The organism is Bordetella sp. MIP270_01_BMS (assembly GCF_054958705.1).
Genome location: NZ_CM143297.1, coordinates 58,286 through 115,319, shown reverse-complemented (window position 1 = coordinate 115,319; position 57,034 = coordinate 58,286). Strand labels below are relative to the sequence as shown.

Below are 57,034 nucleotides of genomic sequence, written 5' to 3'. Positions count from 1 at the left end.
GAGAAGTTCGTGTTCCTGAACACGGCCTTCGACAGACGGCACTCGTGGAACACGCCATGATCATTCCTGATATTCGCAAAGCAGGCCTGGTCGAGCACCGAGTCCTTGATGGCTGCGTGCGTCAGGTCGCAGCCTTCGATTCGGCTGGCGGAAAGATCGCTGGCCTGCCATATCGAGAGGCTCAGGTCGGCATTGCCGAACTCACAGCGGGTCGCATCGCACTCGTTGAAAATGGCGCTCTTGAGTGTCGTGGCCTCAAATGACGCCCCCTCGAAGCGGCAATGGATGAAGCTGGCCTCGGCAAGGTCGGCATGGCCGAAGTCGCACCCCGAAAAATCGACATTATCGAAAGTCGTCGCAGAAAGATCGGCGTCGCGCAGGTTCAGGCCCGCGAAAGACTCGTCCGAAACCGCCATCGCGTAGCGGGCGTTCTCCAGCAGTTCATCGCGCTTCATCGTCATCATGCACTCTTGCGCTTGGGATAAGTGTTGGCCTCTCTGGTGTATGCACCATCCATCAGCGTCGTGTGATCCAGACGGGTCAGCGAAAAATTGGCCCGAAAGACATTCGCGTGCGCCAGGTTTGCATGCCTGAGATCGGCCGCCTTGAAGTCGCTGCCGATGCAGTTCGCATTCCGGAGGTCGGCGAAGTTCAGCCTGGCGCGGATATACATAGACCCATTCGTGCAGCAATTGCGCAGATTGGCGTACCGCATGTCGGCCAGGGAAAAGTCGCAGACTTCCATGCGGGCGTTCTCGAAACCGACGGACGTCATGGGTGTCTCCCGGAAATTGCATTGCTTGAGCCGCGAAGCTTCAAACGAGCATTCCCGCAATTGCGTCTGGTGCATGAATGCGCTGTTGCTGATGTGGCTCTCATGAAAAAACACGTACGCCAGCTGCGAAATAAAGAAGGAACAGCCATCCAGCCGGCACTGGTCGAACACGGTCCTTTCAATATCCGCTTTCTGAAACGACACCTTGGTCAGTGTCACATCGTCCAGCCGGCAGGCAGTCATGCCCATCTGGTCCAGGATACTCATGCTGAACTCGGACCCCGCAAACTGGCATTGTTCGAATCGGATCTTGCTGGGCATCCATGAGTCGATCGTCACATGCTCGAACTTGCACATGACGAACACCGCGTCTTCCACGATGTTGTGCTTGAAACGGCAGCTCTCGAACGAGACACCTTGCGCCGTCAGGGCCGATAGGCTGGCGCCCTCCAGATTGCAGCCCGAAAACACGGCGCCGGCGAGATCGGCCCGAGCCATCACGGCATCCGTCAGGTCGCAGTCGATGAAGCGGCAGCCAGCCAGGTTGCTGTGCTCCAGCAAGGCGCGCCGGCAATCGATGCCATGGAAGATCATGCCCGATAAATCGGCGCCGGTCAGATCCAGCCCGTCCAGCGTCGCCCGCGTGCGGCACAACTCGTCCACATTGGCCCTCACCGGCCGGTTCTGCTCGGGGCTCAGCCGGTCCGGCGTGTCCTGATCGTGGGCCGACAACAAGTATCCCTGGTGCACCAAGGGCCGCAAGGACAGCAGCTTGCGGCGGAACGCTGCATCGTCCATCCAGTCCATGGTCTTTTTCATCTCCGGATGCCGGGCGCGGAATGCTGCGTAGTTCGGCAGGGCATGGGTTTTCCCCGCCGCCCCAGAGAGCTCCGGGTCGTCCGCCACACCGGGAATACGGCCGAAGTCAACCTCACCGGTCTTCAGGTCCACCACATCGCGCATCCGCCCCGGGTCGTCAAGCAGCGCGTACAACGCCTTCGGCGGTCCCGCCACCGATACGAGGCCATCGTGGGACACGGGTATCCCCCGCGCTTCATAGTCGGCTTTCAGGCGAGACTGATCCTCCTCCATGCGCTGTTTGACTTCCCGAGCCTCCTCTTCCAGGCGCGCCGTCTCTTCGGCCAGCACGGTAAGATCCCGGGCGCCGTACTTGCGATGAGGTCCGTACTCTTCAGGCAGATAGTCGTCTGGATTCTGCCCCGCATCGGCAATGACCTGGCGCTGTTCGGCGATCAGCTTGTTCTTGTAGTTCTGCGATTTGATCCATGTGGGCGTCTGGTAGACCGCTTCCAGGTCCAGGTTGATAGGTCCCAGAATGCCGGCGGTGATCAGCGTATCGTCGCACAGCACGTGTGACGCCCCTTTCTCGGGGTCTTCGCGCACCTGCATCGTCTGCCGATAATGTGCAATGTCGCGCACCTGATCGTTCGCTTCCAGCGCCGACATCAGACTGGCCACGTCGCTCGCGTCGTCTTCCCGTACTTCGATATTGCCGTGAAAGATCAGCACCAGGCGCTCCAGATGAGGCACGAACCACGCCGTCGTCGCGCGCATCTCCACCTCTTGCAGATCGTCACCCGGCGCTGCGGGCCGGATGAATGCCCTGGCCTGCCAACGAGGCAGCGTGCCCTGCCAGCAGGGGTGGGCCGGATGCATGTTCCAGAATGAGAACGCCGCGCCCAAAGGCAGTTCCGTGCGGGCATCCCACCTCTGGTCGGGCTCGGCCGCGTTGAACATCAGCGGGTTCATGTCCGGGAAAAACCCGGGGTACTCCTCTCGCTGCCATTGATCGGAATAGGTGCCCAGGTGGCGGAATCGGCGGGGAAACAGCATGTTCACCGGTCCGAACCCATAGGGCTGATTCCCGCGACGTCCATACTGATATCGATCCACCGGGCTCTCGACATTGGGCAGCGGCAATCTCCCTGGCGTTTCCGGCGACGTCTCGATTCCCTGTCCGCCAGGGTTGTCGGGATAGTCTTTTCCGCCATAGGATCTGGCCCAGGTAAGCGGCATGCTGTCGAATGGCTCGGGCTCGGTCGGCCTGTTGCCGATCCAGTAGCGGTCTCCAAATACCAGCAGCTCTTTGCGCAGGCCGGCGACGTCAGCCCGCACCATGACCTGGCGCTTGTCTTCCTGGTGTGCGGTATACGCATAGCCTCCGACCAGATACTCGGGCACCGCCTTGGGAAGCACGTGGTCCAAGACACCGTCGCAATCCAGCTCTGGCAATACCTCGCGCCACAGCTCGATGTCGGAGAGCAGCTTCGGATCCGCAGGGTCCTTCATGTCGGCCAGTGCGATGACGCAGACCGACAGGAAGTTCTTGCCGCGCCAGGAATAAGGCCGGTGCAATGTCGTCAGCCGAAAGGGCTTGATGGTTTTCATGGCGGCCTCGCCTACCAGTCCAGCACCAGCTTCTGGTCATTATCGGGATCCGCCAGGACCCCGATGTGTGCAGCCGGGCGAATGAAGGACAGGCGTTCGAACGGAATAGGCTGCTCGATTTCTCGGATCACCTCTTTCTGTCCATGCGTGTACTTGAGCTTGACTCTCAGGATAGGCAGCTCATTGAGGTACTTCGACGTTCCGTTGACCTCCAGGATGGTGGCTTGCAGCGCGACACCAGTCTTGCGCAACTCGCGAAGCAGCGCGTCGGCGCGCAGCACCGGCAAAACGGCAAAGAGGAATATCCCGGCGAACAACAGCAGCATGCCGGCGGCGACGGCGAAATGGCCGAACTCGCGCATATGAAGCAGCCAGCCACACCCTGCCGTTCCCAGAATGAAAATCAGCGCAAACAGGTATTTAACCCATCGCATGTGCCGCCTCGTCAGGCATGACTCTCGAGTGTCGAAACACGGTTATCCAGGCCGCTGACCTGGTTCTTCATCCCCGACATCTGCTGCTTGAGGCCAGTCTGGCTGGATTTCACCGTTTTCACGCTGCGAGCCAGAATGGTCACGCCGCTTTTCGTCCCCGCGATTTCCCGCTGCATGCCCTTGAGCAGGGTTTCTGTCGCAGCAGCTTCTACTTTCGACGCCTTCGCCTTGACGTCGTTGGCGATGAATGAATTCTGATAGCCTTTAAAATCTACCGTAACCCCGGCGATTGTCGTTCCTGCGCCTATGACAAAAGCGTTCAACGGATAAACCCCCAGGTTGCCGCCCGCCACGACGGTGCCCTTCACACCGTACACAGTCTCGAACGCCGCGGATTTGAACGTCTTGAAATAGGCGTTCGCTTCTTCGGTGATATCGCCCAGCACTGTCTTGTTCTCGTTGGCGGTGATGGTCACGTTGCGGTTCGCCTCGATCACCTCTTCTAGGTCGGATTTGTATTCGTGCAGCGCAGTGCTGTTGACGGTGACCTTCTGTTCGGCTTGCGTCACCCGGGTTTCTATACCGGTAATCGTCTGATTGAAATCGCTCTGGTACTTGTGGATGGCGTTACTGTTGACGGTGATTTTCTGCTCGGCTTTCACCAGCCGTTCTTCCATCGCCTCGATAATGGTCTGCAGGTTGTTGCCAACCTCCAGGCAATGGTTGTTGCCTACTGTCTGGCAATGGTCGTTGCCCACCCGCACTTCCTGGTTCTGGCCTACGTCCTGGCAATGGTTATTGCCCACATGATGCCTGTGATCATTGATGATGTCCGCGCACATATCCCGCTGGGCCCGCATTTCGAACAACTCGCAACCCAGCGTGTCATCGAACAGCATCAGGTTGCACATTGACGGGTCGCCACGCACCGACTGGCTGCGAAACCCGCTGCGCGTGGCGCCGCCCGGCAGGTCCACGGGGGGCATGTTGTTCGCGTTATAGACACGTCCCAGCACAATGGGGCGATCCGGCCAGCCTCCAACGAAGTCGATCACCACTTCATCGTTGATTCGTGGCAGTTGCAGTCCGCCAAAACCGCCCCCCGCCCACGGGCTCGACACGCGTACCCAGCACGAACTGTTCTCGCTGTTGTGCCCATAGCGGTCCCAGTGAAACTGCACCTTGATGCGCCCGTATCTGTCCGTCCAGATTTCTTCGCCCGCAGGCCCCACCACTCGCGCCGTCTGCGGCCCGTGCGTGCGGGGGATGGGCGTGACGCGAGGCGCGCGAAACTGCTGGGACGACGGGATTGAAACGAAAGAAGCCTCGTACTGGTAGCCGCCGTCGGTATCGGTCGCATATCCGCCTACGCCGATGCGATAGCTGGCGGCCACCACCAGGTACTCGTTATTCTCGGCAGCGCGGGGGTGATTCTTCAGATTGAACGTATATCCGGGCGCCAACGCCCGGGCATTGCTCATTCCACGGTTCTGCTTGCGCTTGCTTTGCAATTCCTGCAGGCGGATTCGGGAATACTGCTCGCCATGGTCAGGCTCTTGATAGCCGCCTTGCCATTCAAAAATTTCCAGATTGCCTGTTTGCGACCCGCCCGGCGCGCGCGAAATCGCTTCCAGGCTGGCCGCCGGCTTGGTGAAATCGTAGTCGGTGGTGGCGTACCCATCGGGCGCAATTTCCGATGACACCTCCCACACCGACACGTACTCTTGGTTGGGTCGGGTCAGCCGGTCGGGGCCATAGTACGGAATGTCGCCATAGCCCGGCATGGGCTGGTGCATGGAAGCATCGTCCGTCATCACCAGGGTGTGTTGCCCGTTGCCGTGCCTGAAGTAATAGTAGATGCCCTCATGCTCCATCAACCGGCTGATGAAGGCGAAGTCGGTCTCCTGGTACTGCACGCAGTATTCCCAGTTCCGATAGGTGCCATTCAACGCGGTTTCAAACGGAAAGCCGTATTCGCCCAGCACCTCCTGGATCACATCGGGCACGCTCTTGTTCTGGAAAATCTTGCTGTCCGAGGTTTGCGTCAGGTACCACAACCACGGACGCACCGTTGCCTTGTAGATGTAATAGCGCGACGTGGCATTTTCCCTGCCTATCAACTCGCAGCGTGTGATCTGCCCGTTCAGGTAGCGCGGCCCGGCCTGGGTCTCTATTTCCAGTGTCAGGGGCTTGCCCAGCAGGGCGTCCAGGTCGACGTTGTAGTTGTCGGCCACCAATTCGACGCCGAACTCGAAAAGCTGCGACACACCCTCGTGGCCGGTCATATGCCGGAAGCCCAGCTGGCCTTCCAGGGGTGTATGCGCCACAACAGGACGAGCGGTAAGCGAGGTGGGAATATCCATGATCAGCGTCTCCCTGGAACGGGCCGACGCCGAAGCGCCGCCGACGGGCTGAGCCGATGATCGGTGCCTCAGAGAACAAGGCAAGCGTCGAAAAGATGACGGCCCAGCAGAGGTCATTATTGAAAAGCGCGGTGCTGAAAAGAGAAAACGACCGCCCTGGCGATTGCCGATTGATCCTACCGTGATTTCAGACGGCGCCACAACGCGGATTCGCCGCATACTGTGCAACAGTATGCAACCCCCTTACCGCGGCATCGGCATGTCGTTCCAAAGGATGGGTTGCTTCCCATCACGCAACATTGTTGCCCTGTTTTGCGGCACCCGGCCCGACCGGCCTCGCTGACCCTTTGCGCCGCCGCCATCGGCTTCATGCATTACCGCGCGGCGATCATGAGCATCTGACTTCCTCAGGCGCACGAGTCACAATAGCGGATCCCCAGCTGCTGAATGGAAATGCTCGTGAAAAAATTTGCCCTTACTGCCGTGGCTGCTCTGGCCGCCGCGGCGTCGCCTGCCGTCGCTCAACATCATGGCCATGGAAGCAGCCATCAGGGCGGCGCGTCGCAACATGGCCCGTATGCGGGGCTGCAGGAACGCGCCATCAAAGCGCTCTCGGAACAGCAGATCGCGGGTTTGAAAAGCGGCCGTGGCATGGGCATGGCAATGCCCGCCGAACTGAACGGCTACCCCGGACCCATGCACGTGCTGGAACTGGCCTCCCAACTGAACCTGAGCGACGAACAGGCCGCGCGCACCAAGGCGCTGTTCGCGGAAATGCGGGCCGAGGCCATCGCGGCAGGCGAAGAAGTGATTGCAGCGGAAGCCGCCCTGGACGCCCTCTTTCGCAATAAACAAGCCGGCAGCGAAAACGTGTCCGCCGCCGTTGCTCGAGCCGCACGTGCGCAGGGCGAGCTCCGGGAAACGCACCTGCGTTATCACCTTGCCATGATGGACGTTCTGTCGCCCGAACAGGTCGCGCTGTACAACAAGGCTCGAGGCTACTAGCGCCGCTCGGCGCAGCCGGCGCAGCCGGCGCAGCCACGGGTAGTCGCACGCTCCGGCGCCGGCGCTTCGCCGCATCCGCCCCCGCCCGCCTGGCGCGCCGGTCGACACGTCGCCGCCGCGCGCCGCTGCGTCCCCCCTTTACTCCGCCTGCCTTGCACGCCGCGCGGCGCCGCTGGGCCGCCGATCGTTCACGCCGGAAATTTTGGTGTACGATTGGGATCCCAGAAGGATACAAACTATGGAAGTCCAGGAAGATACCGTCGAGAGCGCGCATGAGCGCAGTTACCGGCATCTGCTTGCAAAAATCATCTGCCGCGAAATCGGCCCCGGCATGGTGCTCGAAGAGCGCCGGCTGGCCGGCGAACTCGGCGTGTCGCGCACGCCGCTGCGCGCGGCTTTCAACCGGCTGCTCGGCGAAGGCATCGTGGCCAGGCTGTCAAACGGGTCGATCATCGTGAAGGCGTTCGGCCCCACCGAACTGCTGGAATTGCTGCATGTGCGCATCGTGCTCGAGCCCGAAGCCGCCGCGCTGGCGGCGGGTCGAATCCCGTCCGCGAAACTGGCGGCCTTGCGTCATGAGCTGGAAGCCATCCTGCAGAGCGCCGAAGTGACGCGCCAGCAAGACTGGTCGGCCGACAACATGCTGCATGAGCTGGTCGCCGAGCACTGCGGCAATCGAACCATGGCCGGGCTCATCTCGGATGCCCGCCTGCGCGTGCGCCTGTGCAACGTCGAACGCCTGGAAGAACGCCAGGTGAAGGCGCGCCACGAGCACATGGCGATTCTCGACGCGCTGGAATCTGGCGACGCCGATGCCGCACGGTCGGCCATGCAGGTTCACCTTACCAACGTACGTAAAGCCTACCTGGGTTCGCTAGGCTATCTGCATCAATGACTCACACGCCTTCCCAGCCTTTGCGTGCCATCCAGGCACGCCCCCTGGCCCCCGAAACCTTCGCGCCCTATGGCGAAGTCATCCAGCATTCCGGGGCCGAACGTCGCCATTTCATACGCTCGGCCTACGAGCGCTCTGACCAGGCCCTTGAGCCCCGGCTCTGGGTGTCCCGGGTCGAGGGGCAGGCGCAGTGGCCGCTGAAGGTCTGCGCCCTGGAACGGCATCCACACGCCGCCCAGACCTTTATCCCCCTGACCCGTAGCGCTTACCTGGTGATTGTTGCGCCCGCTCTGGCCGACGGCCAGCCGGACACCGACCACCTGGAGGCCTTCATTGCCTCGCCGGATCAGGGCGTGTGCTATGGGCGCGGCGTCTGGCACCACGGCCTGAGCGTACTGCAGTCGCCCGCTGAATTTGTCGTAGTGATGAGCATGGCTGAACAGGGCAACGACGAGTTCCTCGCGCTGCCCGAATCCCACCAGGTACTCGTGCACTATGCCGCTATGGAAGGCAATCCATGACTGATCACCATCCCCGCGACTTCGTCGGCTACGGCCCGACGCCGCCCGATCCACGCTGGCCGGGTGGAGCGCGCCTGGCGCTGAACTTCTGCATCAACTATGAAGAAGGCTCCGAACCTTCGATTCCCGACGGCGACGAGGCTTCCGAAACCGGCCTGACCGAGGGCGGAGCCGGCGGATTCTCGGGGCGTGACCTCGCCGCCGAATCGATGTTCGAGTTCGGCAGCCGGGTGGGCTTCTGGCGCGTCGCACGCCTGTTGCAAGCGCATGGTTTTCCCGCCACCCTGTTCGCCTGCGCCCTGGCACTGGAGCGCAACCCCGCCGTGTGCGACGCCGTACGCAACTACGACTGGGATGTCTGCGCGCATGGCTGGCGTTGGGAACGTCACCAGAACCTCGCGCTCGACGAAGAACGGCAGCGTATTGCGCGCGCCTTCGAATCCATTGAGCGCACGATAGGGAAACGTCCGGGCGGCTGGTACTGCCGCTACGGCCCCAGCCTGAATACGCGCCGGCTGGTCGTCGAGCACGGCGGGTTCCTGTATGACTCGGACGCCTACAACGACGAACTCCCCTACTACGTGCGGGTCCACGGGGCTGCCCATCTGGTCGTTCCCTACGGGCTCGTGAACAACGACGCCAAGTTCATCCGTGGCGGCATGGCCACCGGTGACGACTTCTTCAATTATCTGCGCGACTCGTTCGACGTGCTGTACGCAGAGGGCGAAACCCAGCCACGCATGATGTCCGTAGGTCTGCACCTGCGCCTGGCCGGCCACCCGGGTCGCGCTGCGGGGCTCAAGCGTTTTCTGGCTCATGTGGCCAGCCATCCGCACGTATGGGTATGTAAACGCGAAGACATCGCGCGCCACTGGCTCGCCACCCATCCACCCAGTCACGGCATGCCTGCCGAATAACCCTCATCCAAGCAGCGAGGTGAAAATCATGATCCATGACTTGAAGCGCGCCGGCATATTCTGCGCGTCTGCCCTGATCGCGTCGAGCGCGGCTTTCGCCGCGCCTGCCGTGGCCGACACCAACTTTCCGTCGCAGCCCATCCGCCTGGTGGTGCCGTTTGCGCCTGGCGGGGCGGCGGACACGCTGGCGCGGGCCTTGGCCAACACACTGGGCCAACAAACCTCGCAGACGGTCGTCGTCGAGAACCGCGCGGGCGCGGGAGGCACCATCGGCACCGCCAGTGTGGCGCGCTCGGCGCCCGATGGCTACACGCTGCTGCTCGGCAACGTTTCGACGCTGGCTACCGCGCCCAGCCTTTACACGAAACTGGCGTACGATCCGCTGAAAGACTTTACGCCGCTGACCCTCGTGGGCCACAGCCCTCTGGTATTCGCCGCCTCGCCGAAATTGCAAGCCAACACCTTGCACGAGCTGGTCAACGACACCAAGAACCTCAAGGACCTGAACTACGGTTCATCGGGCGCCGGCAGCATCACGCACCTGACCGGGGAATTGCTGAACAAGCAAGTCGATAACGCCATTGTGCATGTGCCGTACAAGGGCAGCGCGCCAGTACTGGTCGCCGTCATGTCGGGCGAACTCCAGCTGGGCGTGACGCAGGTATCCGAAATGCTGCAGCAGTTCCGTGCCGGCCAGCTGAAAGCGCTGGGCATTACAGGTAATCAACGCCTCCAGGTCATCCCGGACGTTTCGACCGCGGCGGAACAGGGCATCCCGGGCCTGGAAGCCACGACCTGGTATGCGGTCGTGGGGCCCAAAGGCATCCCCGATGACGTCGCCAGCAAACTCAACGCCATGCTGGTCAAGGCGCTTGACGATCCGGACTTCAAGAAGCGCTACGCCGAGGAGGGTCTGCTGATCCAGTCATCGACCCCGCAAGAACTCAGCGAGCTCATCGCCAAGGAAATTCCTGCCTGGGGCGAAGTCGTGCAGCGTGCGAACGTCAAGCTCGACTGATCCCCGACGTTGACCGCCCGGCAGGCATGCCGCCGTGCATGCCCGGGCTGCCGCAGCCGCGCGATTCGCCAGCAGCAATCCAGTGGCGCCGCGCGGCGCACCGGCCTTCCTCACCGCCCTTCCACCCGGGGCATCCGGGGCGCTGAACGTGTATCCTGGCGCATTTCGCCGCCTATGCGGCGCGGCCCGGAGCGGATTGATGACCCTGACCCTGAAGAAATTCGGCGACGACGACTTCGACGACTATTTCCGCCTCGTGGGCGACCCGCAAGTGATGGCGATGATCACCGAGCGCGCGCTCGCGCACGACGAAGCGCGCCAGGATTACCAGGCTCTGCTGGCAGCCAACGCCCTGCATCCGGACTTCGGCCAATACATGATCGTTGACGCCGACCAGGGGCACTTCATCGGCTTGGCCAAGCTGGCGCTCGATCCGGAAGAGGCTTCGAGCGCCGAACTCGGCTACATGATCCTGCCCGAACACTGGGGCCGGGGCATAGGCAGCCACATTGCGGATCAGTTGATCCGCAAAGCCGAGCAGCATCCCGCCTTGCAGAGGCTGTACGCCATCATCGATCCCGCCAACCTGCCATCCAGGAAGATCCTGCTGAACAACGGCTTCGCGACGCGCGAATTCAGAGACTTCGACGGCTTGCCCGGGGAAATCCTGGAACGAGCCTGCTAGAGCGCGGGCAGTCGCGGCGGCCCCGCCCCGGGGCGCCGTGCCGGACCAAGCCCGCCCGTACGCTACTGCTGCACGCCGGCGGTCCGCAACGAACGCACATGGTCCACCAATGCCCGCAGTTTGGGCGGCTGGTTGCGGCGGTTGGGGAAATACAGATAAAAGCCGGGAAACCATGGCAAGAACTCGCGCAGTAACGGCACGAGTTCACCGCTTTCCAGCCAGGGACGAAACGTTTCCTCCATCCCTATGGTGATGCCGCCCCCGGCCAACGCGGCCTTGACCATCAGCAGCATGTCGTTGGTCGTCACTTGCGGATCGACCTGCACGTCGAATTCTCGGCCGTCCTCGGCAAATTCCCATCGATAGGGCGTCACGTCGGGCGCGGGCCGCCAGCCTATGCATCGGTGATCGACCAGATCGGATGGCCGCAGCGGCCTGCCGTACCGCTGCAGATAGGCTGGTGCGGCTACGACCGCTTGCCGCTGCAGCCCGGACACTGGCACGGCCACCATGTCCTTTTCAATGACCTCGCCCAGGCGCACCCCGGCATCGAACCCTGCGGCCACGATATCGAACTCTTCATCGGTGACGGTGATGTCTAGCGTGATGCCCGGATAAGCATCGGCAAATCCGGCAATAAAGCCGCCCGACAAAAACTGCTCGGCGATTGAGGTAACCGCCACTCGCAGAAGCCCGCGCGGGGGCCCTGCATCCACGACGCTTTCCCAGGCGGTGGCCACGGTGGACAGCGGCTCCACCACCTGTGCGCGCAACCGCTCGCCCGCTTCAGTCAGGCTCACGCTGCGGGTGGTGCGGTGCACCAGGGCGATGCCCAGTTCGTCTTCCAGGCGCCGCATGCTTTGGCTGACGGCGGAACGCGTCACTCCCAGGCGGTCGGCGGCAGCGCGGAAATTCCCGGCCTGAGCCACGGCCAGGAAGACCTTGAGCAAATTGAGATCAGGATCCATTGGTTAGCAATACTAACCGATGCAGTAAGCGGCAGACCACTTATCTTATCTTCCGACCCTGCTTAGACTCTTTTGCATGACACCCTCCGTTGCCGGGCAGCCCGGCAATGCCGACAAGACCGCGCGCCTAAAGGAGTGCGACACCATGCAATTGATCCTTCAATCCCTCCCGAATTCCGCCGTGTCCGGTACGCGGGCCCGGGCAAGACCCCGCGCCGCCGCGCTGCTTACGCTCATGCTGGGCTCGGCGATGGCGGCACAGGCGCACACAGACGGCGCATCGTCCGGTCATCCCGCCTCCGCCCCGCATCCCTATGTAGGAATGTGGGTCACCGAAGACGGCTACATCCGCCACGAACTGCTGCCCAACGGACGTTATGACGAAGCGCGCGGCAATCGGCGCAGCGCATACCAGGGCCGCTACACGATCCAGGGTAATCACATCGACTACGTGGACGATACCGGTTTCACGGCAGATGGCGAATTCGTGGACGACGTGCTCTATCACGCAGGCATGGTCCTCAGGCGCGAATAGGCCTCTGTGCAATCCCCCTTCTGCCCGCCGCATGGCGGGCCCCTCACCAGGAGAAACGCATGAAAAACCCGCTGAAGTGCTCGAACTGGGCCGCCGTCTCGGCACTGTGCGCGGCATTCGCCGCGCCGGCCGGCGCATCGCCCTCTTCACCCGCCCCCGCGACCGCCAATGCTGCATTGGTGGCGCAAGCCTTCGACAACTGGAAACAGGGTACCGGCAGTGTTTTCGATCTGCTGTCCGACGATCTGGAGTGGACCGTGGCCGGCGTGAGCCCCGTATCGGCGACGTATCGCACTCGAGAGGTGTTCATGAAGCAAGCCGTGGCGCCCATCACCGACAGGCTCGCCACGCCGATCACTCCGGAGGTCAGACACATCGTTGCGCAGGGCGACCAGGTGGTTGTGCTGTGGGACGGCAAAGCCACCAGCAAGGACGGCGAAACCTATGAAAACAGCTACGCCTGGCATATGCAGGTGCACCAGGGGCAGATCACGCAGGTGCAAGCCTTTCTGGACACCTGGCGGTTGGCAAAGCTGATGGAGTGATCGGCGCGGCCGGCCCTCATCGTGCCGGGCAAGGGCTGCCTGGCTCGCTGCTGGATGCGAAGCGCAGGCTGTGCCGCCGGATACGCGTGGCGCGAGCGCTAGCCGGTGGTGGCAATGGGCCCCTTGAACAAGGGCGCTATCGTTCGTTCTTTCAACAGCCAGCGGCCCGACGAGTCCCTCACGAAATCGTCCGTCACATCCGCGATGAGATTCGGCACCGACGCGGGCAGGACAGGCACACCGTCATTGGCATGAATCAGCAGCACCCACACCATCTGCGCTTCTGTGTCGGTGTGGGAAGCCAGGTGCAGATTGTGCACAAGATGTCGTACGACGCGTTCTCCGCGTCGCTCGCGCTCCAGATAGAACTGTTGAATTTCGGCCCGGCCCGTCCGGCTTTTTTGACTGGTCGTGTAACGCCCATCCGGAATGAAGAACAGGTGGGCATTGCGCCCCCAATTCCGATCGACGTCGTGCCAGTACGCCATGATTTGCGCCTGGATCTCTAAAAAAATGGTGTTCATGGATATCAGCTCGCGTTGAGGCCGGTCACCGGATAGTCGGCCGCGTTCACGACCAGACCTTCCATGGCCAGAAAATCTGGTCGTGGCGGATGGAAAATATCGATCAGCCAGCCGGGACCTTCAATATTCTGGCTCGTATGCGTCACCGTTGGCGGTATCTCGAGCACCGAAGGGCTGTCCGCCACGACATGCTGGTCCTCGCGCCACTGGGCGAGATCCTTCGTCCAAGGCCAGCGCAGGTGATGCACGTAGCGCCCTTCCAGAACGAACGATATCTGAGCGAAATCGGCGTGGACATGCGGGCTCATCTGGGCCGTGTCCCGGGGCACGGGCCGCGATTTCAGCACATTCAGCATCAGCCTGTCGGACCGGAACACGCGAAAATTCGAATCGGCTCGAGTCGCCTCACGCAAGGTGAACCGCTTTATGCCGCGTGGCATGGCGGGCTTGCTTTCGCTTCCCTCGGGTGGGTTCCTCGGCGCCACCACCAGGACTCGCCCTGAACCCGAGAAGTTGGCGGCGCGTACGTCAGCGCCCATGACCAAGACCATGGGTTCGGCGATGCAGACCTGCTCATCAGCCACCTGCACGACCAGCCCCGCATCTGGAAAGAACATAATGCGCTCGCCATTGCCCTCGTCCAGATCGGCGCGTTCGCAATCGTCCAGCGACGCGTAGCATGTCACCACCTCTGTCAACGCGGACTTCCAGCATTGCAAGCCGGGCGCACATATGTCCGGCACGCGCTTCGCATAGTCATCGAGTACCACTGGCTCGTTCCTCACGGATTTCCCCTTGCTCCAAAAGCTTCGCGGGCTGCATGGATCAGCAAGGCCTGATCGGACCCTTGGATCAGCAGCGACGCACCCATACTGCGAAAATTCTCGGCCTCGGCGATAGCGCCGACCATTGCACCCAATGGTTTGCCTGCGGCTTTGACCGCCTCGAACACCTGCGCCACCGTCTCTACCACGATCGCACTCTTGGTCGACGTCTCGCCCAGCGCCACCGCCAGGTCCGCACGCCCGATGAACACGACGTCCACGCCCTCTACTCGAGCGATGTCCGCCGCATTGTGCGCGCCGGCGCGGTTTTCGATCTGGCAGATGATGAGCGGACGGCGATACCCCCGCAGAATCCGGTCCATGGGCTCTACGCCGAACCCGGCGCTGCGAGTCGATGAGGAAAACCCGCGGCAGCCTCCGATGAACCGAGTCGCCCTCACGATGGCCTCGGCTTGTTCCGCGCTCTCGACCTGTGGAACAACCAGCCCGGCTGCACCCATATCCAGCACCTGCTGAATGAACTTCGGCGAATGGTCCAGCACCCTGATGAACATAGGCAGGCCGCAGGCCCTGCCGGCCAGGAGCAGCGCATCGATATCGTTCAACGACAACGGGGCGTGTTCGGCATCGATAACCAGAAAGTCCAGTGCGGACAAGGCCAGCAGCTCTACCACCGCAGGTGCGGGCAACTTGAGGAAGGTGCCGCGCACCTGCGCACCTTCTCTGATTCTGTCGACGATGTCGTTCATGAATGCTCCTATGATTGCGTGCCGCGACTGCCGCCTCGGCATCCCGGCTCAGACGGGCAGAAATCCGCTCCAGAAGAGCGTGGTTCTCGACGTGGCGACTGGCTCCCAATGCCTATGGTGGGGCTTGCCCGCGCCGTCCAGTTCGTACACGTCGAATCCGGCTTCGACGCGTGTGGTGGTCCCATCGGGCGCCTTGATCAAGTGCGCCATCCAGCTTGAGGCCACCAGCCAACGGTCATCCGCACTGATCGATAAGTTGCGCGGGCCGATCCCGCTGACGGCCACGCGCTCTCCTGCCCGAAGCAGTCCCGTTCCGTGATCGACGCTGAAATGTGCGATGCTGTTCTCGCCGCCAACGAAAACACGCATGCCCGCTTCGACCGTATGCCCGTGCGCGCGGTTGGCCACGTACAGGCGCGTCTTTGCATGGTTCAGCTTCACGGCCCCGGCAATCTGGCCGGGCCGTGCGTCCTGGGGATCGGCAAGCAGCTCGACAGTCTGCAGCGGCTGAGGCAGCAGCGCCGAGCCGTTCCGCTGGTAAACCAGCAATGAATTCTGGCTCTCCAGGACCAGATAGATCAGCGGTTCATCCGGGTGGAAAAGCACATTGCGCGGCTCGAAGCCTCCCTCCCAGGGCGCCGTAACGGTCTGGCGGTGACGGGCATGCCCCTGCAGGTAGTCAAAAATTCGCATGGCCCCCGAAATCGGCGCACGCGTTCCAATCGCGTCATTGCCGCGTTCGCTGACAATCAGCATGCTGTTGTCGGGGGATATCAGACCCTGGTGAGGAGCGATTCCCAGGTTCGATTCGGCCTGGCTCTCCGTGGTGATCCGGCCGTCGGCGTCGATGGCGTATAGCCGGAACTCAGGCGGGCGGTTGAAGGTGACCAGCACATGATCACCCGTCGCATCGAGCCCCACATGGATGGGCCGCGATGGCAGGGCGACCGGGCCGCAAATCGGCACCAGCGGCTGCCCCTGACCGGTCGGCGCCAACGCGTGCAGATGGTGCCGCGACCCGGCTACAAAGGGCCCGCCATCGCTGGTGACGAAGTAAGAAACACCCGTACGTTCGTTCGCGCAGGCATACTGAACCGGCGCATCCAGGGTCAGCGACAATGTCGGCCGGATCTGTCCGCCTTCAAGGCTGTACAGCCGCACTTCAGATCCAACACAAGCACAGAATAGTTCTTTCATGGCATTTCGCTAGCGAGTTCCTGCATTCCTGCGGCCGGGCACGATGGCGGACGACCACGCCGCCCCCGTTCAGATCGCGTTCAGCCGCGCCGAGATTTCCGAGGAAGCCTGTAACAGAGGGGGAAGTAATTGCTTGACGGCTTCACGGGTCCCCATGGCCGACGTGATCCATGTAATGCCGATCGAAGCCAGAACGCGGTCGCCTTCGTATACAGGCACCGCGATCGTGGACGACACCGGACGAATGTCTGGATCCCGCAGCGCATATCCGCGTTCGACGACGCGCTCCAGCTCGCGCAACACCCGCTCGACCCGCCAGGCCGGCAGATTGCTGGCCACGCGTTGCCGGTTGACCAGGTTGACGATTTCGCGCTGTGATGCCGTATCGCAAAATGCCAGGTAAGCCTTGCCCAGCGCCCGTGAGATCGGGCAAAGCCGCATATTGATCGAAGACTGCAGCAGCGCGAGCGGTGAGCGAGGTATGGTGCTGTAGCGCACGACCATTGCGTCCACCTGTGGCATTGCAGCAGCCGCCGGCCACTTCAGCTGGGCCGTGAGCCGATCCAGCACGGGCGCCCCGCACGACAACAGCTTCGGCTCGCCATGAAAGCCCGCCGACAAGGTGCACACGTTCTCGGTCAGCGAATAGCATCCCAGCCCCGGACCGCGCCGCACCATGCCTTTCAATTCCAGGGTGCGCAGAATCCGCGACAAGGATGACTTGGGTATGCCCAGCTCTGCATTCAGCAAATGCAGGGTGGAGTGCGAATGCCGGTTCATGGCGGCCAGTACATCGAGGCCCTTCGCCAGGCCGGCCATCACTTCTTTGTCGGAGATCTCTGCGTTGTCGCTTTGCACACTCATGGCTATCCGGTTCAGCCCAGCAGGTAAGGCGCCCCGGATTCATCGGCGATTTCTCTGATGCGATTACGCAGATTCCTGTGCATGGGGATGCCATGCTGCAATCGTTCTGCGCGCGATGCGCGTTCCGGATCGCCGGGAATCAGCACGGGCCGTTCCGGATCGGCCGGCTTATTGGCCCGCAGCGTGGCTATCATATCGTCGAGATCCGAACCGAAATCGGCGGTGGGGCGTACGCGGCTGATGTCGATCGCCATGAAGAAGTGCCCGATGTTGTCGGGTTCGTCCGCCCGCTGGGTGCGATTGCGCACAGGCGAAAACGACCCACCGGACAAGGTACTGGCCAGGATGTGCGCGAACATCGACAGCCCGTATCCCTTGTGGCCGCCCAGCACTTCGTCTGCCCCGCCCAGCGTACACAGCCCGCCCGCGTCGTCCTCGGTGATGATGCGATAACCTTCGGCCGCGTCATGAACCGTCTCGCCATGCTGGTCAACGACCCAGCCCGCCGGAAGCGGCTTTTCACGCAGCGCGTGCACGCGCACTTTGCCGATGGCGGTCACCGAGGTGGCGATGTCCAGCGTCACGTCCGGATTTTCCCTGGCGGGCGCCGACAGCGCAATGGGATTGGTGCCCAGCACGGGCTCGGTCCCGCGCGGGGGCACCACCGCGACATATCGCGTCGACGACGTCACCATCGCCAGCATGCCGGCTTCGGCCGCCATCCGGGAGTAATAGCCCGCCGCCCCGAAGTGATGCGAGTTGAAGGCGCTTACCAGGCCCACGCCGAACTGACGGGCCCGCTCAATGGCCAGCTTCATGCAGTACACGCCGCAGGGATGCCCCAGGCCGGCGTCGCCGTCGACACGGGCCACCGCGCCAAAATCACTCACGATGCGCGGCCGCGCAGCCGTATTCAACTTGTTGGCCTTTCTCAGCAAGGAATACATGTGCAGCTGGGAAATGCCGTGTGAATCCACACCGCTGAGATCCGTCTCGACCATGACGTCGGTGGTGTCCCGGATAATGGCCGGGTCCATTCCCCAGGATGTCAGGATCGCCTCGATCTGAGCGCGCGCGAGATCCGATGGCACCAGGCTGGTTTCGGGATTAGACATGCGTTAGCACCTGCAATATTGTTATCGGAACGCGGGGTGCCCTTCAGGGGGCCGGCGGGGGAAGCAACTTCATCGTTTCGCCCACCTTCGCCCGTTCGACGGACAAGATCTGGGCCAATTTCTGTGAATCCGCGTAATCGGGCTGCACCCCGATCTGCTTGAACTGCGCGATCAGCTTGGGCTCTTGCAGCACTGCTTCGACCGTTGCGCTCATCTTCTTCACAATCTCCGCCGGGGTTCCCTTCGGAGCCGCCACCATGTAGTAGGTCGTGATCGTGAAGTCGATCCCCGATTCATTGAAGGTAGGTACACCGGGCAGGGAGTCGATGCGGCTCTCGGTCGTGACCGCGATGGGTACCAGGTTGCCGGCCTCGACGTGCTGGATAACCGTTGCCGGCGTCCCCACCACGAGCTGAGTATGCCCGGCCAGCGTGTCGTTCACTGCCGGCGCCGCCCCTTTATAGGGCACGACCGTCGCCTGGACCCCGGCCTTCTGCGTGAAAAGCATGCTGCTCAAGTGACCGTTCGAACCGTGGCCGGAAGTCGCGATACTCAGGTTGCGTTGCTTGGCCAGCGCAGCCACGTCCGCGGCGTTCTTCACGCCCAGCTTGGCATTGGCAGCCATCATGACCGACTCGCTGGCCACCAGAGCCACCGGGACCAGATCCTCGCGAGGCGAGTAATTGAGTTTGGGGTAGATGAATTCGGCGTTGACCTGATCCCCGGACACGCCGAGCAGGAAGGTATAGCCGTCGGCCTTGCTGGCGGCTACCGCCTGCGAACCGATGGTCCCGCCCGCCCCGGCCTTGTTCTCGACGATAACGGACTGGTTCAGGGATTTCGATATCGATTCGCCGAGTATCCGGGCCAGCGTGTCGGTGCTGCCCCCGGCAGCCCATGGCACCACCAGCTTGATCGGCGCGGAAGGCCAGTTGTCTGCGAAGACGGGGCCCGAGAGTGCAAGCGCCAACGCGGCCGTCGCACTGACTTTGACCAGATTTCTAACGTATGCCATGTCTCATCCTCTTATTAGCAGGCGGGATAACTCCGCCGCCGCCCGTGTACCGAAGTCATGGTTTTGGGCAGGGCGAACTTTACTGAGCGCAATGAAGATGTGTCTAGGAATATCTGGCGACTTTCCGCCTATCGGAAAGCCTTCCGGCATGTGGAAGCTGGCGAGGCATTCAGTCCCCACACCATGCGCATCGACGCCGCCTGCGCGCTCCGGGCGGCTGTGCCCACCGGGCACAGACACGCGCCTTCACTTCACCTGCAGTGCGGCGATCTTGCCGTCTCTGATCGTGAAGAGGAAATCCAACATGACCGGGCTGTTCGGAAAACTGCCGCTGACCTTCGCACATACCCGGACCACATCGCGCAGTGCGATTACTTCCACAGGTTCGGCCACGTGGCGGTACCGGCTCTTGGCCGCCACGAACCAATTGCGAATCGCCCCCGCTCCTTCGTGAACTGCGCCTTCATCATGAACCACGCCATCCGGCGCGAACGCCTCGACCAGCGCATCCGCGTCGCCATGCATGTCCGCTTCAAAATAAGCCTGCACGATACCGGGCATATCCATTGCCGTTCCTGTTCTCTGCCTGTCCGGCCGCCAATATAGTGCGGTACATTGAATAGATAAACGGGATTATTCGACACAATCTCATGAACAATTCAGGATAATGAAACGCGCTGCCCTGAACGACCTTGAAGCCGTCCTCGCCATCGCCCGGCACGGGTCTTTCCGCGCCGCCGCCGACGCCCTGCAGATGTCGACCACGGCGCTGAGCCACGCCATCGGCAAGCTCGAAGCGAGCGTGGGCGTACGCCTGTTCAATCGCACAACGCGCAGCGTCTCGTTGACCGAGGCCGGCAAGTTGTTTGTCGATCGGGTGGGGCCTGCGCTGCACGACATCCATGGGGCCTTGGAAGCGGTGCGCGAACAGCAAGAGACGCCATCGGGTACCCTGCGGATCAACGCGGCCCCCTTCGCGGCGCGTGACGTGCTCACCTCTCTGGTATTCGATTTCCTGGAGCGGTATCCCGACATGAACGTCGATCTGGTCACCGACGGCCGCTTGGTCGACATCGTCGCAGGCGGCTTCGATCTTGGCGTGCGGGTCGCGGACCTCGTGCCCAGCGGCATGATCGCGGTGCCCATTTCCCGGGTGCAGCGATATGCCATCGTGGCGTCCCCGGACTATTTCCGCAACCACTCCAAGCCCCGCAACCCCTCAGACCTGCTCAGTCATCGCTGCCTGCGGGTACGGCTGCCGGACGGCAGCCTGTTCCGCTGGCGCTTCGAAAAGAACGGCGAGGCCGTCCAGGTCGACGCAAGCGGACCCTTGACACTGGATGAAGCCGGGCTGGCCCGCATTGCCGTGCTGAAGGGTATTGGCATTGGCTGCTTCATGGAGCAGGACGTGATCGGCGATATCGATGCCGGACGCCTGATGCGGGTATTGCAGGACTGGACACCGCCCAACCCGGGCCTATGCCTCTACTATCCCAGCCGACGCAACCCGTCCGCCGGTCTCCGGGCATTCCTGAACATGGCCCGCGAGCTCACGGCTCCGCGTCAGCGCAGCGGCCGAGCGCGGCGCTAGACCTCAGGTGCGGCGAATCACGAGATTGCGTATTTCGGTCATATCCTGAATCGCGAAACGCACTCCCTCGCGACCCAGGCCCGAGTCCTTGACTCCGCCATAAGGCATGTTGTCCACGCGAAAACTCGGAACATCGTTGATCAGGACGCCCCCCACATCGAGCTGGTCCCAGGCATCGAACATCTTGAACAGGTCGCGGGTGAAAATTCCCGCCTGCAACCCGAACTTCGACGCGTTGACCTCGGCCAGCGCAGCGGAAAAATCCGTAAAGCTCGACAACACCGCGACTGGGCCAAACGCCTCTTCGGTGACGATCTTCGCATGGCCTGGCACGTCTTCGAGCAGCGTGGCCTGCAGCATGGCGCCGTTGCGTTCACCGCCGCACAGCAGCGTGCCGCCGGCGGCGCGCGCCTCTTCGATCCAGGTTTCCAGCCGCGTCGCTTCTTCGACACTGATCATGGGCCCGATGAACGTGTCGCGGTGTTTGGGATCGCCCGCCACGAGCGTCTTCGTCCTGGCGACCAGCATGTCGCGAAAGCGGCTGTACACGTCGGCATGGATGATGATGCGTTGCACCCCTATGCAGCTCTGCCCCGACTGGTAAAAGGCGCCGAAAAGCACGCGTTCCAGAGCGTCCTCGAGATCGGCATCCGCATCGATGATGACTGCAGCGTTGCCGCCTAGCTCGAGCACCACCTTCTTCTTGCCGGACCGCGCCTTGAGGTCCCAGCCCACCGCGGGCGAGCCCGTGAAAGAGAGCAGCTTGAGCCTGTCGTCCGAGGTGAACAGGTCGGCGCCATCCCGGCTGGCGGGCAGGATCGAGAATGCGCCAAGGGGCAGGTCGGTCTCGGCAAGCACTTCCCCGATCAGGATCGCGCCCAGCGGAGTGCGGCTGGCCGGCTTCATCACGAAGGGGCACCCCGCCGCGAGCGCCGGAGCGATCTTGTGCGCTGCCAGGTTGAGTGGAAAGTTGAACGGCGAAATGAACGAACAGGGCCCGATGGGTACACGCCTCCAGATGCCCTGATACCCTTGGGCGCGCGGGCTGATGTCCAGCGGCTGGAACTCGCCGGTCATGCGCACCGATTCCTCGGCGGCAATGCGGAAAGTGTCGATCAGCCGGCTGACCTCGCCTTCACTGTCCTTGATCGGTTTGCCCGCCTCGACGCACAAGGCGTACGCCAGTTCGTCGTAGCGCTCCACGAAACGGGCAACGCAATGATTGAGAACTGCCTGGCGCGCGTAACTGGGCATGCGTGCCATCGGCTCTGCGGCCTCGACCGCGCCGGCGATAGCCGCGTCTATGGTCGCTGCATCTGCCTGAGCAACACGAAAGGCGATCTGGCCGGTGAATTTGTCGGTCACGGCGAGGCTTGCGTTGGGTTGCTGCGCGACGTTGTGGAGGTATAGGGGGTAGCGCGGCTTGAGCATCGTCATCGTGGTTACTCCGGGCGTGATCTTCTGTCCGGCGAGGCCGGAAAACGGGGCGACTATTGCAATTCTCGCGACAGCTTCTTGATGTCGATGTTGAGAATCTGGTGATTGTCTGAATAGTCCACAGGGCAGTCGATCAGATGAACGCCCGGTGTTTGCAGGGTATGCGCGAGCAACTGCTTGAGATGTTCGGCGCTTTCCACGCGATGACCGGTCGCCCCGTAACTTTCCGCAAGTTTGACGAAGTCGGGATTGTCATAGGTGAGCCCCCAGTCCGCGAAGCCCATGTCCGCCTGCTTCCAGCGGATCATGCCGTAGCTGTTGTCATTGAGAATCAGCACGGTCAGGTTGAGCTTCAGGCGTACGGCGGTCTCCATTTCCTGGCTGTTCATCATGAAGCCTCCGTCTCCACAGACGGCCATCACCCTGCGCCCCGGGTGAACCATTGCCGACGCGATCGCCGAGGGCAGGCCGGCGCCCATTGTGGCAAGCGCGTTATCGAGCAGCACGGTATTGGGACGGTAAGCCGTATAGCTGCGGGCAAACCAGATCTTGTACACCCCGTTATCGAGGCAGATGATGCCGTCGGCGGGAACGGCGGCGCGGACCTGTTCGACCAGGTAGGGCGGAGCGATCGGGAAGCGGGCGTCGCCCGACAGGCTCTTGAAATGTTCGACCTCGGCCTGACGAGCCTTCAGCATCTTATCGAAACGCCAGGCGCCGCTGGGAATGATCTCCTGCTTGATCTGCCAGATCGCGTTCGCAATGTCTCCCACCACTTCAATCTTGGGAAAATAGACCGGATCGACCTCGGCCGACCTCGACGAGATATGGATCACCTGCGTCCCGCCCGGCTTCATGAAGAACGGTGGCTTCTCGATGACGTCATGACCGATATTCACGATCAGGTCGGCGGCGTCTATGGCACGGTGCACGAAGTCGCCCGCCGATAAAGCCGCGCAGCCGACGAATCCGGCATGGCGCTCGTCGAGCACGCCCTTCCCGAGCTGAGTCGTCACGAACGGGATGCCGGTTTTCTCGATGAACTGGTTGAGCATCCGGCAGGTCATGGTGCGATTGGCGCCCGCACCCAACACCAGGATCGGAGACCTGGCGCTTTCCAGCGCATGGACTGCCGCGCGTACGGATTTTGCATCGGCATTGGGACGACGCGCGTGACTGCGCACGAAGGGCGCCGCCTCGGTCGTCTCGCTGGCGACGTCCTCGGGAAACTCGATATGCGTCGCGCCCGGCTTTTCTTCTTCGGCAAGCCGGAACGCTTCGCGCACGCGGCTTGGAATATTGTCGGCGCTGGCAAGCTGATGCGTGGATTTCGTCAACGGCTTCATCATGCCGACGACGTCGAGAATCTGGAACCTGCCCTGCTTGGACTTCTTGATCGGCTTCTGCCCGGTGACCATCAATATTGGCATGCCTCCGAGCTGCGCATAGGCCGCGGCAGTCACCAGGTTGGTTGCGCCCGGCCCCAAGGTCGACATGCATACCCCGGCCTTGCCGGTATGCCGGCCGTAGGTCGCGGCCATGAACCCCGCACCCTGTTCGTGCCGAGTCAGGATCAGCTTGATCTTCGAAGAACGGCTGAGGCTGTCGAGCATGTCGAGGTTCTCCTCGCCGGGAACCCCGAAGATATACTCCACCCCTTCTTCTTCGAGGCACTGGATGAACAGATCGGATGCTTTGGTCATGGAAAATTCCTTCTGGGTCGGCCGCGAAGATATGAAAGAGGATGCGCTTGATGCGGGTTGAGGTGCCGCGTGGACGGTGGGCCGCAGGCCCGGCGGTATATCGAGGCCCGGAGGGGCCGGGGTGTGACGCTCTCCGGTCGAAGCAGGGCTTGCAGGAGCCACGCCGCGCAAGCGGGCGCATCATGCAAGCCTGGGCAATCCGATACGTTCGCGGACGGCGCTGGCACTATCGCATAACGCCACCGCACAATATTGGATAGCCGTCTGATAATAGGATGGGTGTACGTCGGAAACGTGCCTGCACGACGCCCGGTTCGTCCTGCCAGAGTCCTCCGCGATAGTCGCACCATTCGAACGCGTCCGTGGCGCGGGTTGGCCTGGGCACGCGCTGCAACCGTGCCGCGAGCGGGCAGCCATGAAGGCGCGTCCGGGCCGCTGCCGGGCTCGGCCCGCACCACTTTACACCGCATTTCACGGCTTTGCGACCGCTCTCGGCGCGGCCCGCATTGTCTGGACCGGCACTGGTATCAGCGGATGCGCGGTGGCGGGCGCCGGTGGTGCGTGCCTCGCTTCATCTCGCGGCATGCGCCGCGCAGCAACCGGAAACAGAGACGCGGGGCGCGGGCCCGAGGGGACTGGCCTGCGGCAGGCGCGAGCGCCAGCTGCTCGCGCCTCGGGGTGCGGCCCGCCCGCGTTCTGCATGGACAACAAGGCCGAAACCGACCGGAATCATCGACCGGCGACCTCGGAAGTTTCTTCAAGCTGGCCCATGACAAAACTCGTTCCCTCTACATGATAGACGCGGGGTTGGTCCGATAGACACTCCTGCAGGCCTGCCATGAACGTCTCATGGTCTTCACTCTCTTCGAATCCGGGGGTGTGGTCTTCCAGCGATTCCCATCGCACGATCAGATTGAAGAGTTCAGGCGTCTCCACTCCCTGCGCGAGCAGATGGCCACGGTATCCCGTGGCGCGTCCGAGCAAGGGGACGACCCTGGCAAATGCGCTTCGAAACTCTGCGCTGCGTTCGACGTGTACAGGCAGTACGGCGATCTCATAAATCATGTCGATCCTTTTTTCCTGGGTTGTACGGGTGCATGCGAGGACAGCACAACTACGGCACGAGCCGAGGGTCTACGGCGATCGCGATCTTTCCTTGCAAACCGTTGTTGGGGCTTTCCAGGCGAGCATGGGCACTGGCGATATCGGCCAGCGAATAGACCGCGCCGACATGCGGCCGCAGCTGGCCGCGTTCGATCAACGCGCTCAACTCGTCCAGTTTGCCGCGGTTCTGCCGCGTGAAGACGAAGTGGTAGCTGGCGTTCTTGCCCCAAGCCTGGATGAGGTTCTGTGGCTGTGCGACGTCCACGATCGAGACCACCCGCCCAAGTTGCGCGAGCGCATCGGGGCTACGGGACAAGGTCGTGCCGCCGATGGTGTCGAACACCACATCCACACCGCGGCCAGCGGTTTCCCGCATAATCGCTTCGACGTAGTCGTCTTGCTCATAGTCGATGACTACGTCGGCGCCCAGGCCTCGCACAAACTCGAAGTTCGCTTCGCGCACTGTCGTATACACCTTGGCACCCATGGCCTTCGCGACCTGGATCGCCACGTGGCCTACCCCGCCAGCGCCCCCATGCACGAGGATGCTTTCCCCGACGCGCAGCGCGGCGCGCACGACCAGGGCCTCCCACACGGTCCCGCCCACCAAAGTCAGGCTGGCCGCCTCCAGATGGCTCAGCGAGGCAGGCTTCTTGCCCACGATGCTTTCCGCCGCCACGTGATATTCGGCATAGCTCCCCTGCCCGTCGAAAATCTGGGGGGTGTACCAGACTTCGTCGCCCGGGGAGAAAGCGGTCACACCCGGGCCGACCTCTTCCACCACGCCGGAAACGTCGTGCCCGGTGATCGCCGGCAGCGGCACCAGATCCGCGTAATCTCCACGCCGCACCTGGTAATCCAGGGGGTTGATAGATGTTGCGTAGACGCGAACCAGGACCTGCCCCGCCAGAGGCACGGGCTTGGGAACGTCGCGCAATTCGAAGGATTCCGGGCCGCCAAATGATTTCAGTACTTGTGCTTTCATGATGCTCTCCATGTTTCGATAAAAAGGAATATCGGGATTTTTCGATATATCGGGTTAAAAAATTACAGCTCTTTGCCTATCAGCTCAGACAGGGTGCTGATGGCGCGTTCGTTCCGTTTGTAATACGTCCACTGTCCGATGCGCCGGACTTCGACCAACCCAGCCTTCTGCAGCGTGGCGAGGTAATCAGACACCGTGGATTGCGACAGCCCTACCCCTTCCTGGATGCTGCTGACGCAGACTCCGACGACATGAACATCTCCTTCGTCCTGAGGAGGAAAGTTTTTCGCGGGGTCCTTCAGGCCTTTCAGGATTTCAAGGCGTGTACGGTTAGAGAGGGCTTTGAATACTTCAAGCAGGTCCATGGCTCCATGATATCGGCATTTTCCGATATGTCAATATAAAGTTGCGGCTCCCGCTACAGACGTTGCGCCGGCCCTCATGCATGGAGAACGGCGAATTCATCCACCGCCACCCTGGGGCTTCTGAGCTGATTCGCCGGGTGCCGGGCATCTTCGTAGCCCAGAGAGACGCCGCACAGCAGGATGCGCTCTTGCGGTATCGACAAGGTCTCGCGGACGATACCCGGATAGCCGACCAGCGCGACCTGCGGACACGTATGCAGCCCGACAGCGCGCGACGCCGTCATGATCGCCTGCAAGAACATCCCCGCATCCAGCCAGCTGCCCTGCCCCATATCGCGGTCGATGGAGACGAACATCACAACCGGCGCGCCGAAGAAGTCAAAATTGCGCGCATGCTGCGCCTTGGATGCGGCCCTGTCGCCCTTCTCTATCCCCAACAGCCGGTACAGCGACCAACCGGCCTCGCGCCGCCTGCCCAGGTACGGGTCCCGCCAGGCGGAGGGATAGTAGGGGTAGTCGGGTTCCCATGGCGCGTCCGAATGATAGGCGTGGAGCAACTTTGCAGACAGCCGCTGGCGCGCCTGCCCCATGGCGACATCGACCCTCCAGGGCTGGATGTTGTTGCCGCTGGGGCAACGGGCGGCGGCCTCTAGAATGCTGCGCACCAGCGACTCCTCCACCGGATCCGGCAGGAAGCTTCTGACACTGCGCCGGCTGGTGAGCGCCGCCAACACGGGATTGTCTTGCAGAGTCATGGCCGCAGGTCTCGCCGTCACAGGGAAAGAATCGTCACAAGCGCCACAGCCGAGTCGCCCGCCAGCTGCCCGCCATTGTTTTCAGCAAGCGCCACTTTGGCGCCGGCGCGCTGGCGTTTGCCCGCCTGCCCACGCAATTGCCGGGTCAGTTCCACGATCTGCGCGGCGCCGGTGGCGCCCAGGGGGTGGCCCCGGCTGAGCAGTCCGCCGCTCGGATTCACCGAAATACGTCCGCCGATATCCGTATCGCCAGAGCGCAACAGCTTGGCTGCGTCGCCCGGCGCGCAGAAGCCGAGATTCTCGTAGTGGATCAATTCGGCCGGCGCAGAGGCGTCGTGCAACTCGGCGACGTGAATATCTTCAGGCCCGATGCCGGCCTGCTCATAAGCGGCCCTTCCCGCGCGGACGGCGACCACTTCCGGTCCCCCCGGTATGGCGGATACGATGCTGCTGGCCCGAATCAGCACCGGACGCGTGGCCAGCTTGCGGGCATAGCTTTCCGAGCACAGGAAGATCGCCGCGGCGCCGTCACCTATCGATGAGCACATGAACAGCGTGAGGGGGTCGCTCACCATCCGGCTGCCCAGCACCTCTTCCACGGTCGTTTCCTTGCGGAACTGCGCATGTTCATTCAACGCACCCGCGCGCCGGCTCTTTACCACGACGCGTGCGAAATCGCTCGCCTCAGCGCCACAGGCCTCCATCCAGCGTTTCGCCTTTGCCGCATACATATCCATGAAGATGGAGCCTGATCCGGTACCCACTCCGGCCGGCTTTGGTTCCTCCACGTCGACCGCTCCCGCGAAAGCCGAGAAGGACACCGCCTTGTCCTCGTGAGACAGCTTTTCCACGCCGACCACGAGCGCGGTTTCATACTGTCCGGACATGATCGCAACCCACGCCAGGTGCAGGGCAGTGCTGCTGGAGGCGCAAGCGTTCTCGACGTTGATCATCGGCTTGCCCGCCAGCCCGGTATTGCGCAGCGCGGCCTGGGCCCGGATCATCTCCTGGCCATTCACGGTGCCGCCCGCGGCATTGCCGAAGTACACGGCCTGCACATCGTCCACGGTGACATTGGCGTCCGCCAACGCCCCGCTCACTGCTTCTTCGCACAGCGATTTGACATTGCGGTCTAGAAATTTCCCGAACGGCGTCATGCCGACGCCACTGATAGCCACAGCCGTCATTCTGTCTTCCTTTATAAGCGTACGCCCTGCTCAGGGCTTCGATCCCGACGGCCTTCCGTTCAGCCGGGAGTTCAACCTGGATGTGAATTCGCAAGACCCGAAGCACGTGTCCTGATAGTCGCGTTCCTGGGCCAGGGCCGCGCCCAGCGTCGGATGCTCCGCGTTCAGCATTGCCTTGGTGAGCCCCCACGCCGTGGCCGGCAGCTCAAGGTATTGACGCAAGAGTGCCGTGGCGCCGGACAGAGCTTCACCAGGTTCCGCCAGTTCGTCCGCGATTCCCAGGTCAAGCGCAGCGCGGCCGGAAACCTCGGACGGACGCAACAGGAGCCGTCGCGCCGTCCCGTCGCCGACCTTGCTGCGCAACAGGTGTACGCAGCCCCAATCGGGCACGAGCCCGATGTGCAGGAAAGGCATGACAAACCGCGCGTCTGCAGCCGCCACGATCGCATCGCACGCCAAGGCGAGACCCACAGCGCCACCGGCGGCGCTGCCTTCGACGGCCGCCACGACAGGTTTATTCGACGTCCGGATCAGCGTGATGCACTCGTGGGCCGCGTCCAGCAGTGGCGCAAGGTCCTGTCGCGACATGCGCGCCAGCGCATCGACATCCCCGCCGGCGCTGAAGTGCCGCCCTTCTCCGGTGAGTATCAAGCCTCGGCATTCGGGGTCGGCGATGTATGACGCCAACGCCCTTGCCAGCGCTTCGCGTATCGCTTGATTGAAAGCGTTACGCTTCTCGGGACGCGCAATCGTGATAACCGCCACGCCATCTTCGAGTTCGGTCCGCACATTGCTCATCATGCCTCCGCAACGTCACACGAAACGCGACAAGCATTCAGGGATTGCATGGCCGCGGCCGCGCCATCGATCAATTCGTCGATAATCGATTCCACCGGCTTGATCTCGCGGGCGAACACACCTGCGGGCCCCATGTCGATCAGGCCGTTCGCATGATTTCCGTCCAGATAAGCCTGGCGAACCAGTTCACCTTGCAGCAAGGGCCGGTACACATCGAAGTCCTTCTCGCCGGCGCCTTCCAGTTCGGCCACGCGCCGCGCGGTCTCATTGTCCAGGACGCGATGCTGCTTTCCGAAACTCGACATGACCACGCGGGTCGCCGTTTCGTCTATGCGGGCAAGATGCTCTTTGTAGTCGCGATGAGCCCATATCTCTTCGGCGATCACCATGCGGGAGCCCAGCATCATTGCATCCGCCCCCATCGCCAGCGACGTCACCAAGTGCCTGCCGTCGCCCATGCCACCGCCCAGGGCGAGGGGTATGCGCAGCGCGTCGGCCGCCAGCGGACCTTGCACGATCTGGCTGTTCATATACTGGCCCGTATGGCCCCCGGCCTCGCTGCTGATCACCGTGACCGCATCGACGCCGAGTTTCTCGGCGCTCAGTGCGTAACGTACTGCTGGCACTTTATGAATGACGACGCAACCCGCGTCTTTCAGACGTCCAAGCAACCAGCCCGGATTGTTTCCGGACGTCTCGACGATACGGACTTGCTCCTCGACAATGACGTCGAGCATGGGGGTGAGCACTTCGACGATGTCCGGCCGACGGCCGATCGAGACACTCACGCCGAAGGGCTTGCCGCCGGTCAGTTCGCGGCAGCGCCGGATTTCGCGGCGAAACCGTTCTGGATCTCCGGGGAAGGACATGCAGGTGATGAATCCCATTGCACCCGCGTTCACCACGGCAGCCACATAACGGGCATCCGCGAGCCACTGAAGACCGCCGCAGAGGATCGGATGACGTATACCCAACAGCCGCGTCATACGCGTGGAAAAAATAGGCGCTCTCATGTCCGGTACGCTCGGGTTTGATCCATTGCCTTCGCAGCGCCCTGGCCGAGCCCGAAGCGCGACAGGATCTCGTCGGTGTGCTCGCCCACCGCCGGCGAGGGGCGCATTGCGCATACACCACGCGCCTGGCCCGCCTCGGCGTCATAAGGGGCAATCACGCTCACCTCGCCCGCCTGCGCATGGGCGAACTGCGCCACATAACGCCCGTCGAGAAAAGCGGGCGAGGCGGTCACGCCGGCATAGTCGGCCACTGGCGCGCAGATGATGTCTTCGGCCTCCAGAAGCGTCAGCCATTGCGCCGTGGTTTTCTCCCTCATCAGGGGACCCACCACGTCTGCCAAGGCGCGCCGATGGGCGACACGGTCGTTGGAAGTCTTGAACCGCGCGTCCGAAGCCAACTCGGAACATCCCAGAAGCCGGCAGAACGCTTCCCAGCGCTTGGGGTGGTACGCCGCTACCATAATCCAGCCGTCGCTCGTCGGATAGGCTTCATTGGGAGCCGAATACGGAGCCGCGCTTCCACAAGGCTGCGGCACCTCGCCTGTGGCCAGATACGACGCAATCGAAGTCTGCTGCAGCTGCATTGCGCTTGCAAACATGCTCACATCCAGCCATTGCCCTTCTCCGCTCGCGGCGCGGTGCAGCAAGGCATCCTGGATGGCGAAGGCAGCGAGAATGCCGGTGGTCATGTCGATCACCGGCGCCTGCACCTTGCTTGGTTCGGCGCCGGGCAGGCCGCACACGCTCATCAAGCCGGAAACGGCCTGCACGATACCGTCCACGCCCGGCTTGTGCCGTTCGGTGCCTTGCTGTCCGTAGGCTGAGATACTGCAATAGATCACGTCGTTCCTGAGACTGCGGGCGGTGTCGTAGCCCAGCCCGAGGCGCTGCATGACGCCCGGCCGGAAACTTTCGACTACGACATCCGCAGCGGCCATGAGACGCTTCGCCGTTGCCAGGTCATCGTCACGCTTGAGATCGAGCACGATGCTGCGCTTGTTGCGATTCAACGCCATGAAGATGACGCTCTCACCATTCTGCCAGGGCGGGCCCAACTGGCGGCCCAGATCGCCCTGCCGCGATTCCACCTTGATAACGTCCGCCCCACGGTCCGCCAGCATCATGGTGCAAGTCGGGCCGGCGGCCACCTGGGTGAAGTCGAGAATGGTGAGTCCTTCCAGCGTGCGTTTCATTACCGCCCCTTCCTCATTGGAAGCTGATGTTCGTCGCCTCGAGGATCTGTTTCCAGCGCGCCGCTTCTTCGTTGAAGGTACGTGTCACCTGTTCGGGCGTGCCGTATTGGGGAACGAAACCCTGGGCGGCGAACTGCGGCTTGATGGCCTCGCCGGTAATGATGGTCTTGAGCGCCGTGGTGAGCTTGGTCACGACCGGCTCGGGCGTTCCCGCCGGCGCCAGAATCGTATAGATCAGGGGCGCCGCGGCATCCGGCACACCCGCTTCGGCCATGGTGGGCAGTTTCGGATCCAGGCTGGTGCGCTCGCTTTCGAAGACGCCGAACGCTTTCAGATTGCCTTCGCGGATGTGGTTGAGTGTCGAAGACAGCCCAAAGATGCCGAACGGAATATGGCCCGCGATCACATCGGCCAGCGCAGGGCCCGACCCCTTGTAGGGTACGTGCTCGAATTTCTCGCCGGTTCTGAACGCCAGCAGTTCACCGGCCAGGTGCATCGGCGTGCCGACTCCGGCGGTGCCGTAGTAGAGGGGATTGTCCTTGCCGCGATTCGCCTCCAGCACTTGCTGCAGGGAGGTGTACGGCGATTTGCCATAGCCCACCAGCACCATGGGCGAGTTCGCGATGTCGGCCACGGGCGTAAAGGCCTTGGCGGGGTCGAATGGCAGGTTCTTGTACATCAGGTCGAACACGGCCAGCGTGTTCGCCGAAACGATCAGCGTATAGCCGTCCGGCTTGGCCCTGGCGACGTGGTCGTGGCCGATGGTCGCGCCAGCGCCCGGCTTATTCTCGACAATCACCGACTGGTTCAGCACCTCGCGCAGTTCCTTGGCCAGGATGCGAGCCACGCCATCCGTACCGCCACCCGCCCGAATAGGGAACAACCAGCTTGATGGGCTGGCTCGGGTAGTCCTGCTGCGCGACAGCGGCCTGGGCAACACCCAGTCCGACGACGAGTTTGAGAACGGTGGCTAATATGCGTGGGGTCATTGATAGTCTCCTGTGATGTTCGGGGCGGTGGCAATCAAGGCATCCGACACGCCCGACTGTTGTGATTATTGGCCTACGTATCTGGGAGGCCGCTTCTCGGCGAAGGCCTTGCGGCCCTCTATACGATCTTTGGTGTCGCGCAACATCCCCCAGTAAACGTCGTTCAGCCGAAGGGCTTCGTTCAAGGGCACATTCGCGCTGTCTTTCGCCAGCCGCTTGATCATCTGGACCGCCAGCGGCGCATTGGACGCGATGACACCGGCCAGCTTTCTGGCCTCGTCCATGAGTTCGTCGGGCTCGTACACGTCGCTGACCAGGCCATAGTCCTGCGCCTGCCGGGCGGAGATCTTCTCGCCGGTCAACAGCAAGCGCATGGCCACCGCGGAGGGAACGGCGCGCAACATCAACGGCACGCCTCCCACGGCAGGAATGCTGCCCACGACGGGCTCGGTCAGCCCCAATACCGCGTTCGATGCCGCCAGGCGGATGTCGCACTGCAGGGCGATCTCGAGGCCGCCGCCCAGGCAGTAGCCATTGATCGCCGCGATCATCGGCTTCTCGATGTCCAGGCTGGCGAAGTTGAACAGGCGGGCATAGTTGCCGGCTTCGTTGGCCTGATTCCTGGAAGAGAAGAAGCCATTCACGAAAGCCGTGTCCGGCGGCACAGTGCCCTTCAGGTCGGCCCCGGTGCAGAACGACCGCTGCCCGCCGCCAGTGATGAGAATGACCCGCACCGCAGAGTGATCTCGCGCTTGTATCAGCGCGTCGTTCAGTGCCTGCAAGGCTTCGGGGGACAACGCGTTCATCGCTTCGGGACGATTCAGCGTAAGTTCGGCGACATGGCCGCTGATCTGCAAATCGACGCTCATAGGGTCGTTTTCCTTACGCTCAGACGCTGGGGCTGGAGAGCGAACGGCCGCCACAGACATACAGCACCTGGCCGGTAATGTATGAGGAATGCTCGTCGGCGAAGAAGAGCGCAGCGCGGGCGACGTCTTCCGGCGAACCCACGCGCCGGGCCGGCACCGTCTTGGCCAGTTTGGCCCGCGTTTCTTCGGTATAGCTCTGCAGAAGCGGCGTATCGATGATGCCGGGGGCGATGGCGTTCACGGTAATGCCGTCCTTCGCCAGCTCGATCGCAAGGCTCCTCGTCAGGCTGACCACGCCACCTTTCGACGCCGAATAATTCGCCTGGCCGAATCCGCCCAGCCAGGCACGCGACGAAATGTTGATGATGCGGCCGTAGCCCGCCTCCAGCATGCCCGGCACCGCTTCCTTGCAGCACAGAAACTGCGACCGCAGATTCACATCGATGACCTGGTCCCAATCTTCTTCGGACATCTTGATCAGTCGGGTGTCGCGCGAAATTCCTGCATTGTTGACCAGGACAGTCACGCCTCCGATGCGCTCGCGCAGCGTGGCGAATGCGGCACGGACCTGCTCACCCGAAGTGACATCGGCCTGCAGGGTCAGGCACGACCCTTGGGCGCCCGCCAGTATCTCGCCGGCCTTTGCCAGCGCCTCGGCTTGCCTGTCGATGATCGCCACCTGATAGCCATGCGCCAGGAACTGCCTGGCGATCTCCAGTCCGATCCCGCTGGCCCCGCCGGTCACCACTGCTGTCTTGAAGTTGCCCACTCGATGTCTCCGTCCATCGCGCCATCGCGCGCCACCGCGAATTCCCGGTGCGAATTTATTTCCTGTTTACGGACGCCATCTTATGGGTCGCTCATGGGCAGATCAAACGAGAATTCGGCTATAGTTGTTAACTCAAAGTTAACAACCCACACTTTGCCAAGCGAACGATCATGGGCCCCTTGCCTCCCCTGAATGCGCTGCGCATGTTTGAAAGCGTGGCGCGATTCCTGAGCATGCATCAGGCGGCTGTCGCGCTGCACGTCACCCCCGCGGCGGTCAGCAAGCAGATCCAGGCGCTGGAATCGTATTTGGACGTACAGCTGTTCACACGCACGAAGCGCAGGCTTGCGCTGACGCCCGCCGGCGAGCAGTACTATGCCCATATCAGCACCGCCTTGAACTCCATCCGGCTGGCCACGCGCGAGCTGGCGCGCAGCTCAGGTTCATCGGCGCTGAAGATACGCACCTACACGACGTTCTCAATGTATTGGCTGATTCCGAGGCTCACCTCGTTTCATCGCCAGTTCCCCGAGATCAATACCGAATTGACCACGTCATTGCGATGGATCGATTTCGAGAGCGAGGATGTCGACGCGGCCATACGTCTGGGCGATGGCAAATGGCCCGGCCTGGTGGCGCTGCCGCTGGTGCCCAACATCCTCGCGGCCGTTTGCAGCCCTGCACTGCGCAAGACGCTGCGCCAGCCCGATGACCTGCGGCGGACCACCCTGCTGCATACGCTGGCGCGTCCGGACGACTGGCAGCACTGGCTGAAGTCGGCGGGCATCACGGACATTGACGGCTTTCATCATCGCAATTACGAAAGCTCCACCCTGGTATATCAGGCTGCGATTGAAGGCCAGGGGGTGGGCATTGCACAGAAAGCACTGGTCCAGCCGTTGATCGATAGCGGCGACCTCGTGTTTCCCTTCCAGCACGAGCTGGATATGAAGGACTACACCTACTATTTCGTCCGCCCGGCCAACCGCCCGATGCGGGCCGAACTCAAGACATTCCAGGATTGGTTGCTTGGCAGCGCCTAGCGAAGCGGCGCTGACGAAGCGTCGATGCGGCCGTGTCGACGCGAGGACGGCCATGCGGGGGTTCGGCCTGATACAGGTTCCCCGATACCAAGTGGCAGCCGAACTGGAATCAAAGCAGCTTGTCCCGGTACTCGACGACTTTCCTGCCCCGTCGCACGCCCCCCATCGGCCGCCAGAACAAAAAAAGCGTCCAAGGCGGGATGAACAGGCGGGCGCACGCAAGAGCTTGACGAAGACGCTGCGCTCTAGCGGTTGCAGGGGCCCCCGCTCAGCCAGTAAATTGGGTGCAACGGATCGCTGCGCGGAGGCTTCATGAGGTTAACCCCCAACCGCCCATGGCTCGGTATCGTATGCGCGCTATTGTTGCCGCTTTCGTTATCACCAGCGTCCGCGCAAGATTATCTAGGCAGCTTTCTTCAATCGCAGCAAGACGCCAATATTCGCGAGATTCAGCAAGATCGACGCAACACTGTGCAAGACAAGGCGGCCGGAGGCCAGCGCGACGCCTCCAGATTGTCGCCAGCGCAGCTGGCTGACGTGAAGGCCCACCTGAAAGTCGATTATGAGCGCCGCGTCCGCGAACAAGGGCAGGCCAAGGCAGACCAATGGTTGCGCGACACCGCGTATAGACTGGGTCAGCAGCAAGGGCGCAGCGCCCCTCGATAAGCGTGCCCAGCGTATGGCTGCCTGGCGTTATCCGAGCGATGGTATAACAACCGAAGCGAAGCGCCCGACTCGTGGGCGCTGCTGCTCCACGACGATGGAGGCAACTATGGTTCGATATCTCGCCGCATTCGCGCTTACCTGCGCGCTGCCGGCCTTGACGCCAACCGCACTCGCTCAGCTGATCGACGCCGGCCAGCAGGCAATGATCATGCACCAGGGCAATCTGCTGGAACAGCAAACGGCCCCCAACAATCCCCACTCGAATCGCAGGACGCCGAACAAAGGCAAGCAGGTGACCTCTACCGCCTCGTGCAAGAGTATGTCCCAAAGTCGAGAGGCGCTGAGACCCGAATATGAGCGCCGATTGCGCACCCAAGGTCAGGAAGCAGCCACCGCATGGCTACGGCAGGCCGCCACCGAGAGCGGCCGGCGGGCAGCCGAGGCGCAGAAGGCGGGTCGCTGCTGAATTGCGGCGCCGACGCATTGCGCGATGCTCGTCCCGTATGCAAGCTGCGTAGATGCTTTGCCGCCTGAAGCGAGTCGCTCGGTTGTTTGGTGGTCATGCGTATGGTCTCGTCTGGCTGGACGAGTGCGCCGCCGCGAAGGTTTCAGGCCCACCATTGCTTGAGTACGGCGGCCGACAGATAGAGACCGATACCGAAGATCGCATGCGTTGCCAGGCTGCGCAGTCCGTTCCTGAACGGCGTGGGCGTATGCGAACCGGCGATGCCGGCACCCATGGCGGGCTGCATCACAAACCAGGGAAAAATGACCGTCGTCATGCCCAGGGCCAATGCGAGGCCCCACGCAGGATCCTGCAGCCAGCTGATTCCGCAGAGGGCGATCAGCGCCGCCGAGAATGCGATACCCAGGGCGTAGTGAATGCCCCATCCCAGCGGCAATTCGCCCCGAATAGGCGCTGCCGCCCCGATGCTTCGATGCCACCACCGGCCGCGGCATAGATGCCCCGCCCATCGGCCGACCAGCCCGTAGTTCAGCGTAGGTACACCCAGCGCCTTAAGTAGTGCCGTCCATAGATCCATCACGAGGGTCGCCCCTACCCCGACCAGTATCACCCTTGCCCACTCGTCTGCCATTGCCATGTTCATTCCTCGTAGTTGCCACGACCTGCGTTTGGTGGCAGCATAGAAGTTGAAGTCAACTTCAAGTCAAGGGGTACCGTGGACATTTCAGAAGTCGCCCGTGCGACGGGTGTACCGGCCTCCACGCTGCGGTTCTACGAAAAGAAAGGGCTGATCTCGGCGACCCGCAGCAACGGCGAACGGCGGCAGTTCTCGCCGGAAGTGCTCGATCAGCTGGGGCTGATTGCCCTGGGGCAAGCCGGCGGACTTTCGCTGGATGAAATCGGGGCCATGCTGTCGCCGTCCGGCAGCCCAAGGGTGGACAGGAGCCTGCTCGTCGCGAAAGCGGATGAAATCGACGCCACCATCAAGCGCCTGCGAGCGATGAGCGCGGGCCTGCGACATGCAGCGGAATGCCCTGCTCCCAGCCATGCGCAATGCCCTACCTTCCAACGTCTGGTCAAGGCGGCCGCGGCGGCCCGACTGAAGGCAGGCCGCGCGACCAGCACTCGGGCAGGCCGGATATAGCTGCCAGGCTTCGCCTGCTTCGGCATGCATACACCCGGGGCCGGGCGACGGGGCATGCCGCGTTCAACGTGCGATGGTCCCGCCGCCGCGCACTCTCGCGGCGAGCCGCCGCCGCGGCTGCTATGTCGCCATGACTCCATGGCTGAGCGCCATGCCGTCGCCGCGCGTCGCGTAGACGACGCCGGTCAGGAGGCAGCCTAGGCCGCTGCCAGCAGGACACGGCATGACATCCAATTCGAAGCGATCACTTGCGATCTCTCCGATCCATTTCAGCTGCAAGCGGTTGCGCGGCGCATCCGGATCGGCACACCTGCCGGCATGCTCCTCAACAACGGGCACGAATGTTCCGGGTAGCTTCGTCGAAACGCCTGACGAGGAACTAGGGCGACTGATCCGCCTGAACATGACCGCACCACTTTGATGGCCCATGCTGCTGCTGCCCGAATGGCGTCGCGCGCTTCGGGCGGCATCGTCAACATCAGTTCGGCCATTGGGGTGGCCACCGGAATCGCCCCCGGCATTTAGGGGGCCACCAAGGCCGATCTGCTTACGTTGTCCCGGTCGCTGACGCATGAATTGGGTGCCGGGTCGCAAGACTTAAGACCCGCGCAACGATGGCTGCACCTGAACTGGGTTCTTCCAGTTCAGGACAAGATGCTCTCGATTGCAGCTTTGGTATATCGCACGAAAGCGTCCATTTCGGCGCCGCGCTGGGCCAAGTCGTCGCGCTCAGTGCCGAGGTACGCGCCGCGAGCATTCTGAATGATAGGTTGGTGCTCGGGCGGCAACCGATCCGACGCCCATGCCGCTGCAACGTCCTTGGGCGCAATAAGCCCTGTCGATGCGCTGTACCAGTTCCGCGCAAGGGCAAGAGCGATGTTCCGTTCATCGCCCTCCCAATCCGCTGCTGAGTGCCATTGCGCGATAGTGTCGGAAAGCGCCCTGGCGAAGTCCTCCTTCGGCACCGGATCAAAAAGCGTGGCAGCGGATGGGCCTAGCAAAGCTAGGCTGTGCTGCCTGACCTTGGTCAGCAGAATCGCAAGGTCATGATCCAGCATTGCGGGCTCGAACGTCTCTGAAAGAATGTCATCACGCAACCACTCTCCGAACTGAAGCTCACGGCGAGCTCGATAGCGCCAAGGTATCACTTCGCTCCGGGCGACAACCGTCACCTCCAGAGGTCGGTTCAAGCCGCCGCTTCCCGGCGGGGCTGAGGCCGTCAGCAAGTCAAGCATCAGCGCCCGCCTGGTCGATTCGTTAGGCGCGCTGCGAACTGTTACCAGCAAGTCAATGTCGCTTGCCGGTCTCAACCCGCCATCGAGCGCCGATCCAAACAAATGGATCGCCTCTAGGGTCGAGCCTAAATGCCGCTCGATCACTGCGCGCGCAAGCGATATCTGCTCGCTAATCTCTGACGGAACAAATTCACTCATCTCGTCTTGTTCCAGTTCTGCGACGGCGGCTTCCGCGTAGCTGGTGCATTTTCGCACCAGTGAATATTCCATGGAATGTTCATGCTTGGGCCTACCCGAGCGGCCTGGCTCTGCCAGAAGAAAGCATGAAGAAGCCCGCTTCTACGCGGGCTTAGCTGTGTTTGGTGCCTTTAGGTGCCTGGCATTGCCAGACGCGGCATCACTCCCACTCGATTATAAACAAAAGAATAATTTTCTTTATTTACAATCACTTAAAAACTCAAATCGTAGCAATGCCACGAAAAATACCATGCCAAGCTTAACCGGCTGAAAATGGCTTGTTCTGCCGGTACTTGCGCTCCTGGTCGGCAATCTCGCCCGGCTGCAGTGCCAATTCGGCATCGGTCAGGCGCTCCAGCACGTCGTGAAGTCGGCCAGTGCAGACAATCGGCGGTGGCTCAAACACATGCCCGGCCGCGATCAGCTCGGCCTCCACTTCCTCGGTGATGAAAAACGGCTCTTCGTTATGGTATTCCAACGCCATGTCTTCTCCTCATCACTTCCTGCTCTTGGCATCCGTGCAGCCCTATTCGTGCATCCGAAGCTGCCACCGCACTCACGCTGACATACGCCACCTTGACACGCCATAAAGCGTCTCGCGCACGATACTGACAACGTATATACTACATTAGTATTTATCTTCCAGAAAGGAGGTGCGCCATGTCAAAAGAAGCTGTTTTCACGATGAAACTGGAGCCGGAGTTGCGTGCCGAGTTTATGGCTGAAGCTGCCGGTGAAGATCGGCCAGCATCTCAGATCATGCGCGAGCTGATGCGCGGCTACATAGCTCAGCGCCGCCAAGTCCGCGAAAATGACGATTACTTGCGACACAAGATCGAGGACGGCCGCCCCTCGATCCGCCCCGGGCCAGGCCAGTCGAATGAGCGCAAATAGGTATGCATGAACTGAAAATAAGAAAGTATCAATGGGGGCGCCATCTGCTATGAATAAAAGCCAGCTCAGCGAGCGCGATATCTGCACAAAATTTATTACTCCAGCGCTTGAGCAGGCGGGATGGGACATCATCACCCAGGTGCGTGAAGAGTTTCCGCTCACCAAGGGCCGCATCATCGTCCGCGGCAAGTTGCACACCCGCGCTCAACATAAGCGGGCTGACTATGTGTTGTTTCATAAGCCCAACATACCCATCGCGGTCATCGAGGCGAAGGACAACAAACACTCGTTGGGCGATGGCATGCAACAGGGGCTGGGTTATGCCGAAATGCTGCAAGTGCCCTTCGTGTTCAGCAGCAACGGCGACGGCTTTCTATTCCACAACAAGATTGCCAAAGATGGCGTCATCGAACGGGAGTTGGCTCTTCACGAGCTGCCCAGCCCTGAGATGCTGTGGCACTGGTGGTCCGAGCACTTGGGCTTGAACACTGCCCAGAGCGAGTTGATCTCGCAGGACTATTACAGCGACGGCAGCAACAAAACACCTCGCTATTACCAGCTTCTGGCGATCAACAAGACCGTTGAAGCTATCGCTCGCGGACAGAATCGTCTTCTGCTGGTTATGGCCACCGGCACGGGTAAAACCTACACTGCCTTTCAAATCATCTGGCGTCTTTGGAAATCCAAAGCTAAAAAACGCATTTTGTTTTTGGCCGACCGCAATATCCTGGTTGACCAGACCATGACCAACGACTTCAAACCCTTCGGCTCGGCCATGACCAAGATCCAGAAGCGGCAAGTCAATAAGTCGTATGAGATTTACCTGTCCTTGTATCAGGCAGTCACCGGCACAGAAGAAGAACGCAACATCTACAAGCAGTTCAGCCGTGAGTTCTTTGATCTGATCGTTATCGACGAATGCCATCGCGGCAGTGCGGCAGCAGACTCAGCTTGGCGCGAAATTCTCGAATACTTTTCATCGGCCACCCAAATCGGTCTGACTGCCACCCCCAAGGAAACCAAAGAAGTCTCCAACATCGATTACTTTGGCGAGCCAATTTATACCTACTCCCTGCGCCAGGGTATCGACGATGGTTTTCTAGCTCCGTACAAGGTGGTTCGCATTGATCTGGATAAAGACCTTACCGGCTGGCGACCTGACAAAGGCATGGTTGATAAACACGGCAACGAAATTGAGGATCGCATTTATAACCAGCGCGACTTTGATAAGAACCTTGTGCTGGAAAAGCGTACAGAGTTAGTAGCGAAGAAGATCAGCGACTTCCTAAAACAAACCAATCGCTTCGACAAAACCATTGTGTTCTGCGACAACATTGACCATGCCGAGCGCATGCGTCAGGCATTGGTGAACGAAAATGCCGACCTGGCCACACAGAACAGCAAGTACGTCATGCGCATAACCGGCGATAACGAAGAAGGTAAGGCCGAACTCGATAACTTTATCTTTCCCGAATCCAAGTACCCGGTTATCGCCACCACATCCAAATTGATGACTACGGGTGTGGACGCCCAGACTTGCAAACTCATCGTGCTCGATCAGCGCATCCAGTCCATGACCGAATTCAAGCAGATCATTGGCCGTGGCACGCGCATCAATGAAGACTACGACAAATACTACTTCACCATCATCGATTTCAAAAAAGCGACCGAGCTATTCGCCGATCCTGATTTTGATGGCGATCCCGTGCAAGTCTACGAACCCGCAGCTGGCGAATCCCCGGTGCCGCCAGATGAAGTAACAGGCACTCAGGGTGACGATGGCTTTATTTATCCGCCTGCCGAGGAGTCGCCGTGGACGGGCGTATCTGAACCAGGCTCGCACGAAGAAGGAACCGGAGTTCGTCGCTATGTCGTTGCCAATGTTGAAGTCAAAGTGGCGGCCGAGCGCGTGCAGTATTTCGACGCCAACGGAAAACTGATTACCGAATCACTCAAGGACTACACTCGCAAGGCGCTCGCCAAGGAGTTCAGCTCTCTAGACGACTTCTTGCGTCGCTGGAACAGCGCCGAGAAGAAACAAGCCATCATCGACGAATTGGCCAATGAGGGCGTTTTCTTTGCCGCGCTGGCCGAAGAAATTGGCCAGCAATCAGGCAAGGAATTCGATCCGTTTGATCTTGTCTGCCACGTAGCCTGGGATCAACCACCGCTCAGCCGTAAAGAACGTGCCGATCAGGTTAAGAAACGCGATTACTTCACTCGCTATGGCGAGCAAGCGCAGCGTGTGCTGCAAGCTTTGCTGGACAAATACGCCGACGAAGGCGTTGGACCGATTGAGGAAACGCAAATCCTCACCATCGCCCCGTTCACCAGTTTCGGCACCCCTATGGAGATCATTCGCGCCTTTGGCGGGCTGGATCAGTACCAACACGCCGTGCACGAACTCGGACAAGCGCTCTATAGCCCATCGCAGCAGCGCGCATAACAAACACGAATTGGAACCTCACTCATGTCTATCGGCACCCTGATCAAAACCATTCAAGACATCATGCGTAAAGACGTAGGCGTTGATGGCGACGCCCAGCGCATCAGCCAGATCGTCTGGCTACTGTTTCTGAAAATCTTCGATGACAAAGAACAAGAATGGCAACTCACCATTCCTGGCTACAAGTCGCCACTGCAAAGCCGCTTCCGCTGGAGCAACTGGGCCAAGAATGCAGAAGGCATCACCGGCGACGAACTGATCGACTTCGTCAACAACGAGCTTTTTCCCTCACTCAAAAAGCTGGCCACCGCTGCTGGCGTGTCGCCAAGCGGCAAAGTGGTTGGCTCGGTGTTCGAGGATGCCTACAACTACATGAAATCTGGCACTTTGCTTCGGCAAGTAATTAACACCATCGAGATGGATGTTGATTTCAACTCATCGACAGACCGCCACCTGTTCAACGACATCTACGAAAAAATCCTGGCCGACCTGCAGTCCGCCGGCAACGCTGGCGAGTATTACACCCCGCGAGCCGTCACCCAGTTTATGGTGGATATTCTCAACCCACAGTTGGGCGAGAGCGTGCTCGACCCTGCTTGCGGCACGGGCGGCTTTTTGACCTGCACCATCGAGCACCTGAAGACACAAGTCAAAACAGCGGCAGACAAAATCACGCTGCAAGACAGCATCCACGGTGTGGAGAAAAAGCCGCTGCCGCACATGCTGGCCATGACCAACCTGATGCTCCACGGCATCGACGTACCCAGCAATATCCGCCACGACAACACCTTAAGCCGCCCGCTCAAGGACTACGGCCCGAAAGACCGTGTGGACATCATCCTTACCAACCCGCCGTTCGGCGGCATGGAAGAGGATGGCATCGAGAACAACTTTCCGCGTAAATACCAAACCCGTGAAACCGCCGACTTATTCATGGCGCTCATCATGTACTTGCTCAAGCACGCCGATCATAATGGAAATGGCGGCCGTGCCGCCGTCGTGCTACCCGATGGTTTCCTGTTTGGCGAGGGTGCCAAAACCACGCTGAAACGCGAGTTACTGGAAGAGTTCAACCTGCACACCATCGTTCGCCTGCCCAAAGGCGTTTTTGCGCCCTACACCAGCATCGCGACCAACGTGTTGTTTTTCGAGAAGGGCGAACCGACCAAAGATGTCTGGTTTTTCGAACATCCCTATCCCGAGGGCTACAAGAGCTATTCCCGCTCTAAACCACTGGACATCAAAGAGTTCGATCTGGAAAAGCACTGGTGGGGTGGCCCCACGCGCAAAGGCCGCAAAACCACGGAAAACGCCTGGAAGGTTTCTGCCGCCGATATCGCCGCACGCAACTACAACCTGGACTGCAAGAACCCCCACTCCGTCGAAGTGAGTCACGGCGATCCCGCCGAATTGATGGAGGAATATCAGGAAATCACCCGCCAACTACTTGATGCGCAAAACGCACTGAAGGCAGAGCTGATGCTCGCGCTTGGGGGCAAGTAATGGAACTGCTGGAGCAACACTTCGACACGGCATTTTCTGCACCAGAAGGTATTCAAAAGCTGCGCGAACTTATCCTGACACTGGCGATGCAGGGCAAGCTGGTGCCCCAAGATCCAAACGACGCGCCGGCCAGTGAATTGCTGAAAGACATTGAGGTCGAAAAAAAGCGGCTGGTTAAGGAAGGCAAGATCAAAATGCCGAAGCCGCTGCCGCCGGTGGCGGAAGAAGAAAAACCATATGCGCTGCCACAAGGGTGGAGGTGGGTGAGGTTAGGGGAAATCGGTATTTGGAAAGCAGGCTCAACACCCAGCAGAACCAACAGTAAATATTACGGCGGCAATATTCCATGGGTTAAATCGGGCGAAGTCAAACAAAGACTAATTACGAAAACGGAAGAATCAATCACTACGCTTGCGTTAAATGAGTGCTCGCTGGTATTGAACCCAAAAGGCTCTGTGTTGGTCGCAATGTATGGGGCCAACATTGGCGAAGTCGGCATTCTGGATATCGAAGCAACCACCAATCAAGCGATATGTGCCTGCAAAACGTATACAGCAGTCGATGAGCAATATCTGCTCAATCTAATTTCGTCGCTCAAGCCATATTTCATCTCACAGGGAGCTGGCGCTGCTCAGCCAAACATTTCGAGAGAAAAAATTGTTGCGACACCATTTCCACTTCCCCCACTCGCCGAACAACAACGTATCGTCGCCAAAATCGACCAGCTGATGGCACGTTGCGGTGCGCTGGAAAAACTGCGCAGTATGCAAGAAGAAAAACGCAAAGCCGTCCACGCCGCCGCGCTCTCGCAACTACTGGATACCACCGGTGATGGCAGTCCCGACGATGCTTGGGCCTTCATCACCAAGCACTTTGGTGATCTGTACGCAGTCAAAGAAAACGTCGCTGAACTGCGTAAGGCTATTTTGCAACTGGCAGTGATGGGCAAGCTCGTCCCGCAAGACCAGAGCGAGCAACCCGCTTCTGAATTACTGAAAGAGATTGAAGCCGAGAAAAAACGGCTGGTAAAAGAAGGGAAGATCAAAGCTTCCAAGCCACTGCCACCAGTCACAGATAAAGAAAAATCCCATGCTTTGCCCAAGGGGTGGGAGTGGGTGCGGCTAGAAGAATTAGGGACTACGCAAACAGGGACAACTCCTCCAAGTAAAGATCAGGGTAACTTTGGTGATCACATACCTTTTATTGGCCCAGGGGATATTAGAAACGGAGTGATTGATTACTCGGGTAAAGGACTATCAGAGTCCGGGCTCTCCTACAGTCGCTTAATCGAAAAGGGATCCGTGCTAATGGTTTGCATTGGGGGAAGCATTGGAAAGCACGCAATTAATGTTCAAGATTTGGCATGCAATCAGCAGATAAACACCATCACTCCATTTCATCCTATTCCGGTGAAATTCCTATACTGGCTAATGGCTACGAATCTATTCCAACGTATCGTTCTAGATTCGGCTGGCGGATCAGCAACACCAATAATTAACAAGCAAAAATGGTCATCGATAGCTATTCCGGTGCCACCGCTCTCTGAGCAACACCGCATCGTCAGCAAGATTGACCAGCTTATCGGATTGTGCAACACGCTAGATCAACAGATTGCCGCAGCCATTTGTAAGAAAACCGAGTTATTAAATGCCGTAATGGCAGAAGTTTGAGTGAGCTGCCATGCGCCTAAAATCAATATTCATCAGCCAGTACAAAAACCTTAAAGACTTCACGCTGAGTTTTGATGGAACCAGCTTTATCGATGTATTTGTCGGAAAGAATGGGAGCGGGAAATCTAACCTATTCGAGGCATTAATTGAAATATTTCGCCATCTGGATCAACTCGGCCGTGCGGATGATGACATCGCTTTCGATTACCGTCTGAATTACGAGATCGATGGTCAAGACACCGAAATTGAGTGGAAGGCTGGCAAGCTTCGCATCAACAACGACATGGATCGCAAGACACTTGGGCAGACGCCATTTCCCGATAACATCTTGATTTACTATTCCGGGCACAACACCACAGTGTCAAACTTGGTTGCCGAGTACGAAACCAAATTTCGTGGACGCATCAAAGGCGCCAATGCTGATGAGAGTCGCCGTTTTATCGGCATTGGCCAGGAATACAAGGCATTGCTATTGGCCGTATTACTGGCACAGCCCACAGATAGCAGAGCTCATACATTCATTCGTCAAAAGCTGGGAATAGCTAGCCTCGGCATTACCAAACCCGGTACTGACGACGTTTCCGAGCCCGTGCTTAGAATCGATTTGCAGCGGCCAGACTATGCACAAGGTAGTGAACGAGAAAAATACGACATCGACTCCGTCGATACTGCCACCCGATATTGGCGGCCTATCGGCATCACAAAGGAATTTCTCGACACGTTAAACGCTTGCATTTGGGACAACTCCGGAAAATTAACCGTCACAGAGGGCTATTTTCCAAATGATGATCGCTACGTTCTGTATCTATCCATCAGCAAGCTGCAAGAGAAGTTCGCCGGCAAGTGGCAAGAACTATTCCGCCAGTTCGACAACCTGAAAACATTGGGAACGCTCGACGCTATTTCTGTACCACTTCGTCTTACTTCAGGTACAGAAGGAAATATCAGCCATTTCAGCGACGGTCAGTTTCAATCCGTTTATATCTACTCGATTGTCGAGCTATTTAAAGACCGACATTGTTTAATCTTGCTGGATGAGCCGGATGCATTCCTTCACCCGGAGTGGCAGTTTGATTTTCTACAGCAAGTTTTCGACATTACCGATGCAGCAGCAAAATCAAGCCATGTTTTGATGAGCAGCCACAGTGCATCAACAATCACCTGTGCCGGCGATAGTGTTATCAACTTGTTCGAATTCGACGGCGAGAAAGTTGCACTGGCCAAAGTAAAAAAAGCCGACATCATCAAATCGCTGTCCGCAGGTTTGATTACTTTTTCCGAGAGCGAGGCACGGCTAAATATTCAGCACGTGCTGAAAAATACGAGTGGGCCTGTACTATTCACAGAGGGCATCACGGATGAAATGATCCTTGAAACCGCTTGGCAGAAACTGTATCCAGGCGTGAAGCGGCCCTTCGAGATACAAAACGCATTTAGCTGCGGCTTCCAGCGCAATCTTGTTAAAGACAATGCGCTTTATCAGAATCATCCTAACAGGACGTTTTTTGCGCTTTTTGATTTTGATGAAGCCTACAACGACTGGAACCAGCTGGGACAAGATGTACAAACCGACCCAACTCTATGCCTGACCAAGAAACGTAATGGCCATGAGAGTTACGCTATTTTGCTACCCGTGCCCACTACTGGTCCCATTAGACAACAAGTAATCAACCCACACACCGGCGGTAATTATGGAAATAGATCCCTACTGACGATAGAGCTTCTGTTTCATGGCATTGCCGGTATCAATGACTACTTCGCTATCGATACTGAACGTACAGACGGATTCATCAAGTTCGTCAGTGACGGCCAAAAAACAACTTTTGCCAAAGATGTTGTTCCGGCTCTTGAGGCGGGGCATTTCGAAGTTTTCAGGCCACTCTTTGATTTTGTTAGCTCAAAGTGTCTACACGGCGAAACATAAACCAAAAATCGGCCGCTATGTTCAGCTTGCTTACTCACATCGCACTGCTCGTCTAGATCCAGCCATCTGTTAATGGATCGAAAGCATCCTATCCGTTGATTCCTGGACACAATCAGTACATTGAAAAATTGGCGGATTTATTAACACACAGTCGTAGGGTCCCCCGTCAAGTAGACGACGGCTGATAGAGATTCGGAGCAAGGGTTAGCCGAGGCATAAACTGCACCGGCGGGACGTCGCCCAGTGATTCATGTGGGCGGTATTCGTTGTAATCGATTAGCCATTGTTCGGTGATGGCCTGCACCTGCTGCAGATTAGCGAACAGATGAGCGTCGAGCACCTCAGTGCGATACGTCTTGTTGAAGCGCTCGATGAACGCATTCTGATTCGGTTTTCCGGGCTGGATATAACGCACGGCGATGCCTCTGGCAGCAGCCCATTCGGTGAACGCCAGCGAGACCATCTCCGGCCCGTTGTCCAGCCGTATGGCCTCAGGAGCCCCATAGCAATTGATCAGGCGGTTGAGCACACGGATCAGGCGTGCCGACGGGATGGATGTGCCTACCTCGATGGCCAGGCACTCCCGGTTGGCCTCGTCGATCACGTTCAACGTCCGGAAGCGTCGGCCACAGTACAAGGCATCATGCATGAAATCTAATGCCCAGCAGCGATTTGGCTCCAGGAAATGGTCCAGCGGCTGACGGGGCCGGTCAGTCAGCCGTTTCTTGCAGCGTCGAGGCAAATTCAATCCCATCTCGCAGTACACCCGGTGAACCCGCTTTTTGTTCCAGCAATGGCCATCGAGCCGCAGCCGTGTGAAGCACTTCCAGAATCCCCAACGCCCATGCCGGGTCACGATGGCATTGAGCGCATCAATGACCTCGGCATCGCGCTGCTCTGCCGGAGTTGGCCTCTTGTAGTACGCCGCCCGCGACAGGCCAGCAATCTGACAGGCACGTGTGATCGAGAGCTTCGATTCCACCAACTGCTCGACGACCCCGCGCCTGGCTGACGGCGTCAGGATTTTCGGTTCAGCACATCCTTGATCGCTGAGTTCTCCAGGGCCAGATCCGCGTACATGCGTTTGAGCTTGGCGTTCTCCGCTTCAAGCTCACGCAGGCGCTGCAACTCGGACACCTGCACGCCCGAGTATTTGCTCTTCCACTGGTAGTACGTGGCGCTGCTGATGCCGTGCTTGCGGCACAACTCGACGACCGGGATGCCGGCTTCGCCTTCTTTGAGCACCGCAACGATCTGGCTTTCGGTAAATCTGCTTTTCTTCAAGGGAGTCTCCGATGGAAAGGAGGCTCCGAAATTCTACTGGCTGACGTCTACTCTGAGGGGGATCCTACGCCCCCAACTTGCTTCGCTAACACGTCCTGAAGGAGTTTATTGGAACCAAGTTTATCTTTCTCTGCATGAGACGACAGCTTGCGTAGTTCGCGAACGCTAAGGCGATCTGAAAAAACTCGGATTATCTCTTTTGCAAGTCGCAGCAACGAAGCCTGATCCCTACAGTGGAACCGCGATACTTGCTGCATCGCAGAGTCGTCATCAATTTGATGATTGAACAAATTGACTCCGAACCTACTCTCAAATCCCTTCTCTAGCATCCGCATACTCACGAAAAGCAACTCCTCCACGGCATGCGTGGAGGCTGGCTGGGTCCTGACTTGCGAAGCTAACAACTCACCGGAAACCTTACCGTCTGGTGGTACATTGTGCGCAGCCCAGACATGCTGCTCCCATGCTGCGAGGCGAGCAATGTCGTAAGCGTAGATGGTTAGCAAATCGGCGGAATTGACTCCAAAATGTGTAGCGTAGCCAGATGTAGAGATGATTGCACCCGTCTCTGCGGTGTACCACTTTAAGGCGAACCCACGGCGGCCAATAAGGTCCGTTACTACACTCGGGCGGAACCATAGCCATCGACCAACATCTTCAGAATCAAGCGCCGGGGACGCCATGCGTGTTCCATCGGTTTCAACTATGAAGTGCGGCAGGGATTGATCCGTGTCGCCACGGACCCTCACACTCAGAGCTCGGTGATCAATCCATTCATCTTTCCAGAACTCACTTTCTACACGGATGCCTTTGGGGCCTACCCGAACACCTTCTGACTGTTCGGACTCTGTGTTGTCATCCCTCTCCGGACCCAAAACCGGTGCGTCCTCTTCCTCATCAATGTCGGTCCTCCAGACGCGAAACGACGCCCAGCTTCCGCCATATACGTCATTGAGGCTACGCATGAGGAGTTCGAAGCGACCGTGATCTCTCTCACTCTGATGATTTGCAAGCCCCTCGTAATTGGTCCCTTCAACAACGGCAACATTCTCAACGCGTTGCCGGTAGTAAGACAGCCTTAACGCAAGCCCCCGGGCGGCGAGATAGTCAATAAGAAACTCTCGCTTGATCTCGATCAACCTATACCGACCATCGCTATCGAGAATCTCACGAGCAACTACCACAAAATCTTCTTCAGGCCTGACCCAAGTGTGCCCCTCCTTAACTAAACGGAGCGCAACGACGAGGTCAGGATTTAGTATCCAATTTTCCCCGCGTACAACAGGTTGATCATGTACGAAAACTAGTTCAACCCCGATAGGCTCTTTGTCGTTGCACTGATACTGGTCTATCGGCGAGTAGTAGCCGTCATCATAGGCGTATGGTCGTGCACTATGGCCAATTCCGATGTCACTCCAACTCAAATTCTCGGCAGTCTCTCGGTGCTGCGGAGAAAATGCAACCGACCCACATCCAAAGTACTCACTGATATGGCCAATTTCGGTAACCCGCGGGCCTTGCTCATCATCTTGGGATGCACGCAGCGGCACCCAAGTTGCATTCGCAAAGGACCGACGTGTTTCACGTGTTTGAAGAATCCAATCTCTATCCATTTTGTCGCCCCTCCTTAGCGAAGACTTCCAACAGTCCATTCGTCGATCATGTCCGCCCAGTCCTGCAACATGGCCGCCCGCTGCTCGCGGTATTCAGCCTTGTTGTATACGGCCCTCACGCCCTTTTGCTCGTGCGCCAGGCACTTCTCGATCCAGTCGGTGTTGTAGCCGGCCTCATGCAGCAGCGTGCTGGCTGTGCGCCGCAAGTCATGCGGCCCGAACTTGGCCAGCGACTTACCGTCTTTCTGCGCCGCCTTGTAAGTCAGGGTCAGCACCTGGTTGAGTGTGGCACTGCTCATCGGTGCATCCGAGTCGTACCGTGATGGCAGTACAAAGTCGGAACCACCAGCAAAGGTTTTCAGAGCAATGAAAATATCCAGTGCCTGCTGGGACAGAAATACCAGGTGCGGGTTACGGCGCTTCATCCTCTCCTTTGGAATCGTCCACAGCGCTTCACTGAAATTGATCTCGCTCCAGGTCGCATTGGTCAGCTCGCTTTTGCGCACCATCGTCAGTAATAGCAACTTGGCCGCCGCACGGTTTGTTGGGCTTGTACCCACCTGCTCCATGTACTTGTACATCAGCCCGATTTCTTCGGGGGTCAACGCTCGGTCGCGCGGCTCGAATCGGGCGATGCTGGTTGGCCGCACCAGCTCCGCCGGGTTTTCGACCTTCTGCCCACGCTCGGTTGCCCAGCGAAACACTTGCATAACGATTTCACGCACATGAACGGCTGTGGCCGGTGCGCCTCGCTCGACGATGGCGTCGGTCAGCGCCCGCAAGTCCTCATGGGTGATCTCCACCAGCTTCTGATTGCTGAATTTCGGCTTCAGCTCGCGCTCATAGACCGAACGGCGCATGTCGCGTGTGGAGTCGGCCATCTGGTAACCGCGCAGCCACTTCTCCGCCCAGGCACCGAACGTCTCCGCATCTTTCACCCGCGCCTTGTCGCGAGCCTTCTCCTTGGCCGGTGACTTGCCCGCCGCAACCATCTTCTTGGCGTCACCCAACTGTTCTCGGGCTTCTGCCAAGGTGATGCCACCGACGCCGTAGCGACCAAAGGTGATGGTCTCCTGACGTCCGTTGATTGAGTAGTTATAACGGAACGACACCGCCCCGGCAGGCGTGACGGCCACATATAGACCTTCCCGGTCATTCACCTTGTAGAGCTTGTCCCTGGGCTTGAGATTGCGCAGCTTGGTATCGGTCAGCATGTACCTTGTCCCTCTTCGTTTTTGATACCATGCTGAAAAAACATCAAATTTATGGTGTTTTTTCTATACAAAACAACTAGTTAGTGAAATTCAATACCATGAGAACACAAAAAAGAGCTGCATGGTATCGGCTTCCATCATGGCATCGTTAGTCGATAGTACCAGCTTTGATGCCATGCTCAAACGGTGCTTGGCGCTTCCTCCTGCTGCCAGATCGTGCCAGACACAAATACAAAAAAGCCCGCAATTACGCGGGCTTAGCGGCTTTTTATGCCTTCAGATGCCTGGCCGTGCCAGACGCGGGATCATTCCCACTCAATCGTCGCAGGCGGCTTGCTCGACACGTCGTACACCACCCGGTTGATGCCACGCACTTCATTGATGATGCGCGACGATACTCGGGCCAGCAAGGCGTGCGGCAGCGGCGCCCAGTCGGCGGTCATGAAGTCGAAGGTCTGCACGGCGCGCAGGGCCACCACATACTCATACGTGCGCCCATCGCCCATGACGCCGACCGACTTCACGGGCAGGAAGACGGCAAAGGCCTGCGAGGTCATGTCATACCAGGTCTTGCCGCTGGTTTCATCAATGGTGCTGCGCAGCTCATCGATGAAGATCGCGTCGGCGCGTCGCAGCAGGTCGGCGAATTCCTGCTTCACTTCACCCAGGATGCGCACACCCAGGCCCGGACCGGGGAACGGGTGGCGATACACCATCTGCGGGGGCAGGCCCAGTGCAACGCCCAGCTCGCGCACTTCGTCCTTGAACAGTTCGCGCAGCGGCTCCAGCAACTGCAGGTTCAAGGTGTCGGGAAGACCGCCCACGTTGTGATGCGACTTGATGGACGTGGCCTTGCCCGTCTTGGCGCCGGCAGATTCGATGACATCGGGGTAGATCGTGCCCTGCGCCAGCCATTTGGCGTTCTTGAGCTTGGCCGCTTCGGCCTGGAACACTTCGACGAATTCGCGACCGATGATCTTGCGCTTGGCCTCGGGGTCCGCCTGGCCGGCAAGCTTGCCCATGAACTGCTCGGTGGCATCGACGTGAATGATCTTCACGCCCATGTTTTCGGCGAAGGTCTGCATGACCTGCTTGCCTTCGTCCAGGCGCAGCAGGCCGTGGTCGACGAACACGCAAGTGAGTTGATCGCCGATGGCCTTGTGGATGAGCGCGGCAGCGACAGACGAATCGACGCCGCCCGAGAGGCCCAGGATGACTTCGTCGCTGCCGACTTGCTCGCGGATGCGTGCCACGGCTTCGGTGACGTAGTCGGGCATATTCCAGTCGCCTTGGCAGCCGCAGATTTCATGCACGAAGCGGGCAAGCATGGCTTTGCCCTGCACGGTGTGGGTGACTTCAGGGTGAAATTGCACGGCGTAGAAACGACGTTCTTCGTCGGCCATGCCGGCAATCGGGCATGAGGGCGTGGACGCCATCAGTTTGAAACCAGGCGGCAATTCGGTGACCTTGTCGCCGTGGCTCATCCAGACTTTCAGCATGCCATGCCCTTCGGGCGTGGTGAAGTCGGCCAGGCCGTCGAGCAGTCGGGTGTGCCCATGGGCACGCACTTCGGCGTAGCCGAATTCGCGGTGGTCGGAAAAGCTGACCTGTCCGCCCAGCTGCTGCGCCATCGACTGCATGCCGTAGCAGATACCCAGAACCGGCACGCCCAGCTCGAATACGGCCGCGGGCACGCGCAGCGAGTCGTCTGCGTAGGCGGACGCATGGCTGCCGGAAAGGATGATGCCCTTCAAGCCTTGCGAGGCCTGATCGCGGACGAACGCATCGTCGACGTCACCAGGATGAATTTCAGAATAGACACCGGCCTCGCGTACGCGGCGGGCGATCAACTGGGTGACTTGCGAACCGTAGTCAAGAATGAGAATGCGCTGGTGGTGCATGGAGACTCTGCCGGTTTGGAAATAAAAGCGCACCGGCCAGAACCGCGGGGTTCTGCCGGTGCGCGAAGAATTGCATTGTACTCAGGCCGTGGGGATCAGTCGGCGCGGTAGTTGGGCGCTTCCTTGGTGATCTGCACGTCGTGGACGTGTGACTCGCGGACCCCTGCGGAAGTGATTTCGACGAACTGGGTCTTGGTGCGCATGTCGTCGATGGTGGCGCAGCCGCAGTAGCCCATGGAAGCCCGGATGCCGCCCACCAGCTGGTAGATGATGGCCAGCACGCTGCCCTTGTATGGCACGCGGCCTTCGATGCCTTCGGGCACCAGCTTGTCGGCGTTGTTGGCCGGGTCCTGGAAGTAACGGTCGGCCGAGCCATCGGACATTGCGCCCAGGCTGCCCATGCCGCGGTACGACTTGTACGAGCGCCCCTGGAACAGCACGACTTCGCCTGGCGCTTCTTCGGTGCCGGCAAACATGCCGCCCATCATGCAGGCAAAGGCGCCCGCCGACAGGGCCTTGGCGATATCGCCCGAATAGCGGATGCCGCCGTCGGCGATAAGTGGCACGCCGGCGCCTTCAAGCGCCTTGGCGACGTCGGCAATGGCGGTGATCTGCGGAACGCCCACGCCCGCGACGATGCGCGTGGTGCAGATGGAACCCGGGCCGATACCGACCTTGACGCCGTCGGCGCCATGTTCCACCAACGCCCGCGCAGCGGCGGCCGTGGCGATGTTGCCGCCGATGACTTCAACCTTGGGGAAGTTCTGCTTCACCCAACGCACCCGTTCAAGCACGCCGGCCGAATGACCATGGGCCGTATCGACGATGATGACGTCCACGCCGGCGGCGACGAGTTTTTCGACACGCTCTTCGGTGCCGGCGCCCACGCCCACCGCGGCACCCACGCGCAGCTGGCCGTAGGCGTCTTTGTTGGCGACCGGATGCTCGGTGTTCTTGACGATGTCTTTGACGGTGGCCAGGCCGCGCAGCTCAAAGGCGTCGTTGACGATCAGCACGCGCTCGAGTCGGTGCTTGTGCATCAATGCCTGGGCTTCGTCGAGCGTGGCGCCTTCCTGCATGGTGACCAGGCGCTCGCGCGGGGTCATGATGTTCGAAAGGGGCTGGTCGAGCCGGTCTTCGAAGCGCAGGTCGCGGTTGGTGACAATTCCTACCAGCTTCTTGCCCTGTACGACAGGCAGGCCCGAAATACCATGCTGGCGCTGCAACGCGATGGCGTCGCGCACCTTCATCTCGGGGGTGACGGTCACCGGATCGATGACGATGCCGAATTCGTGGCGCTTGACGCGTGCCACTTCCTTGGCTTGCTCATCGGCCGACAGATTCTTGTGGATGATCCCGATGCCGCCCTCTTGCGCCATGGCAATGGCCAGGCGCGACTCGGTAACGGTGTCCATGGCGGCGGACACGAGCGGGATGTTGAGGGTGATGTTACGAGTAAGGCGGGTAACCAGCGAGGTGTCGCGCGGCAACACCTCGGAATACGCGGGCACCAACAACACATCGTCGAAGGTGAGCGCTTTTTGGACGAGACGCATGGGGAACTCCGGGCGCAAAGCAAGATTATACGCTTTTGGGTGCCATTTACTAGGTGTTACTACCTAGGAAAACGGCGCTAATGTCCCGTAGCAAAATATAACCCGGGTAATATTGATCTTGATTATTACCCGGCTGATAATTGGGAGGTCTGCCCGGAAGGAGATTCCATGGAATCGAATCAAACAGAACCCACCACTGTAGAACCCACTGTCACAACGCCAGTCGTGACACTGTGCACCGCGTTTGCGGGGCACCGGCGCATCGCAGCAGGCAGCCTGCCGGCGGTGGCGCTTGAAGTGAAGCGCGCTCAACAGACCGGCCTGACCGACGATATTCTGATTTATTGCGATCACACCGGTCGGCTGATCGACCTGGACCTGCGGGGCAGCGATGACGACATCCTGGCCCGGCTGCTTCCCGCCACGCCCCCGGCCGAACCGGCCGGCGAGCTCGCGCAGGGGCCGCGCGGCCGTGGGCGTCCCCGCCTGGGGGTCGTGTCCCGGGAGGTCACGCTCCTGCCCCGTCACTGGGACTGGCTCAGTGCGCAACCTGGTGGCGCTTCGGTGGCGCTGCGCAAGCTCGTTGAAGAAGCGCGGCGCGCCAATCACGATCAAGACCGGCAACGCCAGCAGGCCGAGGCCGCCTATCGGTTCATGTACTCGATGGCCGGTTCGATGGGCGGTTTTGAAGAAGCGACGCGCGCCTTGTTTGGCGGTGATCGGGAACGATTCGAACTCTACACCGCCCCTTGGCCGCAAGACGTGCGCGCGCACGCTGTACGGCTGGCGTTTGAGCCTGCGGAGACGGCCGGCTGACATTGCCGTCAGCCGACCGCGGTGGTTTGCGGCGTTACTTACCCGTTACAACTCCGCGCTGCTTCAGCTCTGAAGCCAGACGCGTCAGCGGCGCTTCGGCCGCGTCAATGTCGGCCTGCCATTCCGCGCCCGGCTTGTACGCCAGAATTGCCGAGAAGGACTTGGCCGCCTCGAGGAAGCCCGGATCTTTCAGGGCGGCTTCCAGAGCGGCCTGCAAACGGTCGCGCTGCTCGCCAGCCACGCCCTTGTCCACGGCCAGGCCGCGGTCGGAAGGCACCACCACGTTGAAGCCCTGCTCTTTGGCGGTGGGCACGTCGGGCAGCATCGGCGCGCGCGCATCCACGAATTGCGCCAGAATGCGCAGCTTGGTCTGTTCCCCGGCGGGGTTCGGCACGGCGGTATGGCTCGTGAAGATCATGTCCACATGCCCGCCCATCAACGAAATCTTCGACTGCCCGGTGCCGGCATAGGGCACTTCGGTGAACTTTGCGCCGCTTTCCAGCATGAGCATGTTAAGCGCGACGCCGCCATTGCTGCCCAGGCCATTCTGGCCGATCGAAACGCTTTCAGGCTTGGCCTTGACGGCCGCGACCAAGTCTTTCAGGGACGCATAGGGGCTGTCGTCGCGCGCAACCAGCAGCGTGGGGTCGCTAACCACGCGGCCGATCAGGGCAAACTGTGCTGGATCGTACGGAGTCGATTGCACCAGCGGCATGAAGTTCATGGGCGGGGTGTTGACCATGGCCACCGTGTAGCCATCCTTGGGCGCACGCTGCACATACGAGTTGGCGATAGCACCCGACGCGCCGGGCTTGTTCACCACCACGATGTTGGCGTTCGGCGACAGATGCTTCTGCATGAAAGGCGCCAGGGTGCGCGCCAGCACGTCGGTCTCTCCGCCGGCGGCAAAGCCGACGACCAGCTCGATGGGTTTGTCGTCCGGCCAGGCCGCCAAGGCCGGGCCGCTCGTGCCGATAACGGCCAGGCAGGCCGCCAAGGCGCGTATGGAAAACAGCATGATGATTCTCTCCTTTGTTTTTGGTATGGAATGCTTGGGCTGCGCGGCTCCGGTACGGGCCGCGCTGGCCCTGTCTTTTAAAGCAGGCAGTCCGGCTGCTCGCGCACGATGGTGTCGTAGATCGGCTGGAAGTGCAGCCATGCCATGAACGGCGTGGCAAGGTGCTTCTTGGAATGCAGCGCCGCCTCGCGGCTGATGAGCTTCAGTGGCTTGCCGGTGGCTTCAGCCTTGAGCTGGATTTCGCAGGCGCGTTCGGCCGCGATGAACCACCAGGCGGCTTCTTCCACCGACTCGCGACCGGCCGAGAACAAACCGTGATTCTGGTGG

56 protein-coding genes (2 of these 56 cut by a window edge) are annotated in these 57,034 nt (G+C 60.2%); 19 read left to right on the top strand and 37 right to left on the bottom strand.

The features are described 5' to 3' along the window. The 4 genes in view from ACV17W_RS00585 to ACV17W_RS00570 are tightly spaced (at most 11 nt apart) and all read right to left on the bottom strand, a layout consistent with a single transcriptional unit that may run on beyond the window. On the bottom strand, positions 1–464 hold the start of the coding sequence (locus ACV17W_RS00585) for a pentapeptide repeat-containing protein (protein ID WP_462594528.1). The gene continues 607 nt to the left of window position 1, outside the view; the window shows 464 of its 1,071 coding nt (coding positions 1–464); its start codon is at positions 462–464; the stop codon falls past the left edge of the window. Further along, on the bottom strand, positions 461–3,184 hold the full coding sequence (locus ACV17W_RS00580) for a DUF2169 family type VI secretion system accessory protein (protein WP_462594527.1): 2,724 nt from the start codon (positions 3,182–3,184) through the stop codon (positions 461–463). Before ACV17W_RS00580 ends, ACV17W_RS00585 begins: the two co-directional genes overlap by 4 nt. Before the next feature lie 11 nt (positions 3,185–3,195). Then, positions 3,196–3,618: a hypothetical protein gene (locus ACV17W_RS00575; RefSeq protein WP_462594526.1), complete on the bottom strand. Its 423-nt coding sequence runs from the start codon at positions 3,616–3,618 to the stop codon at positions 3,196–3,198. An 11-nt stretch (positions 3,619–3,629) separates the two neighbouring features. Further along, positions 3,630–5,981, bottom strand: a complete 2,352-nt coding sequence (locus ACV17W_RS00570) for a type VI secretion system Vgr family protein (protein WP_462594525.1) — start codon at positions 5,979–5,981, stop codon at positions 3,630–3,632. Between the two features lie 459 nt (positions 5,982–6,440). On the opposite strand from ACV17W_RS00570, the gene ACV17W_RS00565 reads away from it, so the two are divergent. The 6 genes from ACV17W_RS00565 (at position 6,441) to ACV17W_RS00540 (ending at position 11,022) form a co-directional block, all read left to right on the top strand. Then, positions 6,441–6,986, top strand: coding sequence for a Spy/CpxP family protein refolding chaperone (locus tag ACV17W_RS00565; protein ID WP_462594524.1), 546 nt, complete (start codon positions 6,441–6,443; stop codon positions 6,984–6,986). Between the two features lie 238 nt (positions 6,987–7,224). After that, on the top strand, positions 7,225–7,881 hold the full coding sequence (locus tag ACV17W_RS00560; protein ID WP_462594523.1) for a GntR family transcriptional regulator: 657 nt from the start codon (positions 7,225–7,227) through the stop codon (positions 7,879–7,881). Continuing rightward, positions 7,878–8,402 (top strand): ureidoglycolate lyase, encoded by a 525-nt coding sequence (locus ACV17W_RS00555; protein ID WP_462594522.1) that lies wholly within the window; start codon positions 7,878–7,880, stop codon positions 8,400–8,402. Before ACV17W_RS00560 ends, ACV17W_RS00555 begins: the two co-directional genes overlap by 4 nt. Continuing rightward, a complete protein-coding gene (locus ACV17W_RS00550; RefSeq protein WP_462594521.1) occupies positions 8,399–9,319 on the top strand; it encodes an allantoinase PuuE in 921 nt (306 codons plus the stop codon). The genes ACV17W_RS00555 and ACV17W_RS00550 overlap by 4 nt, the downstream gene beginning before the upstream one ends. Positions 9,320–9,347: 28 nt before the next feature. Further along, on the top strand, positions 9,348–10,337 hold the full coding sequence (locus ACV17W_RS00545; RefSeq protein ID WP_462594520.1) for a Bug family tripartite tricarboxylate transporter substrate binding protein: 990 nt from the start codon (positions 9,348–9,350) through the stop codon (positions 10,335–10,337). A gap of 199 nt (positions 10,338–10,536) precedes the next feature. Further along, positions 10,537–11,022 (top strand): GNAT family N-acetyltransferase, encoded by a 486-nt coding sequence (locus ACV17W_RS00540; RefSeq protein WP_462594519.1) that lies wholly within the window; start codon positions 10,537–10,539, stop codon positions 11,020–11,022. 62 nt (positions 11,023–11,084) lie between these two features. On the opposite strand, the gene ACV17W_RS00535 is transcribed toward ACV17W_RS00540, so the two are convergent. Then, positions 11,085–11,990 carry a LysR family transcriptional regulator gene (locus tag ACV17W_RS00535; RefSeq protein ID WP_462594518.1) on the bottom strand — a complete coding sequence of 302 codons (906 nt, stop codon included), beginning with the start codon at positions 11,988–11,990 and terminating at the stop codon, positions 11,085–11,087. Between the two features lie 145 nt (positions 11,991–12,135). On the opposite strand from ACV17W_RS00535, the gene ACV17W_RS00530 reads away from it, so the two are divergent. Next, on the top strand, positions 12,136–12,525 hold the full coding sequence (locus tag ACV17W_RS00530; protein WP_462594517.1) for an Atu4866 domain-containing protein: 390 nt from the start codon (positions 12,136–12,138) through the stop codon (positions 12,523–12,525). Positions 12,526–12,584: 59 nt separating this feature from the next. Continuing rightward, complete coding sequence (locus ACV17W_RS00525) at positions 12,585–13,070, top strand: nuclear transport factor 2 family protein (RefSeq protein ID WP_462594516.1); 486 nt, start codon at positions 12,585–12,587, stop codon at positions 13,068–13,070. Positions 13,071–13,168: 98 nt separating this feature from the next. On the opposite strand, the gene ACV17W_RS00520 is transcribed toward ACV17W_RS00525, so the two are convergent. The 8 genes from ACV17W_RS00520 to ACV17W_RS00485 all read right to left on the bottom strand — a co-directional run bounded on the left by ACV17W_RS00520 (position 13,169) and on the right by ACV17W_RS00485 (position 19,886). Next, a complete protein-coding gene (locus ACV17W_RS00520) occupies positions 13,169–13,594 on the bottom strand; it encodes a nuclear transport factor 2 family protein (protein WP_462594515.1) in 426 nt (141 codons plus the stop codon). Between the two features lie 5 nt (positions 13,595–13,599). Then, a complete protein-coding gene (locus ACV17W_RS00515; protein ID WP_462594514.1) occupies positions 13,600–14,379 on the bottom strand; it encodes a cupin domain-containing protein in 780 nt (259 codons plus the stop codon). Continuing rightward, positions 14,376–15,128 carry an HpcH/HpaI aldolase family protein gene (locus ACV17W_RS00510; RefSeq protein WP_462594513.1) on the bottom strand — a complete coding sequence of 251 codons (753 nt, stop codon included), beginning with the start codon at positions 15,126–15,128 and terminating at the stop codon, positions 14,376–14,378. The genes ACV17W_RS00515 and ACV17W_RS00510 overlap by 4 nt, the downstream gene beginning before the upstream one ends. Before the next feature lie 48 nt (positions 15,129–15,176). Beyond that, complete coding sequence (locus ACV17W_RS00505; protein ID WP_462594512.1) at positions 15,177–16,325, bottom strand: lactonase family protein; 1,149 nt, start codon at positions 16,323–16,325, stop codon at positions 15,177–15,179. Positions 16,326–16,394: 69 nt separating this feature from the next. Further along, positions 16,395–17,189, bottom strand: a complete 795-nt coding sequence (locus ACV17W_RS00500; protein ID WP_462594511.1) for an IclR family transcriptional regulator domain-containing protein — start codon at positions 17,187–17,189, stop codon at positions 16,395–16,397. Between the two features lie 11 nt (positions 17,190–17,200). Next, positions 17,201–18,304: an Ldh family oxidoreductase gene (locus tag ACV17W_RS00495; RefSeq protein ID WP_462594510.1), complete on the bottom strand. Its 1,104-nt coding sequence runs from the start codon at positions 18,302–18,304 to the stop codon at positions 17,201–17,203. A 43-nt stretch (positions 18,305–18,347) separates the two neighbouring features. After that, positions 18,348–19,319: a Bug family tripartite tricarboxylate transporter substrate binding protein gene (locus ACV17W_RS00490; RefSeq protein WP_462594509.1), complete on the bottom strand. Its 972-nt coding sequence runs from the start codon at positions 19,317–19,319 to the stop codon at positions 18,348–18,350. A gap of 246 nt (positions 19,320–19,565) precedes the next feature. Continuing rightward, complete coding sequence (locus tag ACV17W_RS00485; RefSeq protein ID WP_462594508.1) at positions 19,566–19,886, bottom strand: nuclear transport factor 2 family protein; 321 nt, start codon at positions 19,884–19,886, stop codon at positions 19,566–19,568. A gap of 100 nt (positions 19,887–19,986) precedes the next feature. Here ACV17W_RS00485 and ACV17W_RS00480 point away from each other — a divergent pair, with 100 nt between their 5' ends. After that, the gene (locus tag ACV17W_RS00480; RefSeq protein WP_462594507.1) at positions 19,987–20,910 is read left to right on the top strand and encodes a LysR family transcriptional regulator; all 924 of its coding nucleotides are present in this window, start codon (positions 19,987–19,989) and stop codon (positions 20,908–20,910) included. Between the two features lie 3 nt (positions 20,911–20,913). On the opposite strand, the gene ACV17W_RS00475 is transcribed toward ACV17W_RS00480, so the two are convergent. The 13 genes from ACV17W_RS00475 to ACV17W_RS00415 all read right to left on the bottom strand — a co-directional run bounded on the left by ACV17W_RS00475 (position 20,914) and on the right by ACV17W_RS00415 (position 34,077). Then, on the bottom strand, positions 20,914–22,341 hold the full coding sequence (locus ACV17W_RS00475; protein ID WP_462596414.1) for an aldehyde dehydrogenase family protein: 1,428 nt from the start codon (positions 22,339–22,341) through the stop codon (positions 20,914–20,916). Between the two features lie 59 nt (positions 22,342–22,400). Continuing rightward, positions 22,401–24,050 (bottom strand): acetolactate synthase large subunit, encoded by a 1,650-nt coding sequence (locus ACV17W_RS00470; RefSeq protein ID WP_462594506.1) that lies wholly within the window; start codon positions 24,048–24,050, stop codon positions 22,401–22,403. A 729-nt stretch (positions 24,051–24,779) separates the two neighbouring features. Next, positions 24,780–25,115 (bottom strand): antibiotic biosynthesis monooxygenase family protein, encoded by a 336-nt coding sequence (locus tag ACV17W_RS00465; protein ID WP_462594505.1) that lies wholly within the window; start codon positions 25,113–25,115, stop codon positions 24,780–24,782. A gap of 49 nt (positions 25,116–25,164) precedes the next feature. Continuing rightward, positions 25,165–26,139, bottom strand: a complete 975-nt coding sequence (locus ACV17W_RS00460) for a zinc-dependent alcohol dehydrogenase family protein (protein ID WP_462594504.1) — start codon at positions 26,137–26,139, stop codon at positions 25,165–25,167. Positions 26,140–26,201: 62 nt separating this feature from the next. Then, complete coding sequence (locus tag ACV17W_RS00455; protein WP_462594502.1) at positions 26,202–26,504, bottom strand: ArsR/SmtB family transcription factor; 303 nt, start codon at positions 26,502–26,504, stop codon at positions 26,202–26,204. 74 nt (positions 26,505–26,578) lie between these two features. Further along, positions 26,579–27,259 carry a nitroreductase gene (locus ACV17W_RS00450; protein WP_462594500.1) on the bottom strand — a complete coding sequence of 227 codons (681 nt, stop codon included), beginning with the start codon at positions 27,257–27,259 and terminating at the stop codon, positions 26,579–26,581. Positions 27,260–27,276: 17 nt separating this feature from the next. Continuing rightward, positions 27,277–28,446 carry a thiolase family protein gene (locus ACV17W_RS00445; RefSeq protein WP_462594499.1) on the bottom strand — a complete coding sequence of 390 codons (1,170 nt, stop codon included), beginning with the start codon at positions 28,444–28,446 and terminating at the stop codon, positions 27,277–27,279. Positions 28,447–28,476: 30 nt separating this feature from the next. Next, positions 28,477–29,247 (bottom strand): enoyl-CoA hydratase/isomerase family protein, encoded by a 771-nt coding sequence (locus ACV17W_RS00440; protein ID WP_462594498.1) that lies wholly within the window; start codon positions 29,245–29,247, stop codon positions 28,477–28,479. After that, complete coding sequence (locus tag ACV17W_RS00435; RefSeq protein WP_462594497.1) at positions 29,244–30,257, bottom strand: NAD(P)H-dependent flavin oxidoreductase; 1,014 nt, start codon at positions 30,255–30,257, stop codon at positions 29,244–29,246. Before ACV17W_RS00435 ends, ACV17W_RS00440 begins: the two co-directional genes overlap by 4 nt. Further along, a complete protein-coding gene (locus ACV17W_RS00430) occupies positions 30,254–31,450 on the bottom strand; it encodes a CaiB/BaiF CoA transferase family protein (RefSeq protein ID WP_462594496.1) in 1,197 nt (398 codons plus the stop codon). The genes ACV17W_RS00435 and ACV17W_RS00430 overlap by 4 nt, the downstream gene beginning before the upstream one ends. Positions 31,451–31,463: 13 nt before the next feature. Further along, positions 31,464–32,297: a Bug family tripartite tricarboxylate transporter substrate binding protein gene (locus ACV17W_RS00425; protein ID WP_462594495.1), complete on the bottom strand. Its 834-nt coding sequence runs from the start codon at positions 32,295–32,297 to the stop codon at positions 31,464–31,466. A gap of 207 nt (positions 32,298–32,504) precedes the next feature. Next, positions 32,505–33,308 (bottom strand): enoyl-CoA hydratase/isomerase family protein, encoded by an 804-nt coding sequence (locus ACV17W_RS00420; protein WP_462594494.1) that lies wholly within the window; start codon positions 33,306–33,308, stop codon positions 32,505–32,507. Positions 33,309–33,327: 19 nt separating this feature from the next. Continuing rightward, positions 33,328–34,077 (bottom strand): SDR family oxidoreductase, encoded by a 750-nt coding sequence (locus ACV17W_RS00415; RefSeq protein ID WP_462594493.1) that lies wholly within the window; start codon positions 34,075–34,077, stop codon positions 33,328–33,330. A 170-nt stretch (positions 34,078–34,247) separates the two neighbouring features. Between ACV17W_RS00415 and gcvA the strand changes: the two genes are divergently transcribed. From gcvA to ACV17W_RS00400, 3 genes are all read left to right on the top strand, one after another. After that, positions 34,248–35,120: a transcriptional regulator GcvA gene (gene gcvA, locus ACV17W_RS00410; protein ID WP_462594492.1), complete on the top strand. Its 873-nt coding sequence runs from the start codon at positions 34,248–34,250 to the stop codon at positions 35,118–35,120. Between the two features lie 312 nt (positions 35,121–35,432). Next, complete coding sequence (locus ACV17W_RS00405) at positions 35,433–35,786, top strand: hypothetical protein (RefSeq protein WP_462594491.1); 354 nt, start codon at positions 35,433–35,435, stop codon at positions 35,784–35,786. Positions 35,787–35,892: 106 nt separating this feature from the next. Further along, entirely contained in the window at positions 35,893–36,252 is a 360-nt protein-coding gene (locus tag ACV17W_RS00400; RefSeq protein WP_462594490.1) for a hypothetical protein, read from the top strand. A gap of 142 nt (positions 36,253–36,394) precedes the next feature. Here ACV17W_RS00400 and ACV17W_RS00395 read toward each other — a convergent pair whose 3' ends face one another. Beyond that, positions 36,395–36,889 carry a DUF2938 domain-containing protein gene (locus ACV17W_RS00395; RefSeq protein ID WP_462594489.1) on the bottom strand — a complete coding sequence of 165 codons (495 nt, stop codon included), beginning with the start codon at positions 36,887–36,889 and terminating at the stop codon, positions 36,395–36,397. 78 nt (positions 36,890–36,967) lie between these two features. On the opposite strand from ACV17W_RS00395, the gene ACV17W_RS00390 reads away from it, so the two are divergent. Further along, positions 36,968–37,396, top strand: a complete 429-nt coding sequence (locus tag ACV17W_RS00390; RefSeq protein WP_462594487.1) for a helix-turn-helix domain-containing protein — start codon at positions 36,968–36,970, stop codon at positions 37,394–37,396. A gap of 120 nt (positions 37,397–37,516) precedes the next feature. On the opposite strand, the gene ACV17W_RS00385 is transcribed toward ACV17W_RS00390, so the two are convergent. The 3 genes from ACV17W_RS00385 to ACV17W_RS00375 form a co-directional block, all read right to left on the bottom strand. After that, positions 37,517–37,735 carry a hypothetical protein gene (locus ACV17W_RS00385; protein ID WP_462594486.1) on the bottom strand — a complete coding sequence of 73 codons (219 nt, stop codon included), beginning with the start codon at positions 37,733–37,735 and terminating at the stop codon, positions 37,517–37,519. A gap of 305 nt (positions 37,736–38,040) precedes the next feature. Further along, positions 38,041–38,829: an AadA family aminoglycoside 3''-O-nucleotidyltransferase gene (locus ACV17W_RS00380; RefSeq protein ID WP_462596413.1), complete on the bottom strand. Its 789-nt coding sequence runs from the start codon at positions 38,827–38,829 to the stop codon at positions 38,041–38,043. Positions 38,830–39,127: 298 nt separating this feature from the next. Next, positions 39,128–39,352 (bottom strand): hypothetical protein, encoded by a 225-nt coding sequence (locus ACV17W_RS00375; RefSeq protein WP_462594485.1) that lies wholly within the window; start codon positions 39,350–39,352, stop codon positions 39,128–39,130. Positions 39,353–39,528: 176 nt separating this feature from the next. On the opposite strand from ACV17W_RS00375, the gene ACV17W_RS00370 reads away from it, so the two are divergent. From ACV17W_RS00370 to ACV17W_RS00350, 5 genes are read left to right on the top strand one after another with little or no spacing between them, the layout of a single operon-like run. After that, the gene (locus ACV17W_RS00370) at positions 39,529–39,762 is read left to right on the top strand and encodes an antitoxin of toxin-antitoxin stability system (RefSeq protein ID WP_462594484.1); all 234 of its coding nucleotides are present in this window, start codon (positions 39,529–39,531) and stop codon (positions 39,760–39,762) included. Between the two features lie 49 nt (positions 39,763–39,811). Continuing rightward, complete coding sequence (gene hsdR, locus ACV17W_RS00365; RefSeq protein WP_462594483.1) at positions 39,812–42,208, top strand: EcoAI/FtnUII family type I restriction enzme subunit R; 2,397 nt, start codon at positions 39,812–39,814, stop codon at positions 42,206–42,208. 24 nt (positions 42,209–42,232) lie between these two features. Beyond that, positions 42,233–43,711, top strand: coding sequence for a type I restriction-modification system subunit M (locus tag ACV17W_RS00360; RefSeq protein ID WP_462594482.1), 1,479 nt, complete (start codon positions 42,233–42,235; stop codon positions 43,709–43,711). Beyond that, complete coding sequence (locus ACV17W_RS00355; RefSeq protein ID WP_462594481.1) at positions 43,711–45,381, top strand: restriction endonuclease subunit S; 1,671 nt, start codon at positions 43,711–43,713, stop codon at positions 45,379–45,381. Before ACV17W_RS00360 ends, ACV17W_RS00355 begins: the two co-directional genes overlap by 1 nt. 10 nt (positions 45,382–45,391) lie before the next feature. Further along, positions 45,392–47,305 carry an AAA family ATPase gene (locus tag ACV17W_RS00350; protein ID WP_462594480.1) on the top strand — a complete coding sequence of 638 codons (1,914 nt, stop codon included), beginning with the start codon at positions 45,392–45,394 and terminating at the stop codon, positions 47,303–47,305. Between the two features lie 166 nt (positions 47,306–47,471). Here ACV17W_RS00350 and ACV17W_RS00345 read toward each other — a convergent pair. From ACV17W_RS00345 to guaB, 5 genes are all read right to left on the bottom strand, one after another. Then, positions 47,472–48,589 (bottom strand): IS3 family transposase gene (locus ACV17W_RS00345; RefSeq protein ID WP_462592677.1). Its coding sequence is split into 2 segments (ribosomal slippage): positions 47,472–48,328 and positions 48,328–48,589, totalling 1,119 coding nucleotides; the frame shifts between segments, so codons are not numbered across the junction. 47 nt (positions 48,590–48,636) lie between these two features. Then, a complete protein-coding gene (locus ACV17W_RS00340; RefSeq protein ID WP_462594479.1) occupies positions 48,637–50,202 on the bottom strand; it encodes a hypothetical protein in 1,566 nt (521 codons plus the stop codon). Between the two features lie 14 nt (positions 50,203–50,216). Further along, positions 50,217–51,416, bottom strand: coding sequence for a tyrosine-type recombinase/integrase (locus ACV17W_RS00335; RefSeq protein WP_462594478.1), 1,200 nt, complete (start codon positions 51,414–51,416; stop codon positions 50,217–50,219). Positions 51,417–51,721: 305 nt separating this feature from the next. Continuing rightward, complete coding sequence (guaA, locus tag ACV17W_RS00330) at positions 51,722–53,317, bottom strand: glutamine-hydrolyzing GMP synthase (protein ID WP_462594477.1); 1,596 nt, start codon at positions 53,315–53,317, stop codon at positions 51,722–51,724. 95 nt (positions 53,318–53,412) lie between these two features. Continuing rightward, a complete protein-coding gene (gene guaB / locus ACV17W_RS00325; RefSeq protein ID WP_462594475.1) occupies positions 53,413–54,873 on the bottom strand; it encodes an IMP dehydrogenase in 1,461 nt (486 codons plus the stop codon). A 168-nt stretch (positions 54,874–55,041) separates the two neighbouring features. Here guaB and ACV17W_RS00320 point away from each other — a divergent pair, with 168 nt between their 5' ends. Next, positions 55,042–55,689 carry a DUF2239 family protein gene (locus ACV17W_RS00320; protein ID WP_462594474.1) on the top strand — a complete coding sequence of 216 codons (648 nt, stop codon included), beginning with the start codon at positions 55,042–55,044 and terminating at the stop codon, positions 55,687–55,689. Positions 55,690–55,723: 34 nt separating this feature from the next. Here ACV17W_RS00320 and ACV17W_RS00315 read toward each other — a convergent pair whose 3' ends face one another. Together ACV17W_RS00315 and ACV17W_RS00310 are read right to left on the bottom strand one after the other, a co-directional pair. Continuing rightward, complete coding sequence (locus ACV17W_RS00315; RefSeq protein WP_462594473.1) at positions 55,724–56,707, bottom strand: Bug family tripartite tricarboxylate transporter substrate binding protein; 984 nt, start codon at positions 56,705–56,707, stop codon at positions 55,724–55,726. 77 nt (positions 56,708–56,784) lie between these two features. Further along, a protein-coding gene (locus ACV17W_RS00310; protein ID WP_462594472.1) for a class II aldolase/adducin family protein crosses the window boundary here: on the bottom strand, positions 56,785–57,034 show its 3' end. It continues 557 nt past the right edge of the window; 250 of the gene's 807 nt are visible here — the last part of the coding sequence; its start codon lies beyond the right edge, outside the window — the gene reads right to left on this strand; its stop codon occupies positions 56,785–56,787.

Coding starts and splice junctions, on each gene's coding strand:
- ACV17W_RS00580 (WP_462594527.1), bottom strand. CDS start 3,184: ATGAAAACCATCAAGCCCTTTCGGCTGACGACATTGCACCGGCCTTAT.
- ACV17W_RS00575 (WP_462594526.1), bottom strand. CDS start 3,618: ATGCGATGGGTTAAATACCTGTTTGCGCTGATTTTCATTCTGGGAACG.
- ACV17W_RS00570 (WP_462594525.1), bottom strand. CDS start 5,981: ATGGATATTCCCACCTCGCTTACCGCTCGTCCTGTTGTGGCGCATACA.
- ACV17W_RS00560 (WP_462594523.1), top strand. CDS start 7,225: ATGGAAGTCCAGGAAGATACCGTCGAGAGCGCGCATGAGCGCAGTTAC.
- ACV17W_RS00555 (WP_462594522.1), top strand. CDS start 7,878: ATGACTCACACGCCTTCCCAGCCTTTGCGTGCCATCCAGGCACGCCCC.
- ACV17W_RS00550 (WP_462594521.1), top strand. CDS start 8,399: ATGACTGATCACCATCCCCGCGACTTCGTCGGCTACGGCCCGACGCCG.
- ACV17W_RS00545 (WP_462594520.1), top strand. CDS start 9,348: ATGATCCATGACTTGAAGCGCGCCGGCATATTCTGCGCGTCTGCCCTG.
- ACV17W_RS00540 (WP_462594519.1), top strand. CDS start 10,537: ATGACCCTGACCCTGAAGAAATTCGGCGACGACGACTTCGACGACTAT.
- ACV17W_RS00535 (WP_462594518.1), bottom strand. CDS start 11,990: ATGGATCCTGATCTCAATTTGCTCAAGGTCTTCCTGGCCGTGGCTCAG.
- ACV17W_RS00530 (WP_462594517.1), top strand. CDS start 12,136: ATGCAATTGATCCTTCAATCCCTCCCGAATTCCGCCGTGTCCGGTACG.
- ACV17W_RS00525 (WP_462594516.1), top strand. CDS start 12,585: ATGAAAAACCCGCTGAAGTGCTCGAACTGGGCCGCCGTCTCGGCACTG.
- ACV17W_RS00520 (WP_462594515.1), bottom strand. CDS start 13,594: ATGAACACCATTTTTTTAGAGATCCAGGCGCAAATCATGGCGTACTGG.
- ACV17W_RS00510 (WP_462594513.1), bottom strand. CDS start 15,128: ATGAACGACATCGTCGACAGAATCAGAGAAGGTGCGCAGGTGCGCGGC.
- ACV17W_RS00505 (WP_462594512.1), bottom strand. CDS start 16,325: ATGAAAGAACTATTCTGTGCTTGTGTTGGATCTGAAGTGCGGCTGTAC.
- ACV17W_RS00500 (WP_462594511.1), bottom strand. CDS start 17,189: ATGAGTGTGCAAAGCGACAACGCAGAGATCTCCGACAAAGAAGTGATG.
- ACV17W_RS00495 (WP_462594510.1), bottom strand. CDS start 18,304: ATGTCTAATCCCGAAACCAGCCTGGTGCCATCGGATCTCGCGCGCGCT.
- ACV17W_RS00490 (WP_462594509.1), bottom strand. CDS start 19,319: ATGGCATACGTTAGAAATCTGGTCAAAGTCAGTGCGACGGCCGCGTTG.
- ACV17W_RS00485 (WP_462594508.1), bottom strand. CDS start 19,886: ATGGATATGCCCGGTATCGTGCAGGCTTATTTTGAAGCGGACATGCAT.
- ACV17W_RS00480 (WP_462594507.1), top strand. CDS start 19,987: ATGAAACGCGCTGCCCTGAACGACCTTGAAGCCGTCCTCGCCATCGCC.
- ACV17W_RS00475 (WP_462596414.1), bottom strand. CDS start 22,341: ATGCTCAAGCCGCGCTACCCCCTATACCTCCACAACGTCGCGCAGCAA.
- ACV17W_RS00470 (WP_462594506.1), bottom strand. CDS start 24,050: ATGACCAAAGCATCCGATCTGTTCATCCAGTGCCTCGAAGAAGAAGGG.
- ACV17W_RS00465 (WP_462594505.1), bottom strand. CDS start 25,115: ATGATTTATGAGATCGCCGTACTGCCTGTACACGTCGAACGCAGCGCA.
- ACV17W_RS00460 (WP_462594504.1), bottom strand. CDS start 26,139: ATGAAAGCACAAGTACTGAAATCATTTGGCGGCCCGGAATCCTTCGAA.
- ACV17W_RS00455 (WP_462594502.1), bottom strand. CDS start 26,504: ATGGACCTGCTTGAAGTATTCAAAGCCCTCTCTAACCGTACACGCCTT.
- ACV17W_RS00450 (WP_462594500.1), bottom strand. CDS start 27,259: ATGACTCTGCAAGACAATCCCGTGTTGGCGGCGCTCACCAGCCGGCGC.
- ACV17W_RS00445 (WP_462594499.1), bottom strand. CDS start 28,446: ATGACGGCTGTGGCTATCAGTGGCGTCGGCATGACGCCGTTCGGGAAA.
- ACV17W_RS00440 (WP_462594498.1), bottom strand. CDS start 29,247: ATGATGAGCAATGTGCGGACCGAACTCGAAGATGGCGTGGCGGTTATC.
- ACV17W_RS00435 (WP_462594497.1), bottom strand. CDS start 30,257: ATGAGAGCGCCTATTTTTTCCACGCGTATGACGCGGCTGTTGGGTATA.
- ACV17W_RS00430 (WP_462594496.1), bottom strand. CDS start 31,450: ATGAAACGCACGCTGGAAGGACTCACCATTCTCGACTTCACCCAGGTG.
- ACV17W_RS00420 (WP_462594494.1), bottom strand. CDS start 33,308: ATGAGCGTCGATTTGCAGATCAGCGGCCATGTCGCCGAACTTACGCTG.
- gcvA (WP_462594492.1), top strand. CDS start 34,248: ATGGGCCCCTTGCCTCCCCTGAATGCGCTGCGCATGTTTGAAAGCGTG.
- ACV17W_RS00405 (WP_462594491.1), top strand. CDS start 35,433: ATGAGGTTAACCCCCAACCGCCCATGGCTCGGTATCGTATGCGCGCTA.
- ACV17W_RS00400 (WP_462594490.1), top strand. CDS start 35,893: ATGGTTCGATATCTCGCCGCATTCGCGCTTACCTGCGCGCTGCCGGCC.
- ACV17W_RS00395 (WP_462594489.1), bottom strand. CDS start 36,889: ATGGCAATGGCAGACGAGTGGGCAAGGGTGATACTGGTCGGGGTAGGG.
- ACV17W_RS00380 (WP_462596413.1), bottom strand. CDS start 38,829: ATGAGTGAATTTGTTCCGTCAGAGATTAGCGAGCAGATATCGCTTGCG.
- ACV17W_RS00375 (WP_462594485.1), bottom strand. CDS start 39,352: ATGGCGTTGGAATACCATAACGAAGAGCCGTTTTTCATCACCGAGGAA.
- ACV17W_RS00370 (WP_462594484.1), top strand. CDS start 39,529: ATGTCAAAAGAAGCTGTTTTCACGATGAAACTGGAGCCGGAGTTGCGT.
- hsdR (WP_462594483.1), top strand. CDS start 39,812: ATGAATAAAAGCCAGCTCAGCGAGCGCGATATCTGCACAAAATTTATT.
- ACV17W_RS00360 (WP_462594482.1), top strand. CDS start 42,233: ATGTCTATCGGCACCCTGATCAAAACCATTCAAGACATCATGCGTAAA.
- ACV17W_RS00355 (WP_462594481.1), top strand. CDS start 43,711: ATGGAACTGCTGGAGCAACACTTCGACACGGCATTTTCTGCACCAGAA.
- ACV17W_RS00350 (WP_462594480.1), top strand. CDS start 45,392: ATGCGCCTAAAATCAATATTCATCAGCCAGTACAAAAACCTTAAAGAC.
- ACV17W_RS00340 (WP_462594479.1), bottom strand. CDS start 50,202: ATGGATAGAGATTGGATTCTTCAAACACGTGAAACACGTCGGTCCTTT.
- ACV17W_RS00335 (WP_462594478.1), bottom strand. CDS start 51,416: ATGCTGACCGATACCAAGCTGCGCAATCTCAAGCCCAGGGACAAGCTC.
- guaA (WP_462594477.1), bottom strand. CDS start 53,317: ATGCACCACCAGCGCATTCTCATTCTTGACTACGGTTCGCAAGTCACC.
- guaB (WP_462594475.1), bottom strand. CDS start 54,873: ATGCGTCTCGTCCAAAAAGCGCTCACCTTCGACGATGTGTTGTTGGTG.
- ACV17W_RS00320 (WP_462594474.1), top strand. CDS start 55,042: ATGGAATCGAATCAAACAGAACCCACCACTGTAGAACCCACTGTCACA.
- ACV17W_RS00315 (WP_462594473.1), bottom strand. CDS start 56,707: ATGCTGTTTTCCATACGCGCCTTGGCGGCCTGCCTGGCCGTTATCGGC.